This window comes from Streptomyces sp. FIT100, assembly GCF_024584805.1.
Lineage (GTDB): Bacteria > Actinomycetota > Actinomycetes > Streptomycetales > Streptomycetaceae > Streptomyces.
Genome location: NZ_CP075715.1, coordinates 7,821,011 through 7,876,671 on the forward strand (window position 1 = coordinate 7,821,011; position 55,661 = coordinate 7,876,671).

The following is a 55,661-nucleotide window of genomic DNA, read 5'->3' on the forward strand; positions in this document are numbered from 1 at the left end:
GGGCGGCGGTGAACCGGGGGGCATGCGGATCCAGTTGACGCGGACGCGGCCGCGGCGGCCGTGGTGCTGACGGTTGCGGCTGCCCTGTCGGTGTTCAAGCCGCGCGGCATGACCCGCTACGGGCGGCGCCGACGCCGCGAGCGGCCGCTTCCCGCCGCGCTGTGACATGCGCCTGAGGCCGGCCTCGGCGGGGCTCCCGGCCGCGCGGCGGCGCTCGGGAGATCAGTGGTGGACATGGACGGCAGCGTGGCCCTTGCCTCGACCGATCATCCACTTGTTGACCGGCGTGGTCACGAAGAACGCCACGACGAAGCCGCCCAGCAGCGCGCCCCAGAACAGCGCCTCGTCCAGGTGGGCGTCCATCGCTCCCGGGGTCAGGGCGATGATGCCGTTGTCGACCAGTTCCATCACCGCAATGGAAACGGTGTCGGCCGCCAGCGCCACCTTGATCGCACTCTTGAGGCCAAGACCGGCCCGGCGTACGGCGAACAGCGTGAACGAGTAGCCGAAGACGAAGGCCAGCCCTATCGCCAGCGCCATGGTGGGGACATTGCCCCACAGCAGGGCGGTGCCGATCGCCATGCCGAGGATCTCGCCGATGGCGCACCCGGTCAGGCAGTGCAGGGTTGCTTTCGCCGCCGCACTCCAGGACGCCCTCGGATGGCCGCCGTGACCTTGACGGCCCGTATGCCCCTCGTGCGCGGCGTGCTCGTGCGCGGTGCCGGTGCCGGTGCCGGTGCCGGTGCCGGTGCCGGTGTGGTGAGCGGTGTGGTCCATGACTCTCATCCCCATTCCCGTCCAGTGTGGTCCGTTCCTGGCCTCCCACACCACAGTCACATACCTCCCAGGGGTATTTCGCCAGCGGTGGTCCGCTGCTGTGACCGGCCCGTGGAGCACCGGCCCGTGGAGCACCGGCCTGTGGAGCACCGGCCCAGGGCGGGACCGGTCCAGGGCTCCCAGGGCGGGACCGGCCCGCTCGACAAAGAAGGGCGGCGACGTCCGTCGCAGCGCCTGCGCCTCGGCCCGGTCGACGGCGTGACCCCGCCGGCGCCGCCGCCTCGGCCGAGCCCGCCCCCGCCAGCGTGTGCGGCGTGCGCGAAGGACGGGCACGATGACGGCATGCTGCTGGCCCGCCTCGCGGACGTGTCACGGAAGGTCGCCGCCGAGCCGTCCCGTACCCGCAAGATCGCGGCTCTTGCGTCGCTGTTCGCGGACGCCGGTCCGCAGGAGGCCGCGCTCGTCATCTCCTACCTCGCGGGACGGCTCCCGCAGGGGCGCCTGGGCGTCGGCTGGAGCGTCCTCAAGGAGCAGCCTCCGCCGGCCGGTGAACCGAGCCTGACCGTCACCGGGACCGACACCGTCCTCACCGCCCTGGCCCGGGTCGCCGGGGCCGGAGCCCAAGCCGAGCGCAAACGCCTGGTCGGGGAGCTGATGGGCGCGGCGACCGGGCCCGAGCAGGAGTTCCTCTTCCGGCTGCTCACGGGCGAGGTGCGTCAGGGCGCCCTGGACGCCGTGGCGCTGGAGGCCGTCGCCCGGGCCGCGGGAACTCCGGCCGCCGAGGTGCGGCGCGCCGTCATGCTCGACGGCTCGCTGGCCCGCGTCGCCGAAGCCCTGCTCGCCGAAGGCCCGGACGTCCTCACCGCCTTCCGGCTGCGGGTGGGCAGGCCGGTGCAGCCGATGCTCGCCCACACCGCCGCGTCCGTCGCCGACGCCGTCCGGGCGCTGGGCGCCTGCTGCGTCGAGGAGAAGCTGGACGGCGTCCGCATCCAGGTCCACCGCCGCGGCGACGACGTCCGCGTCCACACGCGCTCCCTTGACGACATCACCGCACGGCTGCCCGACGTCATTACCTCCGTGCGGGAGCTGCCCGGCGACCGGTTCATCCTGGACGGCGAAGTGATCGCGCTCGACGCGGCCGGCCGGCCGCTGCCCTTCCAGGACATCGCCTCCCGCGTCGGGTCCCGGACCGATGTGGCAGCGGCGACCGCCGCCGTGCCCCTCTCGCCGGTCTTCTTCGACATCCTCGCCGCCGACGGCGAGGATCTGCTCGACCTCGCCGGCCGCGAGCGGTACGCGGCCCTGGCCGCGCTGGTCCCCGAGCCCATGCGGGTGCGCCGCGTCGTCGTGCAGGACCCGGGATCCGATGCCCAACTCCGCGCCGCCGAGGACTTCCTCACCGCCACGCTCGACCGCGGCCACGAAGGCGTCATGGTCAAGGCCCTGGACGCGCCCTACGTCGCGGGCAGCCGCGGCCGCTCATGGCTCAAGGTGAAGCCCGTCCACACTCTCGACCTCGTCGTGCTCGCCGTCGAATGGGGCCACGGCCGCCGTACCGGCCTGCTCTCCAACCTCCATCTGGGCGCCCGCGCCGCCGACGGCACCTTCGTCATGCTGGGCAAGACCTTCAAGGGGCTCACGGACGCGATGCTGCGCTGGCAGACCGACCGGCTGCGCGAACTGGCCGTCTCCGACGACGGATTCGTCGTACGCGTACGTCCGGAGCTGGTCGTCGAGATCGCCTACGACGGTCTTCAGCGCTCCCCGCGCTACCCGGCGGGCGTGGCGCTGCGCTTCGCGCGCGTCATCCGCCACCGCCCGGACAAGACCGCGACCGAAGCGGACACGATCGACCGCGTCCTCGCCGCGGCACGCGGCGACACCGGCTGAAAGCGGAGAAACCGCCCGCAAGGGGAAAGCCCCGGCCGGTCGGGGGAGGCCGGCCGGGGCGGCTCTGTGGCGACTGCATGGGCAGTCGGTGGGACCGCCGGCACTCCAGCGGCGGTCGCGCTCTATATGAACGATAAACCATCTCGGAGTGCGCCCCCGACCACGCCGGCTCGCCTCCCCGCTACCCCCCCGCAGCGCGTGCCGACGCCGGGTACCCCGTGCCCGTTCAGAAGTCCGCCTGCACCCTCTCGTCGACACGGGCGACCGACTCCTGCCCGAAGAGCTTCCGGTAGGACGCACGGATCTCCTCGATGCTCCCGTCCCGGCTGCCGCTCCCACCCGCCGGATACAGCAGGATCAGCTCGTACGACCGCTCGCGCTCGATGGTCCCGGTGGCATCCCGCCACTGCCCCTGCCCGTCCTGCACCGTCAGCCCGTCCGGGAACGCGGGCGTCACATGGCGGTCGATGAACGCGCTGAACTCCCGTGGGGTGACCGCCGCTCCGCCGTCGGGCCGCTCGGTGCCGAAGAACAACCGCGTCTGCACATACGCCTGACCGCGCGCCGCGGCGACGGACGGCTCACGGTCCAGCGCCGCATAGGCGACAGGCGTCCCCGCGGCGAGGGCCGCGACGGCGGTGGCGGCGACGGCGAGACGGGTCCGCGACAGCGTGATCGGCACGGCGGGGCTCCCTGCGGGACGGCGGATGAGGGCTGTGCGATCACTCTGGCAGCGCCGATGCGGCCGGTCCCGAGACCGGCGGGGCCTCCGGGAAGTTCCCCCCGATCGGGTCACCCGGATGCGAGCTGCGCCGCCGCACTCGCGATCAGCATGTCGAGGGCCCGCGGATAGGCGCTGATGTTCATCTCCGCGATCAGATGGCGGGCCGCGGAGGCGATGTGCGGATGCGTCGCCGCGGGCAGCCGGGCGTAGGCCGCCTGCCATACGGCCTCGTCCGCCCGGCGGGCCGCATCCGGCAGCGCCAGAGCCGCGGCGTCCAGCGCGGCGAAGGCCAGGGTCTGGTCGATGAAACAGTGGTAGACGCGCACGGTGTCGGGCGGGGGGAACCCCGCGCCGTGCAGCACGCCGAGGATGCACTCGTCCGCGGCGATCTCGTGCGCCCGCCCGGAGACCCTGCTCGCCGTGAGCACCGCGGCCTGCGGGTGGGCCAGATACGCGGCGTGGATCCGCAGGCCCAGCTCGCGCAGGTCCGCCCGCCAGTCGGTGCTCGCCGTCCAGTCCTCCAGCGCGCGGCCGATGAGCTCGTCGCCCACGGCGAGCGTCAGCTCGTCCATGTCGCGGAAGTACCGGTAGAGGGCGCTGGGGTCGGCGCCCAACGCCGTCCCGAGCCGCCGCGCCGTCAGTCCGGCGCTGCCGTGCTCCCGCAGCATGCGCAGGGCCGTCTCCACGATCAGCTGCTCGGAGAGCACCACACCCCCCTTCGTTGCGCGGCGCCGTCGCCGCTCGGACTCCGGCACGACCTTCTTCGGCATGTCTGCGCGTCTCCCCATCCTTATGCCAACACCATTGACCGTAACAGCGGCCACCGCCTTTCATCGAGGCCCGGGCTGGGGCACTGGCCAGTGCGAAGTCGTTGCGCGGTCTGGGCCCGTGGAAACGAAGCCGAGGGAAGAAGACCCGGCGGAAGAAGCGGAAGAAGAGGACCTAGCTATGCGTGTACTGCTGATCGGCGCCGGCGGAGTGGGCACGGCCATCACCCGGATCGCCGCCCGCCGGGGCTTCTTCGAGCGGATGGTGGTCGCCGACTACGACGCGTCGCGCGCCGCCGCGGCCGTCGCCGCGCTGGCCATGGAGGGCGCGCCGGCCACGGAGGGCGCGCCGGCCACCAACGGCGGCGCGGGGGACCGCCGGCGGCCGGAGGACCGGTTCGCCGCGGCCCGCATCGACGCGTCGGACGAGGCCGCCGTCGCCGAACTCCTCGCACGCGAGCGCTGCGACGTCCTGCTCAACGCCACCGATCCGCGCTTCGTGATGCCGCTCTTCCGCGCGGCCCACGCCGCCGGCGCCCACTACCTGGACATGGCGATGTCCCTGTCCCGGCCGCACCCGGACCGGCCGTACGAGGAGTGCGGCATCAAGCTGGGCGACGAGCAGTTCGCCCTCGCCGCCGACTGGGAGAAGGCGGACCGGCTCGCCCTTGTCGGCGTCGGGGTGGAGCCCGGCCTGTCCGATGTCTTCGCCCGTTACGCCGCCGACGAACTCTTCGACACCATCGAGGAGATCGGCGTCCGCGACGGCGCGAACCTCACCGTCGAGGGCTACGACTTCGCGCCGTCGTTCAGCATCTGGACCACGATCGAGGAGTGCCTCAACCCGCCGGTCGTCTTCGAGAAGGACCGCGGCTGGTTCACGACGCCGCCGTTCAGCGAGGCAGAGGTCTTCGACTTCCCGGAGGGCATCGGCCCGGTCGAATGCGTCAACGTCGAGCACGAGGAGGTCCTGCTCATCCCGCGCTGGGTGGACGCCGAGCGTGTCACCTTCAAGTACGGGCTCGGCGCCGACTTCATCAACACCCTCCAGGTCCTCCACCAGGTGGGCCTGGACCGGACCGACCCCGTCACGGTGCCCGGCGCCGGCGGCCCCGTCGAGGTCTCGCCCCGCGACGTCGTCGCCGCCTGCCTCCCCGACCCGGCCGCGCTCGGCGACCGGATGCGCGGCAAGACCTGCGCGGGCACCTGGGTGAAGGGCACCAGGAACGGCCGCCCGCGCGAGGTCTACCTCTACCACGTGGTCGACAACGAGTGGTCCATGCGGGAGTACGGCTCCCAGGCCGTCGTCTGGCAGACCGCCGTCAACCCCGTCGTCGCCCTCGAACTGATCGCGACCGGTGCATGGGCGGGGAAGGGCGTGCTCGGGCCGGAGGCATTCGACCCCCGGCCCTTCCTCGCACTCCTCACCGAGTACGGCTCGCCGTGGGGCATGCGCGAGGACTGAACCGGGCCGACCCCCGTGCGCCCGCGCCGGCCGGGTCGCTCAGCAGAGCACGTTGAGCGCGCCCGGCTGCACCCGTACGGTCACCGGCAGCACGGCGTCGACCTCGCCGTCCGCGCCGTACGGGACGGGGCGGTCGGCCTCGATGCGGATCTCCTTGCCCCGCAGCACCTCCACCTCGGGGCGCTTGAGGTGCTCGCCCGTCTTGAGCTCGTTCATCACCGCGAAGAACAGCCGCTTCGGCGCGTGGCGGATCACGACCACGTCCAGCACACCGTCGTCGACGCTGGCGCCGGGGGCGACCTGCCGGCCGAAGCCGTAGAAGCCGGAGTTGGCCGCCACCACCGTGTAACCGCTGCGTTCGTGGAGCACCCCGTCCACGGTGATGCGGTAGTGCGCGGGCCGCCAGGTCACCACGGCCCGCAGCCCGCCCGCGTAGTACGAGGCCGCGCCGCGCAGCAGCCGGGAGGTGTTGGCGTACCGGTTGGCCACCGCGTCGACCCCCGCGTACACGCTGCCCAGCACCGACACCCCGGCGTGCACGGCGGAGTCGACCCGGATGGTGTCGACCGGCCGGGGCGAGCCGTTCAGCAGCAGCCCGGCCAGGGCCGGTGCGTCGGCGGGCAGTCCCAGCGCCCGGGCGAAGTCGTTGCCCCGGCCGGCGGGGACGAGGCCGAAGACCGTGTCCGTGCCGCTGAGCGCGCCGCCGACGCAGCCGGCTATCCCGTCACCGCCGACGGCGAGCACGATCCGCCCCTGCTCGCCCGCGTGCCGCGCCACCTCCGCGGCGTGTTCGAGGCTGCGGCTGTACTGCGTGTCGAGCCCGGCCCCCGCCTCCCTCAGCAGACGGGCCAGCGGAAGCAGGGCCGCCGTACCGCTCGAGCCCCCTGCGGTGGGGTTGACGACCGCGGTGAACTGTCGCATTGATATGCCTCCGGAAGGCAGGGGCCGGTCAGCGGACGGGGATGAGCACGCCGGGGTTGAGGATCCCGGCCGGGTCGATCTCGGCCTTGACGGCCTGCAGGACACGGACACCGATCGGCCCGGTCTCCTGGACGAACCAGTCCCGGTGGTCGGTCCCGACGCCGTGATGATGGCTGATGGTGCCGCCGGCCGCCAGGATCGCGTCGTTCGCCGCCCGCTTCACCGGCGCCCAGTGGGCGACCGGGTCCTCGCCCTGCGCCGAGACCACGGTGAAGTACAGCGACGCCCCGTTCTCGTACACGTGCGAGATATGGCACATGACCAGGGGCGGGGTGCCCGCGTCGGTCAGTGACGCGGTGAGCGCCTCGCGCACGGCGTCGTACAGCGCCGGGAGCCCGGACCAGAACGCCGCGGTCTCCAGCGTCTCCGCGAACGCCCCCGCGTCCAGCAGCGCGTCACGCAGGTACGGGGCGTTGTAGCGGCCCTGCACCCAGCGCTCGCCCGGCTCCTCGCCGGCGAACTCGCCCCCGCAGGCCAGCAGTACCTCCCGGGCTCGGGCCCGCCGCTCCGCGGTCTCCTCGGCGGTGCCCTCGAACCCGGCGATCGCCATGCAGCCGGACGGCAGCGGGGCCTCGGAAGAACGGCCGATCGCGTCCGGCTGGGCCAGACCGATGAACGTCTCCGTCTCGTCCGACAGCCGCAGCACGGTCGGCCGCGGGCCGTCCTGGGCGAGCCTGCGCAGCGCCGCCGCCCCCGCCTCGAAGGAGGGGAAGCGCCAGCCCTCGTAGATCCGCTTCTCGGGCAGCGGCCTGATCCGCACGGTCACCGAGGTGATCACCCCCAGCGCGCCCTCCGAGCCGAGGACCAGCTGGCGCAGGTCCGGGCCGGCCGCCGAGCGGGGCGCGCGGCCGACGTCCAGGGTGCCCTCGGGCGTGGCGACGGTCAGCCCGAGCACCATCTCGTCGAACCGCCCGTAACCGGCCGACGCCTGCCCGCTGGAGCGGGCCGCGGCGAAACCGCCGATCGAGGCCCACTCGTACGACTGCGGGAAGTGGCCCAGGGTGAAACCGCGTTCGTTGAGCAGCGCCTCTGCCTGCGGTGCGCGCAGCCCGGGCTGGAGGGTGGCGGTGCGGGAGATGTCGTCGAGGCCGAGCAGGGCGTCCAGGCGGCGCAGGTCAAGGGCGACGAAGCCGCGCTTGCCCTCGGGTGCGAGGCCGCCCACGACGGAGGTCCCGCCGCCGAAGGGCACGACGGCCAGGCCGAGTTCGGCACAGACCCGCAGGACCGCAAGCACCTCGTCATGGGCTCCGGGGAGCACGACGGCGGCAGGGACGTCGTCGACCTCGCCGGCGCGGATGCGCAGCAGATCGGGGGTGGACTTGCCGCGCGTGTGCCGGACGCGGCTCTCCGCGTCGGTGCGCACGTGCGACGGTCCGCCCACGCAGTCCGCGAGGGCCCGGAGGGGCTCGCCGCCGAGCGGGGACGCGGGGACGGCGATCGCGTCGAGGGAGGCCGCGGCGGCCTCGCGCGGTGTGACGCCGAGCAGGTCGCGCAGCAGGCCGATCACCGTGTCGGGCAGCGGGGCCGCCTTGGCCGGGTCGCCCCAGCCGCTCCACAACATGTCCACTTGGGTTGTTCCTCACCGTCGGTTTCGCGGGCCTTCAGCCGGGCGCCGTGCCCAGGATCCACACTGCCATTACACTGTGACAGATGACGCCCATTCGTCACAACCACTCGGACACGGACGCCGTACTCGACGCGGCCCGCGACTGCGTCCTCGCCGTCGGCGTCCGCCGGACCACGCTGACCGACGTGTCCCGGCGCGCCGGCGTGTCCCGGATGACGCTCTACCGCCGCTGGCCCGACGTGCGCACCCTGGTCGGCGACCTCATGACCAGGGAATGGATCGGGCTCGCCGTCTCCGCCATGCCCGCCCCCGACCCCGCCGCCCCCACCCGGGCCAGGCTCGTCGGCGGACTCGTCACCGGAGTCGCCGCCTTCCGCGCCCACCCCCTCTTCCACAAGATCCTCGACGTCGACCCCGAACTCCTCCTGCCGTACGTCCTCGACCGGCGCGGCGCCAGCCAGGACGCGCTCCTCGGACTCATCACCGGCGCCCTGGCCGAGGGCCACGCCGACGGATCCGTCCGCGTCGCCCACCTCGACCTCCAGGCCCGCTCCCTGCTGCTCGTCGTGCAGTCCTTCACGCTCTCGCTGCGCACGATGACCGACGAGGCCGACCCCGAACTCACCGACGCCGCCTTCCTCGAAGAGCTGCGGACCCTCCTGGAGAGGACCCTCACGCCATGAGCAGCGCCACCTCCGCCGCCTCCCTGAACGCGGCACGCCGCACCCGGGAACTCGCCGGGCTCGCCGACGGCAGCCGGGTCGACGTCCTCGTCGTCGGCCTCGGCGCGACCGGCGCCGGAGCGGCCCTCGACGCCGCCACCCGCGGACTGACCGTCGCCGCCGTCGACGCCCACGACCTCGCCTTCGGCACCTCCCGCTGGAGCTCCAAACTCATCCACGGCGGACTGCGCTACCTCGCCTCCGGCCAGCTCGACGTCGCCCACGAGAGCGCCGTCGAGCGCGGCGTCCTCATGGAACGCACCGCACCCCACCTCGTAAGCGCCCAGCCCTTCGTCCTGCCGCTGACCCCGCTCGTCTCACGGGGCCAGGCCGCGCTCGCCCGCGCCGGATTCCGCGCGGGCGACCTGCTGCGCGCCGCCGCCCGCACCTCACGCACCACCCTGCCCGCCCCCCGCACCCTCAGCGCCGTGGAGACCCGCCACATGGCACCCGCGCTGCGCACCACCGGCCTGCGCGGCGGGCTGCTCTCCTGGGACGGCCGGCTCACCGACGACGCCCGCCTCGTCACCGCCATCGCCCGCACCGCCGCCGCCCACGGCGCGCGGATCCTCACCCGCACCCGCGCCCTCACCCTGACCGGCTCAGGCGCCAGGGTCCGCGACGAACTCACCGGCGAGGAAGTCGACATCAGGGCCCGCACCGTCATCAACGCCACCGGTGTGTGGGCCGGCGGCCTCGTCGACGACATCCGGCTGCGGCCCTCGCGCGGCACCCACCTCGTCCTGCGCTCCGAGGGCCTCGGCAGCCTCTCGGCCGGGCTGCACATCCCGATCCCGGGGGAGAGCAACCGGTTCGTGCTCGTCCTTCCGCAGGGCGACGGCCGGGTGTACGTGGGGCTGACCGACGAACCCGTCGACGGCGGCATCCCCGACGTCCCCGAGGTGCCCGAGACCGACATCGGCTTCCTCCTCGACGTCCTCGGCTCCGCGCTCGACGTGTCCGTCGGCCGCGCCGACGTCGTGGGCGCCTTCGCCGGGCTCCGCCCCCTCCTGGACACCTCCGGCACGGGAGACCCGGGCCGCACCGCGGACATCTCCCGCAAGCACGCGGTGCTGACCTCGTCCGACGGCGTCGTCACCGTCGTCGGCGGAAAGCTCACCACCTACCGGCGTATGGCCGAGGACGCCGTCGACGCGGCCGTCACCGTGCGGGCCCTCACCGCGGGCCCCTGCCGGACCACCGCCACCCCGCTCGTCGGCGCCGCCCGGCCCAGCACCCTCGCCGCCCTCGACGCACCCGCCCGCCTCGTCCGCCGCTACGGCACCGAGGCCCTGGACGTCCATGCCCTGGCCCTCGCCGACCCGGCCCTGGCCCGCCCCGTCGTCCCCGGCCACCCCGTCACCGGCGCCGAACTCCTGTGGGCCGTACGCCACGAGGGGGCCCTCGACGAGGCCGATCTTCTCGACAGGCGCACCCGCATCGGCCTGGTCCCGCACGACCGCGAGGCGGCGCGCGCGGCCGCGGCCGAAGCCCTCGCGGCCGTCGGCGAAGGCGCCTGAACGAGGCCCGGACGCGCGAGCGCGCCACGGCCGGGCGGGCCGTGGCGCGCAATGCGGTCAGGGGCGGCCGCGTCCCGCGGCGGGGACGCGGCCGGCCGGCTCAGCGGCGGTCGTCGCGGCGGTCCCGGCGGTCGCCGTCGTAGCCGCGGTCACTGTCCCGGCGGTCGCGGTCGAAGCCGCCGTCACGGTCCCGGCGGTCGCCGTCGAAGCCACGGTCACGGCCCCAGGAGTCCTCGTCGATGACACGGCCGCGGTCGTCCCGCAGCGTGGCCGTGTCGCGCCGGTCCCAGACCTGGTAGCCGCGGTCCTGGTAGACGTCGTGGCGGGTGTCACGGCCGTGCCCCGTGTGGACCCTGACGCTGGAACGGCCGTCCAGGCGGACGTTCCTGAAGCGGTAGCGGTTGCCGTCGCTGTCGGTGAGGGTCCAGCCCCGCAGGTCGACCGAGTGCCGGCCGGTGTTGCGCACCTCGACCCACTCGGCGTTGAGGCTGCGGTTGGAGCGGGCGTCGCGGCCGGGGCCGCTGTGCTGGACGCCGCTGACGACGACGCCGTGGCGGTCCCGGTCGTGACGGCCGTTTCCGTCGTGGGCGCCGGCCGGCAGAGCGGAGGCGGTGACGACGGCGCCGGCCGCCAGGGCGGTCGCGACGAGACGGCGAATGTGACGGGAAACAGGCATGAACTGCCCCTTCGCGTACGAGCACACGGGGCCCTGGCCAGGGCCGCAGGTGCGGTGATGATCCCGGCGGGTGCCGAGGGCCCTCACATTGCCGCCACGAGACGGACACAACTGGCGGAAACGGTCTGCGTTACGAAATACGGACATATCCGTAACGCTCGCCTGTAGGCAACATCCACCCCGCCGCGAACCCCGGCCGCCGGCCCCGCCGTGAACCCCCGCCGCGCAGCCCGGCCGGATAGGGGCGGCAGCCGGGAAGCGGGGCGCCACCGGGGCTTGTTGGCGGAACCCCAGGGCCCGAGTATTGCCCCACGCGAGGTGAGAACGCAGCGGACCGGGCGGCCGACCAGGCCGCCGAAGCGGACCACACCCACCGAAAGGCCACCCCCCATGGTCGACATCACTCCGGACGCCGTGCCGGCGCCGATCCCCGCCCCGGCACCCCCGCACGCCGCTCATGGTGGGGCTGGGGCACCGAGGACAAGGCCCTGCCCGACGCCGAATGCCGCGCGCTCGGCGCGCTCGTCCCCGGATCCGCGGCCGACCCGCTGCCCGTACCCGACATCGCCGCGCTCGCCCTGCCGAAGCCGCGCCTCGCGCCACCACCCGCACTCGCCCGCCTCATGTCCGACGCACCCGGAGACCGCGCCGCCCACACCTACGGCAAGGCATACCGGGACATCGTCCGCGCGCTGAACGGCGATCTCGCGGCAGCCCCCGACCAGGTCGCCTTCCCCCGCTCCGAGCAGGACGTCATCGACATCCTCGACTGGGCGGCCGGCGCGGACGCCGCCGTCGTCCCGTACGGAGCGGGCAGTTCGGTCGTCGGCGGTGTCGAGTACCGTGCCGGCCGGCACAACGCCGTGGTCTCACTCGACCTTTCGGGACTGGACCGGGTGCTGGAGACCGACCGCGTCAGCCGGGCGGCGCGGATCCAGGCCGGTGCCCTCGGCCCGGCCCTGGAGGCACAACTGCGGCCCCACGGCCTCACCTTGCGGCACTTCCCCCAGAGCTTCGAGTTCTCCACCCTCGGCGGCTGGCTGGCCACCCGCGCCGGCGGACACTACGCCACCCTCCACACCCACATCGACGACCTGGTGGAGTCCCTGCGTGTCGTGACCCCGGTCGGTGTCAGCCAGTCGATGCGGCTGCCGGGCTCCGGGGCCGGACCCTCGCCCGACCGGCTGTTCCTCGGCTCCGAGGGCACCCTCGGAGTGATCACCGAGGCATGGATGCGGCTCCAGGACCGCCCCCGCCACAAGGCGTCGGCCACCGTCCGGTTCGACGACTTCCGCACCGCGACCGACGCGGTGCGCGCCATCGCCCAGTCCGGCCTGAACCCCGCCAACTGCCGGCTGCTCGACCCCGGCGAGGCCGCCGTCTCCGGCGTGGCCCACGACGGTACGAGCATTCTCGTACTCGGTGTCGAATCGGCCCACGCCCCTGTCGACGACCGCCTCGCCGAACTCGTCGCCCTCGCCCGCGACCACGGCGGCACCCCCGCGCCCTCCTCACCGGGCGCCGCCGACTCCGCCGCCGGCACCTGGCGTTCGGCGTTCCTGCGCATGCCGTACGTACGCGACGCGCTCACCCGGATGAGCGTGATCAGCGAGACCTTCGAGACGGCCTGCACCTGGGACCGGGTCCCCGGGCTGTACGAGACCGTGCGCCAGGAGCTGGGAGCCGTCGTGGAGAAGGTGACCGGCTCCACCGGACTGATCAACTGCCGCTTCACCCATGTGTATCCGGACGGCGCCGCGCCCTACTTCACCGTGATCGCCCCGGGCAGGCGCGGCGACGAGGTCGCCATGTGGGACGAGATCAAGGCCGCCGCCATGCAGATCCTCGGTGACCACGGAGCAACGGTCACCCACCACCACGCCGTCGGCCGCGACCACCGCCCCGGCTACGACCGCCAGCGCCCGGCTCCGTTCGCCCTCGCCCTGCGCGCCGCGAAGGACGCGCTCGATCCCGCGGGCATCCTCAACCCCGGGGTGCTGCTCGACCCGCCCGGCGAGTGAGCGGCACCGGAGTCAGGCCGCCGCCTCCTTCCACAGCGCGGTGCCGTGCGCGTCGACCACCGCGCGCATGCGCGCCAGGGCGTGCCGCACGGCCGCCCCGGCGGGCAGCCAGTACGGAAGGCCCGCGCCGATCAGCGGGTCGGTGGCGAACAGTCCCAGCTCGCGGCCGAGTCTGCGGTGGTCGTGCATGGCGGTCTCCTCGCGGACGAGGGGCGAGCGACCGCAGCACGAAGCCCCGGGGCACTCGCCCCGGGGCTTCTGATCAGAACATCGCTCAGCGCGCCGGGACACTCTCCGGCGTCGTCGTCATCGCGGCGCGCTTCATGCCGGCCACCGTAGCAACGGCGCACCGCGCGCCGCACGGCAATTCGTGCCTCAGCGCACGGTGAACGCCGCCGACGTGCCCGTGAACGGTGTGATCGTCCCGAAGAGGTTCTTCGCGTCACCGAAGTGCACCACCCGGTACGTCCCCGGCGTGGTCTCCGGTCCGATCTCCCAGGTGATCGTGGCCTTCGACGTGCCGGTGAGACCGTTCGTACGCGTCCACCGGTACGTCGTCCGCCAGTCGCCGTCGTCGAGGACGCGCACCCACCGCCCGTCGACGAGCCGCTGCACCTCCAGGAAGGTCCCGCCCCGGCGGAGGTTGTTCTTGGGGTGCCCGGTCGCGAACTCGACCGTCGCCGTGTCACCGCGCGCGTACGACGCCGCCGGCCCGGCCAGGACCGAACCGAACGATCTGCCCAGCGGCGGGCTGTCGTACACGACCCCTGTCTGCAGCGTGAACTGCCGGCCCGACTCGTCCGGCGGCACGGGCCCCCGCCCGATGGCGGTGCCGTCCCGCAGCGAGGCCGCCACCTTGGCGAACTCCTGCTGGTACGCGGGCAGCGTGTACCGGCCGTAGAGCGTGGAGCCGCCCTCGTACTGCTGGGCGTCGTACTCCTCCGGCGTCGTCACGTACTGGCTGTAGGAGTTGGCGTACCCCTGGAGCAGGACGTGGTCGAGCGGGACCCCGAGCTGCTCGGCCACCGTGCGGCGGATCCGCAGGCCGGCGGTGATGGTGAACTCGCCCGGGCCCGCCACGAGATGGAGCTGTCCGATCCTGACGATCTGCAGCGGGAGGATCCGCGGAGTGACGGGGTGGAGGGCGCTCATCAGACCGGTGGGGATCAGGCTCGCCTTCGGGTACTGGCAGGCGGCGAGCCAGGACGGGGTCTCGGTGCGCAGCGCGTCGATGATGTGGGAGACCGGGTTGCGCATGCCTTCGGTGAAGCCGGGGACCGCGGGTCCGTCCTCCACACTGCCGGCGAGGGCCGACGCGCCGACGACGGCCGGACAGGTGCGGTGCTCCTTGCCGTCGGGCGTGTACGCCCCGCTCACGGCCACGTTCTCCATGTCCACGTGGACGAGCCGTGCGTCGACGCCGCCCGTGAGCGGGGCGGTGGCACTGCCGTGGATCTCACGGGCCTTGGCGAACTGGCGCTCCCCGATGATGCGGGTGTTCTCGAACTCGTCCTCGGTGGGCCCGGAGCCCGGCCTGAGGTTGAGGTTCGGGGACATGTCCCCGGCGTTGGTGTTCGGGAACGCGGCGACGAAGCCCGGTGCGTCGTCGAGGTAGCGCACGTCCTCGTGGTCGTGCTCCCAGGTGTACGCGGCGTAGCCCTTGTTGTCCGGGCTGATCAGCGTGTTCTTGTTGGTGACCGAGGTGTTGTGCGTGGCGAACCAGCTGATCGCACCGGTGTCCTCGCCGCCCTGGCGGAAGCGCAGCACGGTCATGGCCGGGTCGATCGCACCGGGGAACGCGGCCTTGTCCGCCGCGGGGTTGCGGTCGAAGGCGGTACGGGAGCGGTTCACGCTGGCGTCGGTGAGCGTGCCGGTGCCGAGGCTGATGGTGCCCGGCCTGAGGTCCTCGTGCGCCTTGACGACGGACTCGACGATGCCGTCGACGATCGCGCGGTAGGTGCCGTTCTGGAAGCCGAGCACGGAGAGGTTGTACGCCAGGTGGTGCGCGTATCCGCCGGGCCCGGAGTGCGTGTGGGTGGCGGACAGGAGGACGTTCTCGTCGCCGTACAGATCGCCGTAGCGCTCCCTGAGACGGGAGACGACGCCCTGCTGCACGGACTGGAAGATCATCGCGAGATCGGCGTTGACGTACACCACGCGCCGGCCGCTCGACCGGTCGACGACGACGAACGCACGGGAGCGCTGCCGCTGGTGGATGCCGGACGTCTTCTGGTCAAAGCTGGAGTAGCCCATCATGCCGGTCTCGGCGGCTTCCCCGGTCACATCGGCGATGCCGCGCCCGACGAGGTACCCGCCCTCGTCCTGGCTGTCCGAGCCGGCGGCGGGCGGGGAGACGGTGCGCGGGGAGACGGTGCGCGGGGAGACGGCGGGGCCGCGGGAGGCCGCGCCGGGGGAGGCCGAGGCGGACGACGGCAGGCCCGCTGCCGCGATCCCCAGGGCCGCGGCGAGCGTGACGAGCGGGAGTCTGCCGGGGAACGCGTGGCGGACGTGGGGCACGGAACCTCCTGTGGGGGCAGGGCCTGAGGCCCCCGGTTCCGGCCGGTGTCACCGGCCTGTGCGGCGGTCCCGGGGCGCGCGGTGCCCCGACGGTAGGGCCGCGCCGAGCACGCCGCAAGAGTTCTCTACCGGTGAGTAGGTAAAACCTGCGGACCGGATCTCCGGTCCCGCGGTCTCACCGCCGCCGTGCCGGTGCGCGGCACGGCGGCGACAACGACTGCCGCGTCAGTAGGCGGAGTTGACGTTGTCGATCGAGCCGTAGCGGTGCGCGGCGTAGTTGGCGGCGGCAGTGATGTTGGCGACCGGGTCGGTCAGCTCGTTCGCGGTGCCGGTGACGTGGTAGGCGTTGAAGGTCGGCTGGATGACCTGGAGCAGGCCCTTGGACGGCGTGCCCTTCTTCGCGTTCACGTCCCAGTTGTTCTGGGCCTGCGGGTTGCCGCCGGACTCGCGCATGATGTTGCGCTTCAGGCCGTCGTAGCTGCCGGGGATGCCCTTGGCCTTCATGATGGCCAGCGACTCCTTGATCCAGCCGTCGAGGTTGTTGGCGTGGGTCTTGCCGCCCTTGCCGGCCGGCTTGGCCTGGCTCGCCGCAATGCCCGAGGCGGAAGCGGTCGAGGGCTTCGCCTCGGCGGCCTGCGCGGGCGAGGAGACCATCGTCAGGGCAGCTGCCGCGGCACCGGTGGTCGCCAGGCCGGCGACGGAGAGGGTGCGGAGGCGGGCGATGCGGCGGGCGGTGGTCTGGGTGCGGGCGATGGTGCGCAAGGAATTCTCCAATGATGGACAACAGGGGCGGTCGGCGGGATGCGTTGTCCGGATCCATTCGGTCCGGAACGGGCTCCCCGGGACGTCAGCCATGGTTAGGGCTGACGGGCGTCGAGCGCAATGATGTGACGTACTACCGGATTACGGAGGAATGTCTGTTATGGGTAGTTGTGGGGCCACTTCGTACGGCGGTGTCCGCCCCGGCGCTACGAGGCCGCCTAGTATGTGACCTGCGCCGCATGGGCGGGCTCACACGCTCAGGGCATTTTCGACGGGAATTCCGGGACGGAATCAGCGGGAATCGGACGGCGCCGCGAGCATTGCGATCCCTCCCCGGCCGCCGGGCCGGGACTGTCGGACCCGGACGGTAGAAATGCGGGAGTCCCGAGGTCCAGGACGCCGCACGCGCCCCCAGGCCGTACGGCTGTACCCAAGAAGAGCCGCATGCCCGCCGCCCCGGGCAGCAGCCCCCGGCCCAGCCCGGCAGCCGACAGCCACCCCATGATCCAGATCCGCGACGCCCGCGAGAACAACCTCGCGGACGTCTCGCTCGATCTCCCCGAGCGCCGCCTCACGGTCCTCACCGGGGTCTCGGGATCCGGGAAGTCCTCACTCGTCTTCGGCACCAACGCCGCAGAGTCCCAGCACCACCACCAGGCCGTGATGGCCCACGCCGACCGGCTGATCGACCTGGGCCCGGGCGGCGCACACGACGGCGGCCGCGTGGTCTTCACCGGCGCCCCTGCCGACCTGGCCGCCGGCGGCGACACCCGCACGGCCCGCCACCTGCGCGAGTACGTCACGAGCCAGGGGGTGTCGCCTCCGCGAGGCCGCGGGCGAGGCGGAGCACGTCGACGAGCATGGCGGAGGTGAGCCGGCCGGTGAACGTGTTGTGCCGGCTCGGGTGGTAGCTGCCGAGGAGATGGAGCGACTGCCGGCGCGGTGCGGTGGCAGGCAGGACGACATGAGCACCGTGCCCGAAGGCGGGGCGGGGCCGCGGCGTCTGCCAGCCCGCCTCGCGCAGCGCGGGCAGCACCGCCTGCCACGCAAAGCCGCCCAGGGCGACCACGGCTCGCAGATGGGGGCCGAGCAGCCGCAGCTCCGCCGCCAGCCAGGGCCGGCAGGTGTCCCGCTCCCCGGGAGTGGGCCGGTTCTGCGGCGGCGCGCAGTGCACCGGCGCCGTGAGCCGTACGCCGTGCAGCGCGAGCCCGTCCCCGGCGTGCACGGACTCCGGCCGCGAGGCGAGGCCGACCTCGTACAGGGCGGCGGAGAGGAAGTCACCGGCCGCGTCCCCCGTGAACATGCGCCCCGTCCTGTTGCCCCCGTGAGCGGCGGGTGCGAGTCCGACCACCGCGACCACCGCGACCGCCGCGTCCGCCGGCCCGAAGCCGGCGACCGGCCTGCCCCAGTACTCCCAGTCACGGAACGCGGCCCGCTTGACCCGCGCGGTCTCCTCCCGCCAGGCCACCAGCCGCGGGCATGCCCGGCACCGGACCACCAGCCCGTCAAGCTCGTCCAGACCGGCGCACCGGGACGCGTGATGCGCCACGAACGCCGGCTCGTCGGCCGCCGGAGCCGCGCCCGCGCCGCCCGTACCGTCCATGCCTCCACGCTACTGAGCGCGACGGGCAACGCCGAATGGTTGATCGCCCAACAGGCGGGCCGGGCGGAGGGACCCAACAATGGTGTGGCGCGGCTGGCCCATTCGGGTGCCGCGCCGAGCATTGCCGTTGTCCGCTGTCGTGCCGACGCGCTTCAGGGGAGAGAGACATGCTGATGCCCAACCACTCCGAGGTGGCCGAGGTCCTGAGCAACTACCGGCGGCAGGAACGCCGGATGCTGCACGATCCGGCCGATCCCGAGATCACCGCATCATTCCGGGACACCGCCTACACCCTGTGCGTCCTCATGGACCGGCGCACCGCACTCGAAGCCGTCTGCCGCGCGGAGGACTACCTCCGGTACCTCCGTGACACGAGCGAACCGCAGATCCCCACGATCACAGCCGCCGCCACGGACTGAACCGCACCGACGAGCCGCGGCGGGTCCACGCCACGCCTCATCCGCCGATCGCGCACGGCCGCTCGCCGGCGCCGCCCCCGGAGACCCGCTCGATCGCCACCATCGCGGCGTCGTCCCCCAGGTGCCCGCCCGCGTGAGCGAGCAGGTCGTCGCAGAGGTGGCGCAGCAGCGCCCCGGGACTGCCGCCGGACCAGGCCCCGACACGCTCCGCCAGCGGATAGAAGACGCCGGCGGCGTCGCGGGCCTCCACGACCCCGTCCGTATGGAGCAGCACGATGTCACCGGCCTCGAAGACGAAGCACTCCACGGCGAATTCGCAGGCGACGAACTCGGTGAGCCCCAGCGGCGGCGCCGGCTGGCGCACCTCGAGGAAGGAGACCTGACCGCCGCGCCGCAGCAGCAGCGGCGGCGGATGCCCGCAATTGACCACGCGCAGAGCCGGCTCCTCGTCCGGGACGTCGAGCACCGCCGCGGTGACGAACGCCTCGCTGTGATCCACCGGGCCGTCCCCGGTGACGGCTGGATCGGACAGGTCCGAGGAGACCGTTCCCTCCATGAACTCCACCAGCACCGGCAGATCCACCTGCCGGTGCGCGGCGGCGCGGAAAGCACCGAGGACGAGCGCCGCGTCGCCGATCGCCTCGAAACCCTTGCCCCGCACATCCCCGATGATCAGCCGCGTGCCCTGGGCCGTCCGGGCCGCCGCGTACAGATCGCCGCCGATCCGCGCCTCCGCCTCGGCCGCCAGATACAGGGCGGCGACTCGCAGCGAGCCGATCCGGTCCGGCAGCGGCCGCAGCACCACCTCCTGCGCCGCCCGCGCCACCGAACGCAGCCGGCTCAGCTCCTTCTCGTGCCGCTCCCGCAGATGTGCGAAGAAGGTCACGATCATCGAGATCAGGATCAGCGAGATGATCTGGAAAGTGTGGTTCAGGTCGAGCACGCTCGTGCGCAACGCCGCGACGGCCGTCTGGGCCAGCACCGCCGCCGCACCGACCAGGGCCGTCGTCCGGGGACCGGCGAAGGACGCGGTCACCGCCGGAGCGGCGACCAGGAACGGGCCCAGGTGGACCTCCGGCGGCGCCACGACGTCCACCACCGTCACGACCGCGATCAGCCCGAGCGGCACCACCAGCAACGCGTGGCCGGATTCCTCCCACGACCAGCGGCCGGCCCCCCTGAGCCGTCCAGAACCCATGACCCCTGGATACACCGCACGGGCGCCCCGCGCCGTCCCGGGCCGCCGTCCCCGACCGCACACCGGCAGTCACTGTCCGCAGTCGGCGGCCCGCGCCCGGGAGGTAGTCTGAGAGGGCTCGAGCCGAATGGGTGTGCGCGGCGGAGAGGTGGCGGTCGTGTCGACCTCAAGTCATGCGGTGTCCGGCGCTCCCTGCTGGGTCAGTCTGATGGCCCGCGACCTGCAAGCCGCACAGGACTTCTACGGCAGGGTGTTCGGATGGGAGTTCCGGCCCACCCGTCTGGGGGAGGAGTTCTCCGTCGCCCTCCTCGACGGCATCCCGGTCGCCGGCATCGGTGCCCTCGCCCGCAGCCTGGCGGTACCGGTCGCCTGGACCCCGTACTTCGCCGTCGACGACGCCGATGTCACCGCGGCCCGCATCCGCGAACGCAGCGCAACCGTCGCCGTGGGCCCCATCACCTTCGGTACCGGGCGCGGCGCCCTCGCCGCCGACCGCGACGGAGCGGTGTTCGGCATCTGGCAGGGCCTGACCATCCCCGACTGGTGCGTCGGCCGCGACAAGGCACCCGCCTGGCTGGAGCTGCGCACCAGGGACGCCTTCGACGCGGCCATCTTCTACGCCGAGGTCCTCGACTGGGCATGCGAACGCCCCGACTGCTGCCAGGTGACGTACGAACACGACCGCATCGTTCTCCGCCACGGCGGGGACGCCCTCGCCCAGATCACCGGCGGCGCGGTGGAAGCCGCCCCCGACCCGCAGATCCGCCCGCGCTGGCACGTCCACTTCTACGTACCCGACATCGACTACGCCGTCCGCGCCGCCACCAAACTCGGCGGCAGCGCGGTCACGGCGGCCGGGTCCGCGGACACCACCACGGTGACGCTGCGCGACCCCGACGGCGGACTCTTCACGGTCGCAGCGCGTCCCCCGGGCGATCCGGCGCCAGCGCACTGAACCAGGCGCCATCGCACTGAACCACCGGCGTCCCACCGGCGCCCTACCGCCGCCCCCGCGGCGTCCCACCGGCTGCCCCGCGCGGGTGGGGGCCCTCCGCACGACATGCGTGGCGGCAGCGGGCACGTCAGGCTGTTCTTCCCGGGTCCGAATACGCACATCCGGCACCATCCCGGTCGGGTCCGGCGGGCCGTGGATCCTGCGTGCCCGGCAGCTGAACCGTTCGTCTAGGGTGAGTTCGGCATCGGGCAGCAGCGGAGGAAGTTCGTGGGGAAGACAGGGCGCGCCGCAGACAGGAAAGCGCACCCCGCGCTGATCGGCGGAGCGGTCGCGGTGGCCGTGGGCGGTGCGGCATTCGCCGCGTACGGCCTGTACGGCGGCGGCTCGGAAGAAGGCCGGCTGTCGGCGGCGGGGACGAAGCCGAAGGCCGCGCTTCCGGCGGGCCCCGTGACAGCGGCCGAAGTACGCACCACCGCCGGGCGGTTCCTCGCGGCATGGCAGCGGGGCGACGCCGAGGAGGCCGCCTCGTACACCGACGACCCGAGCGCGGCACATACCGCGCTCGGCGCCTACCGCAAGGACGCGCACATCAGCGAGGCGACGCTGACCTCGGGCGCGGCATCCGGTGCGAAGCTGAGCTTCCGCGTGTCGGCCACCGTCTCGTACGGGGACGACAGCAAGCCCTTCGCCTACGACTCCCAGCTCACGGTCGTGCGTCGCGCGGCGGACGGCGAGCCGGTCGTCCAGTGGCGGCCGTCCGTCGCGCACCCGGAGTTGAAGGAGGGCGACCGGCTCGTCACGGGCGAGGCGGAGGACCCGGCGGTCAAGGCGGTGGACCGCGACGGCGCGGAGCTCACCGCGAAGGAGTACCCCTCGCTCGGGCCGGTCCTGGATGGGCTGCGCGAGAAGTACGGCGAGAAGGCCGGCGGCACGGCAGGCATCGAGCTGCGTGTGGTGCGCAAGGACGGCGGAAAGACCTCCGAGGCCAAGACCCCCGAGGCCAAGTCCTCCGACGAGAAGGCCGCCGACAAGACGCTGCTGACCCTCTCCGAGGGCCGGCCAGGCACGGTGCGGACCACGCTCAGCGCGAAGCTGCAGGCCGCAGCGGAGGCGGAGGTCGCCGGGCGCGAGCGGGCGTCGGTGGCGGTCGTCAAGCCGTCGACCGGTGAGATCCTGGCCGCCGCCAACTCCGACCCCGGCGTCGACACGGCGCTCCAGGGCTCTCTGGCGCCCGGCTCCACGATGAAGATCGTGACGGCCTCGATGCTGCTGGACAAGAAGATCGTCGAATCGATCGACCAGCCGCACCCGTGTCCCAAGTACGCCTCGTACGGCGGCTGGAAGTTCCAGAACGTGGACGAGTTCGAGATCAAGAACGGCAGCTTCCGCACGAGCTTCACGGCCTCCTGCAACACCGCCTTCATCAGCCAGGCGACGAAGCTGAACGACGACGACCTGACGAAGCAGGCCCAGCAGGTCTTCGGCCTCGGGCTCGGGAACTGGTCGATCGGGGTGCCCAGCTTCGACGGCTCGGTGCCGGTGCAGAGCAAGGCGTCGATGGCGGCGTCGCTCATCGGGCAGGGCATGGTGCGGATGAACCCGCTCAACGTCGCGTCCGTCATCTCCACGGCCAAGACCGGCGTCTTCAAACAGCCCTACCTCGTCCGACCCGACGTCGACCACCGGGCGCTCGCCACGGCCCCGCGCACCATGTCCCCCTCCACGCAGGAGCAGTTGCACGAACTGCTGCACTCCACCGCGACCTCGGGCTCCGCCGCGGAGGCCATGGCCGGGCTCGGCCCGGACATCGGCGGCAAGACCGGCTCCGCGGAGGTCGACGGCCAGTCCGAGCCCAACGGCTGGTTCGCCGCATGGCGCGGCGACCTCGCCGCTGCCGCAGTGGTCCAGCAGGGCGGCCGCGGCGGCAAATCGGCGGGCCCTCTGGTGGCGTCCCTCCTGAAGTCCGCCGGCTGAGCCCGCCTGCCTCAGCGACGGCGCCGCTGCCCCCATGCCATGAGCATGCCCGGCCCGAGTTCGGCGAGTCGGGGCGAGGCCAGGTAGGCCAGGGACTCATCGAGCACCGCGGCGTCCACCCGGCCCGTCGCCTCCAGCGCGGGCCGCATCCGCTCCCAGGTCTGCGACCAGAAGCGGGCCAGAGGGCTGCCCGCCACCAGCGGGGGGCAGTACAGCTCCGCGGCGACGTCCGCCAGACCCTCCTCCCGCAAGAAGTGCGGGTACGCCGGCACGGAGGAGATGTCGGTGCCGATCGTCGTCCGCAGCACCTCCCACATGGCGTCCATGGTCCGCCGGTAGGCGGAGGAGGTGTCCAGGGCGTCGGGCAGTTCCACCGCGTCGCCGAGCAGCAGCCGTCCGCCGGGCTTCAGCCAGCCCGCCAGCTGTGAGACGGTACGGCGCCGCTCGGGCAGGTGCATGAGGACGAACCGTGCGTGGATCAGGTCGAACGTGCCCGGGGCCAGGCTCTCGTCCGTGAGGTCGGCGGTGACCACCCGCAGCCGCGGGTGGGCCAGGTGGGCCAGCGCGCCGGTGTCCCGGTCCAGGGCGACCACTTCCGAGACACCTGCCTCCTCCAGCAGCCAGCGGGCCACCGTGCCGGTGCCGGCCCCCACCTCCAGACAGCGCAGGCCCGGCCCGGCGCCCAGGGCCCGCAACCGACGGGTGGTGACAGGGTCGTAGGCCGCCGCGCCGGCGTCGATCCGCTCGGCCTCGCGCGCATGCTCGGGCTGGAACAGGTCCTTCCCGTACCGGCCGTCGCCGGCAGCGGGTGCACTGCGGGGGGACGAGCCCTTCACGGCCGCACCTCCTTCCCTCCGGGCTGCTTCCCCCCGGGCTCCTTCCCCCTGGACTCCTTCTCCCCGGGCTGCTTCCCCCTGGACGCCTTGTCCCCGGGCTGCTTCCCGCGGTTCAGGGCCGGCCGGCCACGGGCGACCAGGCACGCCGACACGGCCACGGCGGCGCAGACGTACAGCAGCTCCGGATAGCCGAGGGCGTCCACGATCTGCCCTCCCACAGCGCCGGCCAGGGACAGGCCCACGAACAGCGCGCTGTTGTTCCACGACAGCATCGCCGTCGCCCGCTCGGGGAACAGGTCGACCAGGTGGCGCTGCTGGGCGGGAAAGAAGGCGTAACCGGCCAGCGCGAAGAGCCCCAGCGCGCAGGCGAGGGCCCAGGTGACCGGGTACAGAAGCGCCACGGCCACCTCCAGCACGGCCGTCAGGGCCAGCGCGGTCCTGGTGACCCGCACGGCCCCCGTCCGGTCGGCGAACCTTCCGCCCACCTGCCCACCGATGACCGCGCCCACGCCGTAGACCACCAGCAGCCACGCCACGTCGCCCGCCCTGCCGTCGGAGTGCAGCGCCACGGCCAGGAAGGTGTACAGGCCATACACGGAAAGGGCCCACAGAGCGGTGACCGCGACGGCGCACACCACGACGCCCGCACCGGTCCGACCGGCCCGCTCCGGCGCCTGGGACGGGGCCGCGGCCGCCGGGACCGGCCGGGCGCGCCAGACGAACGCGTGGGGGAACGCCAGCAGGAACGTGCCCGCGGCCAGGATGACGAAGGCCGCCTGCCATCCCACGTGCCGCCCCAGCAGCGCCCCCGCCGGGGCGCCCACCCACAGGGCTGTCAGCAGGCCCGATCCCACGACCGCCAGCACCTGGGCCCGGGCCTGGGGCCGGACACGGGTGCTGACCAGGGCGTAGACGGTGGGCCCCGTGGCGGCGGCCGCGACACCGGCCACCACGCGGGTCACGAGAAGCAGGCCGTAGCCCGGCGCCAGAGCGGTGCCGATGTTGGCCAGCGAGAACAGCACCAGCGCCCCCACCAGGACGGTGGCGCGGTCCCAGCGGTCGGAGAGCCAGCCGGCGAAGGGCGACGCCACCACGTACGCGATCGAGAAGGCCGTGATCAACAGGCCGGTACTGGTCGTGGAGACGCCGAGAGACGCGGCGATGGCGGGGAGCAACGGCGCCACCACGAAGAGGTCGGTTCCCACCAGGAACTGGGTCAGCCAGGCCAGGACGATGGGTCCGGCGGAGAGGCCGGGTGCCGTCTCGACGGCCGGCTTGCCGCGCGCCGAGTCCATGATCTGACGCTAGAGGCTGCACAGAAGCCCGGCCACTGGGCCCACAGAAGGCCTGCCACCGGGCCCCGGGGCCTGCAGGGCCCGCCGTCGGCCCTGTCGGCGTCGGCCGGGGCGCGCTCAGGTGGTGGGGGTGATGGGCGCCGGGAGGTCGGTATGGCCGGTGAGGTACTGGTGGGTGGCGGCTGCGGTGGCACGTCCTTCGGCGATCGCCCAGACGACCAGCGACTGACCGCGTCCCGCGTCGCCGGTGATGAAGACGCGGTCCGCGGCCCTGCGGTCGTCCTGTCCGGCGGGCCCGGCGGGCCCGGCGTGCCCGGCGTGCGCGGTGAAGGCATCGGTCCGTGCGTAGTTCCCACGGTGGTCGGGGGCGAGACGCAGCTGCTGGGCGAGGGGCGTGTGGTGCGGAGGGCCGGTGAAACCGAGGGCGAGCAGCACGAGCTCGGCGGGGAGGGTGTGCTCGGTGCCGGGACGTGGCGCCCGGGTGCCGACCTCGACAAGGGTGACGTGGAGGGCGCCGACGCGGCCGGCGGGGCCCGGTTCGAAGCGGAGGGTCGCCGTACCGAAGAGGCGCGGGTCGGCGCCCGCGCGGTGGCGGGCCTCCTGATGGGCGTGGGAGATGCGGTAGATCCTGGGATGGGTGGTGGGCCAGGGCTGCGTCTCGGGCCGCGTCTCCCCGGGCTGCGGATTGATGTCGAGCTGGGTGACGGAGGCGGCCTGCTGGCGCAGCGCGGTGCCGAGGCAGTCGGTCGCGGTGTCACCACCACCGATGATCACGACGTGTCTGTCCCGGGCGTCGAGTGCGGGTTGCGGGCTGCTGCCCTGGACGACGCGATTGGCGTGCGTCAGATAGTCCATGGCCTGGTGGATGCCGGGCAGTTCACGGCCGGGCACGGGCAGTTCGCGCTGCTCGGTGGCCCCGACCGCGATGATGATCGCGTCGTGCCGGTGGAGCAGTTCGGCGGCGTCGACGTCCGTACCGACATCGACGCCGGTACGGAAGATGGTGCCCTCGGCGCGCATCTGCTCGATGCGCCGGTCCAGCTGGCGCTTGTCGAGTTTGAAGTCGGGAATCCCGTAGCGCAGGAGCCCGCCGACGCGGTCGTCGCGCTCGTACACGGCGACGGTGTGGCCGATGCGGGTGAGCTGCTGCGCCGCCGCGAGCCCGGCGGGCCCGGACCCGATCACACCGACGGTCTTGCCGCTGAGCCGCTGAGGCGGCTGCGGGGGAGCGTATCCCCGCTCCCAGGCCTCGTCGGCGATGGCCTGCTCGACGTTCTTGATCGTCACGGGATCGGCGTTGATCGCCAGTACGCAGGCGTCCTCGCAGGGGGCGGGGCAGAGCCGGCCGGTGAACTCGGGGAAGTTGTTGGTCGCGTGCAGCCGCTCGGCGGCGGCCTGCCAGTCGCCGTGCGACGCGTAGGCGTTCCACTCCGGGATGAGGTTCCCCAGCGGGCAGCCGCTGTGGCAGAACGGTATGCCGCAGTCCATGCAGCGGGCAGCCTGCTCCGATACGAGGGGCAGCAGCGTCTGCCCGGCGTGGACCTCCTCGAAGTCGCCGAGCCGATCGGTGACGGGGCGCGCCGGAGTGGGGCGGCGGGGGAACTTGAGGAAGCCATGGGGGTCGGTCATGCGCCGCCTCCATCGCTCATGTGCGGTGCATTACGCCGTTCCGACCAGCGTACGCCTTCTTTCTGTAGGTTTTGCCTGAAAATTGCCGACTTGTTCCCCTGCTACGTTGCGACGCAAGGAAGCAGGGGCACACCGAGGGCATGCCGATGCACACCGAGGGAGGCGCGATGGTCCGGCGCTCGGGTCCCTTCTGGGACGCGGTCGAGGGTCGTCACCCGCTACCGCCGGCGGCGGCGACGCTCGGACTGGAACTCGTGTCGGCGGACCCCGCCGGCGGCACGATCGAGCTGGCCTTCACCGCGGGGGAGGAGTTCACCAACCCCTCGGGCAACGTCCTGGGCGGCTTCCTCGCGGCCATGCTCTACGACACCGTGGGACCCGCACTGCTCGCCACGATCGAACCCGACCAGTTCCAGTCCACGCACGAGTTCAACGTCACCTTCCTGCGCCCGGCCCGCCCCGGCCGGTTGCGGGGCAGCGGCCGCGTGGTGCAGCGTGACGGCGACCTCGCCCACCTGGAGGCCCGCCTCACCGCACCCGAGGGGACGCTCATCGCGACGGCGACCGCCGTCGCCCGTGTCATCGCTCTGGCAGACGCCCATGATGCGGTGTGAGGCGTTCCTGATCTGAATGCGCCCCTTTATGGGTCAATGGATAGAATTCATCCATGGGTGAGCGGTCCGTCCTGTCGACCGTTTCCCGCCTCGCAGCGGGACACGGCCGGGGCGGGGGTGCTGTCTGATGGCCCCGGCAGAACGCGAGACGAGCCTGTACTCGGGCCGTCCCTCCGAGCTGATCGGCACCCAGATCGGCGCGTACCGGGTGGAGCGCGAAATCGGCCGGGGCGGGATGGCGGTCGTCTACTGCGCGAGGGACCTGCGACTGGACCGCACGGTCGCCCTCAAACTGCTCGCACCGGAACTCGCCCGTAACGACACCTTCCGTCGCCGCTTCACCCACGAGTCCCGCGTGGCCGCGGCGATCGACCACCCCCACATCGTGCCGGTCTTCGAGGCGGGGGAGATGGACGGCGTCCTCTACATCGCGATGCGCTACGTCTCCGGCCTGGACCTGCGGGCCCTGCTGGACCGCGACGGGCCGCTCCCGGCGGAGGCCGCGGTCCGTATCGCCGCCCAGGTGGCGTCCGCGCTCGACGCGGCACATGAACACGACCTGGTGCACCGCGACGTCAAGCCCGGCAACATCCTTGTCGCCAAGGGCACCGACATCGACCATCCCGAGCACGTCTACCTCACCGACTTCGGACTGACGAAGAAGTCCCTGTCCCTGACCGGCTTCACCACGGTCGGGGAGTTCGTCGGCACATTGGACTACGTCGCGCCGGAACAGATCTCCGGACGCCCGGTCGACGGCAGATGCGACCTGTACAGCCTGGCCTGCGTCGTCTACGAGATGTTCGCCGGCGGGCCGCCGTTCCAGCGCGAGGAGGACATGGCGCTGCTGTGGGCACACCAGTACGACCAGCCGCCCGCACTGAGCGGCAGACGCCCGGGCGTCGCGCCAGGCGTCGACGAGATCCTGACGAAGGGACTGGCGAAGGTCCCCGACGATCGCTACGACTCCTGCCTGGAGTTCGTCGCGGCACTTCGCTCCGCCGTGACCGCCCCCAGCAGGGGCCCGCACCCGCCGACCAGAGTGGACCCCGTCCTCGCCGACCTCCCGGACGTCTCCGGTCCACCGCCTGATCCGCCCGCGTGGGCGCGCCCGGTCTTCGGGCCGGCCGGTATCCGGTGACCGTGGGGCGGCCGGGTCGGCAGCGGGTGGTGGTGGCAGTGGTGCTGACGGTGGTGGTGACGGCGACGGCCGGCTGGTGAGTACCCCTGGCGGATCAGCGCCTGCTGCTCGGCCGACAGACACGGCCGACAGACATGGCTGACAGGCACGGCAGACAGACACGAAGGAGCACACCATGACTGTCGTCAGGGCCGCTGCGGTTCAGATCAGTCCTGTGCTCTACAGCCGCGCAGGCACCGTTGACAGAGTCGTGAAGCAGATCCGCGAGCTGCACACGAAGGGCGCCCAGTTCGCAGTCTTCCCCGAGACCGTCGTTCCCTACTACCCCTACTTCTCCTTCGTGCAGCCGCCCTGCGCGATGGCCAGGGAACACCTGCGCCTGCTCGAGGAGGCGGTGACCGTTCCGTCCGCCGAGACCAACGCGATCGCCGAAGCGGCCAGGGAAGCTCACATGGTCGTCGCGATCGGCGTCAACGAGCGTGACGGCGGCACCCTTTACAACACACAGCTGCTGTTCGACGCGGACGGAACGCTGATCCAGCGCCGCCGCAAGATCACACCGACCTATCACGAGCGCATGATCTGGGGCCAGGGCGACGGCTCGGGCCTGCGCGCGGTGGACAGCGCCGTCGGCCGCATCGGCCAGCTCGCATGCTGGGAGCACTACCTGCCGCTGGCGCGCTATGCCCTGATCGCCGATGGCGAGCAGCTCCACGCGGCGATGTACCCCGGAGCCTTCGGCGGCCCGCTGTTCGCCGAGCAGATCGAGATCAACATCCGCCAGCATGCCCTGGAATCAGCCTGCTTCGTGGTCAACGCCACCGCCTGGCTCGATGCCGGCCAGCAGGCACGGATCACCGAGGACACCGGCGGGCCCGCCGGAGTGATTTCCTCCGGCGGCTGCTTCACCGCCATCGTCGACCCGGAAGGCCGCATCGTGGGCGAGCCGCTCAAGTCCGGCACGGGCGCAGTCGTCGCCGACCTGGACCTCGCACAGATCGACGTGCGAAAACGCCTCATGGACGCGCGTGGCCACTACAGCCGCCCCGAACTGCTGAGCCTGCAGATCGAACGCACGCGGATGGCCAACGTCCACGAGCGCGGCACCCGCGCATCGGTCGAGACCGCTCGGGCGGTCACGGAAGACCGCTCCTCCAAGGCTCGGTGAGCCGGCGCCCTGCCGTCAGCAGCCGCTGGTCCGCGCAGCAGGTACGAGCGCCCGATCGCTCCCTCCCGCTCCGGGGTTCGGTACGGGCGAGAACCTCGGTCAGCTGAAACGGACGTTGCTGAGGTCGATCGCGACCATGACCTCGTCCGCGATGGGTCGGCCGTCGGTGTCGCGGCGGTGCGCCCGGCGCTTGGTGGGCAGCAGGATGCCGTCGGCGTCCATGTAGTCGTGGACGTACTGCGCGGCAGCGAATCCGCCGGCGATGTCGACGCGGTAGTCGTGGCGGCGCAGGAGGTGGTCGGGACCGAAGTAGAAGTCCTGGTGGGTGCAGTGGGTGGCGATCCCGGGCGGGAAGGCGGCGCGCAGACCCCGCCAGACTTCGTCGCCCTCCTGCCAGGGTTCGGTCTCGATGACGGTGACTCCGGGCATGGCCAGCAGGAAAGGGGTGGTGAGGTACGTCCACAACGCATAGCCGTTGAAATAGGCGCGGTCCAGCGGATCCCAGGGGGTCTCCAGCCTATGGCCGGCGAACGACGCGCGCGGATCGGTGCGTTGGGCCACCACTCGCCCGTCGAGTTTTTCGATGCTCACCCGCCCGGGCGTGAAGTCGGTCCTCTGGTCGGGGGCACCGAAGGGCTGCACCGAAGCGCGTTCCTCGTGCAGCCGGACGGTCATCTCGCGCGGCGCGGAATCCTGCGGCACGCCCTTGACGGCGAACAGGTCGCCACCGCTGACGATGGCGGCCCGCACCTCGCTCAGTTCCTTCCAGCGTGCGGATCCGCCATGGGCTCTGATGACTCGGGTGAGCAGATCGTCCATGTACATCACTTTCCGTGCACCCTGTTATGGGGGCCTGTCAGGCGCGCCGGTGACAGCGCCGGGTGGTTCGCCACCTGGCGACATCCCTCGAGCCGGGGGCCGGTCGCGACCCTTGCCGGGCTAACTCTTCCTATATAGAGGTTCCGTATGACTCGGTCACGACGTCCGTCGTCGCGGTGGTGCTGGCGCTGGCCGAAACCCCGGCTGCCTGGCGGTACGGCTACGAGCTGTGCCGCATGCTCGACATCCAGGCAGGGTCCATGTATCCGATCCTGATCCGGCTGACCGACCGCGGGCTGCTGGAAGCCGCGTGGGAGTCCGACGCACCGGCGGGCCGGCCGCCACGGCACATGTACCGCCTCACCGGCCCGGCTTGGCGCTGGCCACCGAACTCGCCGAACAGACGCGCAGCACCGTCACCAACCCGGCCGGGTTGCGTCTGGGCTGGGAGGGCGTATGAACCGGCTGGCATGGCTGGGTGCGGCACTGGTGTTCGCCGCCGTGGAAGCGGTGTACGTCCTGCTGCGCGGTCCGGAACGGACACCCGAGGAGGACCTCCTGTCGTACGTGGTCCTCTGGGTCGTTCTCGCGTCACCGGCGGCGATGGCCGGCGTGCTGGTCTGGATCGCCTGGTGGCTGCGGATCGGTGTCCGGCTGGCGGCCATGGACCCGCCGGCGCACTGCTGGCCGCCGCGGTGGCGACGTTGCCGGCCGATCGCCGCGACTGGGGAACGGCGATGACCGCCGAACTGGCGCAGGTGCCGGATCGCGGGGAGCGCTGGCGGTTCGCGACCGGCTGCGCCCGCACGGCGGTGTTCCCGCCGCGGGGGCGGCCGGCGCCGGCGTTCGCGGTTGCGGGGCTTGCCGTGGCGGCGGTCGTCGTCACCGGTCCGGCGGTCGGCCGCACCATTCCCGAACTGCGGGTCTTCGCGGTGACGTTCGTGGTGCTGTTCGGCGCCCTGGCCACTGCTGCCGCCTTCCGTGTCCGGCGGCTGGGGCGGCCGGCACCGGGCCTGCCCACCGCAATCGGCGGACTGGCCGGCGTAACCGCGTGCATCGCCGTGACCGGCTACTTCCTTCGAACCGACGCGTCCGTCGTGCTGGGCCGATTCGGCGCGATCGCGCTGGCGGTGCTGCTGGCCGTCGGCCTGTGGCTCTCGCTCTTCCCACCGCGGGCGTTGACCACCAGCCGCCGCGTCCGCCGCGTCGGCCTTGGCATGGGGGCAGTGGTCGCCGGCGGCCTGTTCCTCAGCGCCCGCCTCAACGACATCGGCGCCGGCCAGAGCATCGGCCTGTATGTGCTGTTCGTTCCGGTCGCGGCTCTGTTCACGGCGTCGCTGCTGGCTGCACTGGCCGACCGTTCGCTCCGGGCCGGATTGCAGACTGCGGTATGGGCCGTGGTGACGACCTGTCTGCTGAGCTTCACGGTCTATGTCATCGAGGCATCCCGCTACTACCAAGCCGGGGTGCACCCCATTGACGGGGATCCGATCTCCGGTCCCCTCGGTTCGGAGCTGTACGGGGCCGGGTGGGTGCTCCTCTACATGCCCGCATCGGCCCTGCCGTTCGCGGTCGTCGGGGCCTTCCTCGGCGCCGCCGCCCGCAGCGCCGTCATGCCGCCCACGCCCCCGACCCCGCCCTCATGGACGTCCCGCGGCCCGTGACCTGCCTGGTCTGCCCGTGACCTGCTTGGTCTGCGCGACGGAACGATCCTGGACTTTCTTGTGCCGGCGGGGACGTGACGCGAGGCGCCTGGGGCGCTGCGGTGAATGCGCGACAGCCTGCGGTGGGTGGGGGCTGTTGCTATTCGGTTCTCCTGGCGTGCATGTGGTCGTACGGTGGCGGAATGCTGCTGGTACGGGAGATGGGTGAGGCCGACATCGAGGCTGTGTCGGCGGTGCGGGTGGAGGGCTGGCGGTCGGCGTATGCCGGGTTGGTGCCGCAGACGTATGTGGACGCGATGACGGTCGGGCGCGATGCCGCTGCGCGTCGGAAGCGGTTTGCCGATCCACACCGGCGATCGGCGGACCTGGTCGCTGCGGATGCGGATGCGGATGCGGATGCGGATGCGGATGCGGATGCGGGTCGTGTGGTGGGGTGGATCAGTTTCGGTCCGTGCCGTGCGCCGGTGGCCGGTGCAGGGCCGGTGGGCGAGGTCTTCGCCCTGTACGTGCGGCCGGATTTGACGGGCCAGGGCATCGGCCTGGCTCTGCTGGATGAGGCGCACCGCTGTTTGGAGGATCTGCATTTCCGGGTGTCGACGTTGTGGGTGTTGCGTGGCAACGAAGGTGCGCGTCGCTTCTATGAACGGATGGGCTACCGGGCGGATGGTGGCGTTCAGGACGACGACTACGACGGTGTCACACTGACCGAACTGCGTTATCGGCGGACGCTCCACCAACGCCGAACGCAGTGACGGTGTGACAACCTCTCCGCCCCCAGGGGCGACCGCTGTTCGCCGCGGCCCTTCCACTCAAGCGGTTGGAACCCGGCGGGCAGGGACCTCAAAGACGAGTTCCAGCCCGTCCTCCTCATCCCACTGCTCTCCGACCTCAACGAAGCCGAAGCCCGAGATCGTGGCCAGGGACGCCACGTTGTCGGGGCTGATGGTCGCCCGCACGGTTGTGACGGCGGGTTCGGCTGCTGCCCGGCGGAGCAATTCGATGAGCGTGGAGCGGGCGTATCCCTGGCGACGGAATTCAGGAGCGACGGAATAGCCGATCTCGACCATGCCGACCCCATCGGGCGGGCCGTGGAACCCGGCATGCCCGACGACGAGACCCCTGTCGCCGACGACCGCTTGCCGCGCCATCCACCGCGTACGGCCGGGATCGGCGGCCATCTGGCCGAGCCGGAACCGCCACAGCCACCGCGCTCTGTCGGTCACGAAGTACTCGGTCAGCGAAACCCCGGCCATCCTGCTGGCTGAGGACAGGTCTCCATCGAGCAGAGTGGACATCACCCCGCCGGACAGCTCGACAAAACTCACACGCTTCGGGCCCGGCGTGGACGGTCCCTGGTAATCGGCTTCATCTGTCACCTGCGGATGCTCGCCCACCAACCGAAGTGAGTCCACCGATTTCATGGATGCGTGTGGCTGTTCAGCTGTCGGGGACTGCTGCGCTGCAGGCCGAACGTAGGCCGACGACCGCGACCGATCTCCACGAGCGTGAGACCGGTGCACCGGTCAAGCCCACTCGGGCGACCGAGGAAGACTGCTCCGTCCAGGCCCGGACGGATTGCCGGATTGCCGTCCCTCCCGCAGCGCCCGCACCGAGGAGCCTGTTGTGCTTGCCGCTCGTGGCCATGGGTTGGTGACGGTGTGCCGGGCGCTCGGTGCGGCAGGTGCACCGGCGCCCGGTCTGTCCGGTGATCAGTCGATGACGGCGGTGGCTTCGATTTCGATGAGATGCTCGGGTGTGTCGAGTGCGGCGACGCCGATGAGTGTGGCCGGGGGCGTGTGGGCGGTTGAGAGTGTGGTGGCTGCCCGGGTGATTCCTTCGATGAGGAGCGGCATTTTGTCGGGAGTCCAGTCGACGACGTAGACGGTCAGTTTCGCGACGTCGTCGAAGCCGGCGCCGATGCCGGCGAGGGCGCCGGCGATGTTGAGGTAGCACTGTTCGGCCTGCGCGGTGAGGTCTCCCGGGCCGATGGTGTCTCCGTTGGCGTTCCAGGCAACCTGTCCGGCGATGAAGGCCAGTCTCGATCCGGTGGCGACGGAGACCTGGTGATAGGCGTCGATGGTGGGGAGCCCGCCGGGGTTGACCAGGGTGATGGCCATGGTGTCTGCCTCCTTGTCGTGGGAGCGGCTGGCGTGTCTCCGCCGGGCCGCCCCGCTGGTGCTCTCTTGTGGTTACTCGGAAACCGTAGGAGAGTGGCGGCTGACGTGGAAGAACGCACTTTTCAGTGACTGGGGAACCTGATGGTGACCAAGCAGTTCGGAGGCTCGCCGGAAGAGGCGGATCTGAGGCGCGCGGACTCGTTGGCGCGGGAGATCTTCTCGGACGTGGCCAACAAGTGGGCGTTGTTGATCATCGAGGTGCTGGGGGAACGGACTCTGCGTTTCAGCGAGTTGCGGGGGGAGATCGAGGGCATCAGCCACAAGATGCTGACCCAGAACCTGCGCATGCTGGAACGCAACGGGCTGGTGGATCGGAGGGTGCACCCGGTCGTGCCGCCCCGGGTCGAGTACACGCTCACCGAGCCGGGCCGGGCGCTGCGGGTGACGATCGACGGGATGTGTGACTGGACCCACCGGTATCTCGGTCACATCGAGGCATCCCGCCACCGCTTCGACGCCTGACCAGGATGCGGACCGGCACTGCAAGGCCGGCACCGCAAGGGCGGCACCGGTGCGGGAGAGTGCGGGTTCACGGCGGGGCGCTGTTCGACGCCCGGTACGGCGGGAGGCGGCCGCACCCGGCGTTGACGGCGCCTCCCGGCCAGTCCTGATCATGGGTTCGACCGACGCACCAGTGGTGATCAACGCCGTACCGGCCGTTTCCGGCGCGGCCTGGCAACGGCCGGCAGGCGAGGTCTCGAGGACGCGGGCCGGGCCCGGGGGCTCTGTGGTTCCGAGCGGCCCGGGGGCCCGGACGCCAGGGCCTACTTGTCGAGGGGTTGGGTGAAGCGCAGCAGGTTGCCGGCAGGATCGCGGAACGCGCAGTCGCGGACGCCGTAGAACTGGTCCATCGGCTCCTGCAGCACCTCACCGCCCGCGGCGCTGATGCGCTCGAAGGTGGCGTCGCAGTCGTCCGTCGCGAAGAGGACGCCGCGCAGCAGGCCCTTGGCCATCAGCTCCGCCATGGCCTGCTTGTCGGCCGGTGAGGCGTTCGGGTCGGCCAGGGGCGGTTCCAGAACGATGTTCACGTCCGGCTGAGCGGGCGACCCGACGGTCACCCAGCGCATCCCCTCGAAGCCGACGTCGTCGCGCACCTCCAGGCCGAGTACATCGCGGTAGAAGGCGATCGCCTTGTCGTGGTCGTCGACGGCGATGAAGCAGGTGGAAAGCCTGATGTCCATGCCGTCACGCTACGGCTGAGCGGCAGGGCGCGCTTCTTTGTTCCTGACCGGTCGTGTGTGGATCTTGGCCATGCATGCCGGGATGGCGGCGCCGTGGTCATGGCTGCGCGCCCGGTAGGCGCTGGGGCTCTCGCCGACGAGCTGGGTGAAGCGCGAGCTGAACGACCCCAGCGACGTACAGCCGACCGCGAAGCAGACCTCGGTCACCGTGAGGTCGCCGCGCCGCAGCAGTGCTTTGGCCCGCTCGATGCGGCGGGTCATCAGGTAGCTGTACGGCGTCTCGCCGAATGCGGCGCGGAAGCTGCGGGAGAAGTGGCCTGCCGACATCAGGGCGTCGCGCGCGAGCGCCGGGACGTCGAGCGGCTCGGCATAGTCCCGGTCCATCCGGTCGCGGGCCCGCCGCAGCCGGACGAGGTCGTCGAGGTCCTGCCGTTTCATCCGGTCAGTTTCCCACAGCGGCCGGGTCGGGGATGAGGAGCGCGGGCGACGCCCCGGGGCCGGGGCTGACCGGGGCTGACCGGGGCTGACCAGGGCCGAGCGGGGACGACCTGTACGGCGGCGAGACCCGCGCCGTGCCGCGCCCCGGCCCCGTCTCGTCCGGGGTGGTTGTCCCCGGACGTGTCGGTTGCCAGGACGGGAGGGCCGGCCGGTGACCACCACGCCCGCGCGGTCGTTCGTGCTCGTCGACCTCGTACTCGTCCACGGCAGTGCCCGGCCCCCGCCCCACGGGCACGCCCCAGGAAACCGAGGACACCGCCTCTGCTGCGGCGCCCGCAGGCCCCCGGCCCCGACCCGTCCCCCCGGGCCCCGACCCGTCCCCCCGGCCCCCGACCCGGCCCGGCCCGCGGGCCGCGCCGGGGGCCGGGGGCCTGCGGGCGCCCGCGTCAGGCGCCGACGTAAGCCGCGAGATGCTCACCGGTGAGAGTGGCGGAACCTGCGGCGACGAGGTCGGCCGGTGTGCCCTCGAAGACGATCCGACCGCCGTCGTGGCCGGCACCGGGACCGAGATCGATGATCCAGTCCGCGTGCGCCATGACCGCCTGGTGGTGCTCGATGACGATGACCGACTTGCCGGAGTCCACGAGCCGGTCGAGCAGCCCGAGCAGGTGCTCGACATCCGCGAGGTGCAGTCCGGTGGTCGGCTCGTCCAGGACGTAGACGCCGCCCTTCTCACCCATGTGCGTGGCCAGCTTGAGCCGCTGCCGCTCACCGCCGGACAGCGTGGTCAGCGGCTGGCCGAGGCTGAGGTAGCCGAGCCCGACGTCGGCGAGCCGCTCGAGGATCTTGTGCGCGGCCGGCGTACGCGCCTCACCCGCGCCGAAGAACTCCTCGGCGTCGGTCACCGACATCGCGAGCACCTCGCTGATGTCGCGGCCGCCGAGGTGGTACTCCAGCACCGAGGCCTGGAACCGCTTCCCCTCGCACTCCTCGCACGTGGTGGCGACCCCGGCCATCATCGCCAGGTCGGTGTAGATGACACCGGCGCCGTTGCAGTTGGGGCAGGCGCCCTCGGAATTGGCGCTGAACAGGGCCGGCTTCACTCCGTTGGCCTTCGCGAACGCCTTGCGGATCGGGTCGAGCAGCCCGGTGTACGTCGCCGGGTTGCTCCGCCTGGAGCCGCGGATCGGGGCCTGGTCGACCGAGACGACACCCTCGGCGGCCGGGATCGACCCGTGCACGAGCGAACTCTTGCCCGAGCCGGCGACGCCGGTGACCACGGTCAGCACCCCGAGCGGGATGTCGACATCGACACGCTGCAGGTTGTTCGCCTTCGCACCGCGGATCTCCAGCTGCCCGGTCGGCGTACGGACCGTCTCCTTGAGGGCGGCCCGGTCGTCCAGATGGCGGCCGGTGACGGTGTCACTCGCCCGCAGCCCCTCGACGGTGCCCTCGAAGCAGACGGTGCCGCCCTCCGTACCGGCGCCCGGGCCGAGATCCACGACATGGTCGGCGATCGCGATCGCCTCCGGCTTGTGCTCCACGACGAGCACCGTGTTGCCCTTGTCCCGCAGCCGCAGCAGCAGGTTGTTCATCCGCTGGATGTCGTGCGGGTGCAGGCCGATCGTCGGCTCGTCGAAGACATACGTGACGTCGGTGAGTGAGGAGCCGAGATGGCGGATCATCTTGACGCGCTGCGCCTCACCGCCCGACAGTGTGCCCGCCGGCCGGTCGAGCGAGAGGTAGCCGAGGCCGATCTCCGTGAACGAGTCGAGGGTGCCCTGCAACGCGGTGAGCAGCGGCGCCACCGAGGGCTCCTTGAGCTCTCGGACCCACTCGGCCAGGTCGCGGATCTCCATCGCGCACGCATCGGCGATGCTGATCTTGCCGATCTTCGACGACCGGGCCCCCTCGCTGAGCCGGGTGCCGTCGCACTCGGGACAGGTGGTGAAGGTGACCGCCCGCTCCACGAACGCCCGGATGTGCGGCTGCATCGCCTCCTTGTCCTTGGACAGGAACGACTTCTGGATCTTGGGGATCAGGCCCTCGTAGGTGAGGTTGACACCGTTGACCTTCACCTTGGTCGGCTCACGGTGGAGGAAGTCCTGCATCTCCTGCTTGGTGAACCTGCTGATCGGCTTGTTCGGGTCCAGGAAGCCCGACTCGGCGTAGATCCCCACGGTCCACACGTTGTCCGACTTCCAGCCGGGGATGGTGAACGCGCCCTCCGCGATCGACTTGGAGTCGTCGTAGAGCTGGGTGAGGTCGATGTCGGAGACCTTGCCCCGCCCTTCGCAGTGCGTACACATGCCGCCGGTACGGGAGAAGGTCGCCTTCACCGCCTTCCTGTCACCGCGCTCGACCGTGATCGCACCACTCGCCTTCACCGAGGCGGTGTTGAAGGAGTACGCACCGGGCGGCCCGATGTGCGGCTTGCCGAGCCGACTGAAGAGGATACGCAGCATCGCGTTGGCGTCGGTGGCCGTACCGACCGTGGAACGAGGGTCGCCACCCATCCGCTGCTGATCGACGCTGATCGCCGTCGTCAGCCCGTCGAGTACGTCGACCTCCGGTCGCGCCAGCGTCGGCATGAACCCCTGCACGAACGCGCTGTACGTCTCGTTGATCAGCCGCTGCGACTCCGCGGCGATCGTGTCGAAGACCAGCGAGCTCTTGCCCGAACCGGAAACACCGGTGAACACCGTCAGCCGGCGCTTCGGGATCTCGACACTGACGTCCTTGAGATTGTTCTCACGCGCCCCGTGCACACGGATCAAACCGTGGCTGTCGGCAACGTGCAGTGCCGGCGACTGCGTGTCCGCCCTCGTGGCCATGCTTATCGTGTCTCCCAATCTGCGAGGCGGGCCGCCCCGCGGTCTTCCGTCGGCGTCGCCCGGTTCGATCCGACGAGCATCGAGCGTAACCTCTGGTCCTTCCGTGCCGGCCCGGGTCGCCGCAACGGCCGCCCCCGCGGCGCCTCGGCGTACCCGGCCCCCCCCCGCGGCGTACCCGGCCCGGACGGTCGGCTCCGGACGGTCAGCGCAGCTCGTTGATGCGGATGAGGTTGCCCGAGGGATCGCGGAAGGCGCAGTCGCGGATCCCGTAGGGCTGCTCGGTCGGCTCCTGTACGACTTCGGCACCGGCGGCCTGCACCTGCTTGAAGGTGCCGTCGAGGTCGGTGGTGGCCAGGGTGAGGCGGGCGTAACTTCCCTTGGCCATCATCGCGACGATCATGCGGCGCTCGTCTTCGGTGACGCCGGGGTCGGCGGCCGGCGGTTCCAGGACGATGGACGTGCCGGGCTGGCCGACGGGTCCGACCGTGATCCAGCGCATCCCGTCGTAGCCGACGTCGTTGCGGACCTCGAAGCCGAGGATGTCGCGGTAGAAGGCCAGGGAGGCCTCCGGGTCGTCATGCGGAAGGAAGGTCCAGTGAATGGTGATGTCCATGGCGGTCACGCTAGCCGCGGCTCGAGGACCAGGGCTTCTCCATTCCTGACCGGTCCGGGCACCACCGCACCGTGGCGGCGCCCGGACCGGTCAGGGCCCTCGGGACAAGCGCTGAACGCCGGACCTCCGGCTATCCGAACTGGCCCGGCTGATAGTCGCCGGCGGGCTGCTGGACGATGACGTTCATCCGGTTGAAGGCGTTGATGAGGGCGATCAGGGACACCAGGGCGGCGAGCTGGTCCTCGTCGTAGTGCTTGGCGGCGTTCGCCCAGGCCGCGTCGGTGACGCCACCGGCGGCGTCCGCGATGCGGGTGCCCTGCTCCGCCAGCTCCAGGGCGGCGCGCTCGGCCTCGGTGAAGACCGTGGCCTCGCGCCAGGCGGCGACCAGGTTGAGCCGCAGCGGGGTCTCGCCGGCCGCGGCGGCGTCCTTGGTGTGCATGTCGGTGCAGAAACCGCAGCCGTTGATCTGGCTGGCGCGGATCTTCACCAGCTCCTGCGCCGCCGCAGGCAGCGTCGAGCCCGAGACCACCTTGTCGGCCGAGACGATGTGCTTCAGGAACTTGCCTGCCGTCGGGTTGGCGAAGACGTTCAAACGGGCATCCATGGCGGACTCCTCTGCCGTTGTCGGTGACTGCGACTGTGACTGCACACCTATGACGGAACGGCTCGCCACGATGTGACAGGAGCGAACGCGACGCGCGAATCGAGCCTCGCCGGAGGGCGGATCCGGGCCCTGGTGGTGGCGGGCGGATGCGGCGGCGGCAAGATGCACATGTGTCCACCATGGTCGTTGAGATTCACGTGCCCTTGTCGCCCGCGCCGAACCTGCCGGACGGTGCCTGCCCGTACCCCTGGATCGAGGAGATCGAGGACTTCCTGGCCGATCTCGACGACCACGGCGATGCGGCGGTCTTCGACGACGGAGAGGAGCACGCAGGCGCCTACGTCTTCCTCATCACCGGAGCCGGCGAAGGGGACCCTCCGGAGGATCTTCTGGAGGACCTTCTGGACGACCTTCTGGAGGTGGCGTCCCGGCTGGCCATGCTGCCGGGGGTCCCCGCCGGGGTGGTCGCGTTCATCAGCGACGACGAGGCCGAGGAGTTCGGGCTGGGCCGACGGATATCGCTTCCGCTTCCATGACCTGACGTGCGAGACGCACCTCCGATTCGCGGGAACGGTGCCGGGCCACCGTGTGAGTGACGAAGTGAAGCTCTCGGTGGATGGGTTCCCGACCGCGAGCGACCTGTCCGCCGGAGCTGCTGGTGGCCACACGACCGTCAGTCCCACCGCCCCCATCGCGGGGGACCGACGAATGGACAGTTGCCGGAACAGGGTTGGAGAGAAAGGTCCGTTGACGATGCGCGACACTGCTGTAGTGCTGTCCGGCTACGGACCCGTGGGCCGGGCCTACGCCGAGCATCTGCTCAGCAACGGCTCGGAGCTCGCACGCTTCCACGGCGTACGGCCACGCGTCGCGGCCGTACGCACCGGCGCGGCGGAGTGCCTGCCACCCGACGACGGCCGGCCGCCCCCGCCGCGCGCCTCCTGGCGACCGCTGCGCCCACTGGCCGAGACCCTGCGGTTGACGAGGGCCGCGGTCCTGGTCCAGGCGGTGCCTTCCACCCCCGAGGTGCGCGACCGGGCCGCCGCAGAGGCCATCGCCGCGCTGCGGGCCGGAGTGCACGTGGTCACCGCGACCAAGAGCCATCTGCTCAGCCACTGGCGCCAGTTGGCCGAGGCCGCCGGGACGGGCGGCGCCCTGATCAGGATCTCGGGTGCCACCGGGGCGGCCCTGCCCGCCGGCGACCTGGCACGGGTCGGGGTACGCGGCCTCGGCTGCCGGTCGGTCCGCGCCTGCCCCAATGGCACCGTCACCTTCGTCCTCGACCGGCTCGCGGCGGGCGATTCGCTGGCCGCCGCGGTCGCCGAGGCCCGGCGCCGCGGCATCGCCGAGGCCGACCCGACGGCCGACCTGTCCGGCTCGGACGCGGCCACGAAGACGCGCCTGCTGGCAGGTCTGCTGTGGGGGTGGGACGTATCGGCCGTCCAGACACACCTGGAAGGCGTGGACGAGCACACGGCGCGCGCGGCGCGGGCGGCGGCCGCCACCGGAGGCCGCCTGCGGGCGGTGGCGACGGCTGAGGCCGACGACCCCCACGTGGTCCGGGTCCGGTTGGAGGAAACAGGGCCGGGAGACCCGCTGTACGCGCTCGCCGGGCCGGAGAAGGCCGTGGTGTACCGCTGCCCCGAGGCGGGCGACATCACGGTCAGCGGCGGTCGTTCCAGCCCGCTCGGCGCGGCCTTGGCCATGGTCAAGGACACCCTGGACGTCACAGCACCCGCACGCACCGGCTTCGGCCCCGTACCGCACGTGCTGCGATGACGGGCTCCGAGGCGCCGGTTCGCCGTGGACCGCCGCAGCTGATCCATCAGGGGCCACCCGACCCGGGAAACGCGGCGCTGCCGCACCGCGAGCCGCTGCGGACCAGCGCGACCCGCGAAGATCCACCAGGGCCTGGGCACGGGGATCGGCCGGCCGGTCGCGAGGGGACCCGGCGTTGTCCGGGGTAGTCGTCACCTGTCAGGATGGTGATATGGAGCACGTCTTCCCCTCCGGACGCCCGGCGCTCGACTTCGCTGGAACGCTGCGCGCAAGGCGCGGTCCCAGTCCCCGGGAGATGCTTCACTCGCCGGAAAGTCTCAGCTCCTGGTTCCGCGAATGCCGGATCGTGGAGAGCGACATCGCCTGCCGGCCTCTTGATCTTCGCAAGGCGGTCGCCCTGCGGGAGGCGATCTATCACCTGGTCGTCGCGAGGATCACCGGCGCGCGGTACGACCAGGAGGCACTGGGCGTGGTGAACGACACGGCACGTCAACCACCACCCGTTCCTCAGCTCACCGAGGACGGGCGACGCGTCGAAGCCACCGTTCAGCAGGCACTCTCCCATGTCGCCCGTGATGCCATCGCCGTCCTCGGCGGGCCTGAGGTGCCGCTGCTCAAGGAATGCGCGAATCCCGACTGCACCCAGTTCTTCATCGATCACTCGCGGGGGGCGCGCCGGGAGTGGTGCAGGATGGATCCATGCGGCAACAAGATCAAGGCCGCCGCGTACCGGGCGCGCAAGCGCGCGAGCGGGGAGTCGGGGATCGCCGCGAACGTGTCGTCGTAGGCCGCCCAGCGCCCCGCCCCGTCACCCCCTTGACAGGTGACGGGAGCGTCTGTGACCATCATGGTCCGCTGACCCGGTGACTTCGCGCATCACATGCGCTGAGGAGGCGTCGACATGGAACAGGAACGCAAGGTCAGGGACGCAGCCCAGGTGGTGCGTCGACTGCGATTCTCCAAGCTGCCGGAACGCATCCGGCTCGAAGACACGGTCGAAGAGCGACCGGCCGTGGCACACGACCCGGCGCGGGACGCGTACAACCCCGACGAATGGCTTGTGCGCGTCTGCCTGTGAACCGAGTTGGCCCATGTCGGCGCGGTGTTGTTCGGCGCCATGGCGACTGCGCCCCCACGTCTGAGAACGACCGGCCATTGCTCCCCGGGAGACTCCTGTGAAGATCCGGAAACTCTTGATCACGCTGTCGTCGATCACAGCCGCAGGGGTGATCGCCTTCGGCTGCTTCGCCCAGGTCTTCTAGCCGTCTCCGCGACGGGGGACGGGGCACGCACGCGTCGGCCGTCGATCGGGCTGCCACCGACCGTCCCGGAGCGGTTCACCGACGCCCCTGCCTCCGCCGCATCGGAGCGGCAACGACGGCCGGGGCCTCGCCTCCACAAGGGATAGCCGATCCGGGCGAAGTCGCACTGGCAGCAGCCCCGCACCCTCTCCACAGCTCCGCATACACCACCCCGTCGAGCCGCCGGGGCGCGCGAATGTGCCCCTCAGCGAGAAACTCAGCGAGAAAGCTCACGTGTTCCTCTGAAGCGGCCGGTGGAGGGTTGTGCACCGTGCTGTCGGGTGACACTTCGGGCAGGGGCGGTGTCGAAAAGGGGGTCGGCATGCGACTGGTGTTCCGAAGGCGCGCGGCGGCGGTGGGGGAGAGCGGGGCCCTGGACGTGTACGACGTCGCCTTCCTGGCGGGCGGGGCCCTGCGAGTGGCGGACAGCGCCGTGATCGAGCTGTTCGAACGAGGACTGGTCACGGTCCGCGTTTCGCGGGTACGTGCCGTGGGCGAGGAGCGGCCCCGGCATCCGGTCGAGCGCGCCGTGATCGCGTTGTGCCCGCGCAGCACGAGCCTGGCCTCCGTACGCGCCGCGGTGCAGCGCTGCCCGGAGGTCGAGGAGATCGGCCGCCGACTGGCAGCAGAGGGCTTGGTGACGGGGGCTCGGCCGCGGCTCACCCGGGCGGGCAGGCGGCGTTTGCGGGCGGCTGAACGCGACGGGAGCTTGCCGGCGTATGTCGTCGCCGGTCCCGCCGCCTTGCCGGACGGGCCGGTCCGTCGCGTCGTCGTCGGCGCGGACCCGATTCCGTCCGGTTTGGGCCGGGCTCTGATCCGCATGGGCAAGGCCCTGGACCGCGACTCCGATACTTCCTCGGAGTCGGACGAGGGCTCGGGCGGCGGTTTCGGCTGCGGCGGTGGCGGCGGCAGTGACTGAGGCCGAACTCGCGCCACGCATCCCGCCTGTGGCGAGGGCGTGCGGGGCGAACCCACTCGGCCACTGAGCCGCCGCGACAGTCGCCGGCAGCCGTCTTCTGGACGTCTGGACGCCTCGGACGCGCAGCATCCCCGGCATGCGCCGCAACGAAGGCCGGGTGCCCGGAGGGCCGTTGCGAGGATTGGAGAAGGGCTTGGCCCCGGACGGGCTCCGCGGAGGAGGAGGTCCGCGGAGCCCTGACGTTGCTTCAGCGCGGTCTCAGCAGTGCTTCAGCCCCGGATACGGGTGCGTCCCGGTGTAGACGTCAGTGGACTTGACGAACCCGAGGCCGTAGCTGGCGTGCACCTCGTTGCTCCAGGTGTAGTACCAGATGTTGTTGCCGCCGCTGTGCTGCTCGCCTTCCCTGTAGCAGGCGAAGTCGTGCATCGAGCCGTCGAGGAGGCCCATGGTGTAATGCCAAGCCGGATCGGAAACCCGCCCGTCCCACCAGACCTCGGCTCCGGCGCGCGGCGCGCACAAGAGGGCACCGCTGGTGAAGACAGGCCCGGAGCCGATCGAGCACGCGCTTTGATCGGATGGATCGGCAGAGGCGGCTGAGGCGACGGGTGTGGTGGACAGAACGCCAACTGCAAGCGCAACAGCAGTAAATCTCTTGAGCCATCGGGGCGTTGGAGTCATGGAAAGGTGCGTCCTTCCTTGGTTGCGAATTGAACTTTGCGGTGCGCGAGGGGCTTCTGCCCATGAGACATCGGAGGTATGCGCTCGACGCAATGCCAGCGGTGGTTTGTCGTGTCTCGGTAGCCGGATGCGCAAGTGGTCGTGGTCCGGGCTGGTGGTGCCGACGACGATCAGGCCGGTGGCTCGTTGGGAGTTGGGGGGAGGAGTGGTTGCGAAGCCCGAGGGCTGCCGGGCTGGCGAGGGCAGTGCTTGCTAGAGGATGGTTCGTTCGCTGATGTCCGTTCCTGGTGGGGCTGAAGCGGACTGCTCATCGCGGCGCTTGATCGACTACTGCTTGCCGATACCCGTGAGTAATGTGCGAGCAGTTCGAATCGATCACGAGAGGTGGCCGCGCTCGGTGACCGGCCGACGGTGATCCCAGCAGGAAAATGCGTATGCGGCTACGCGGCGTCAACCGATCGTGTGGGTATGACCGTTCAGCTGGCGATCAGTGCCTTTGACTCTGCAGCACAGGATCCCGCACGACTGGGCGGCGGATCCTGGGCCGAGGTGCGGCCTCTGATCGACGGCGCAGACGTCCTGAAGGTGGTCCATCCGGAAGGGGCGGCACTCAGCTGCCGACACTGGAGGGGGCGGCCGAGCGCTGGCCGCTGGCGGTCACGAAGGAACCTCGCCGGGTCATGATCGCCGAGACGACCTGCACGGCCGGCTGCTGCGGCGCCCTGTAGGTCACCATGCGCCGCGAAGGCGATCGGGTCATCTGGGACGTATGGAAAAGCACCAGCAACATTGCTGCCGTACCCCCGCCTGCGGAACCAGGTCGCCGGCAACGTCGGAGAAGCCGTCGAGAGGCCCTGGTCGACCAGGGCTTCAAGCACCAGGTCATCGCGCACGGCGCCTGCCCGGCCATCGAGGTCGAGATCGTCGAACGCAACCCGCAGGAGACGGGGGTTGATTCCGCAACCGAAGCGGTGGAGGGGCGAGCAGACCTACGGCATCTTGAAACTGCACCGCCGCCTGGTCCGCGATTACGAGCACCGCCATCCTCGTTGTCGGTCTCGGCGCCCCGCGCCGATGGCGGTGAAGCCCTCAAGGCCCGTGGCCGAGGGGCCTGGGATACACCATTGCGCCCACTTGCCGCGGGCGTTGTTCCGTCCGTCGTGCTCAGCCTATTGCCGTCCGGGTGGGGCTGGAGGTTGGGCGGTCCGAACTCGCCGAGGGCGGGAGACGACTTCGGATGTGTTGTCGCCGGTGATCGCGTGGTGACGCTCGGCGCGGGCCCTTTGTGGCCGCCTGGCGGGGGCCGTGGGAGGCGTTCCGGGTCTCCACCCGCTGGGAAGGGACGCCCTCTTCGCGGAGCGGGACCTGCGGGACCTCGTGGCTGATGCCGCCGACCACCGCCTCGGCGGGCGGGAAGTCCACCGGCCTGGCCGTGCCCGGGCCGGGCACGGCGCTCTGTGCTCGGACGGCTTGGATGTGGGGGTCTTCCCGGTCTCTCGGCGCTTGGGGGAGTGGCAATCTCCGGGCGGGCGCCTTTGCGTGTGGTGTAGCGCGAGCCGCAGCCGTAGCCGGCGGCGTTGATGTTGTGGATCACGTCCTGGACCCGTCCGGGGCCGGTGAACGGTCAGCCCCGCGGGACCGGATACGACGCGGTTGTGGTGAAGGGCGTCGATCCGGTTGCCGACCTGTGCCCGCCGAGGTACCGATAATCGGCAGATCCACAGACGCCGTCGAGACCCCCGGCACGGGCACCTGATCACCGTGGCAGGAGGCGGTGACGTCGTCAGCGTGTCGCTCACCGACACCCTCCGCGACTCACTCGCGAGCGCCCGCCAGAAGGTGCCGGACGATGTCGCCCAGGGCTGGGCTGCGTCGGGTACTTTCTCGGTGCCGCCCGACACGGACGATCTGACTGGCCTTCCCCGCCGGCTGGCCGGCTTCGCAGAGCGAGCGGCAGCCCATGAGGCCCGTCGGCTGAGGCCTTGTATAGCGCGGGCAGGGTGTGGATGCGGGCGATGGTGATGTCGGAGGTGGAGCCGGGCTCGACGTCGGAGACGCAAAGCGGGGTGCCGTCCGGGGCGGCCAGGAACTGAACGTTGCAATCGAATGTCTTGTGTTTCTGGCTGTACCACAGGTTATTGCCGTTGTCGCGGATACCGGCGAGGAGGCCTGCTTCGGTGAGAGTGCCGTCGAGGATCACGTGGGTCATGCGCTTGCGTCGGCACTGGTCCAGGATCTCGTGCAGGTCCGGGGCGTGGGTGGCGAGGACGTCGATGCCTTCATGCAGGGAGCGCTAGTCGGTGGACTGGGATACGCGGGCGTCGCGGGCCAGGCAGTGGACGCATCCGCGGAATCAGCGCAGCACCAGCACGGTTTCGTGGAACGGGTCGAGCGCGCTGCTAATGTGCGGAGTGCCGATTCGCCGCCGGTGTGCTGAGAGTAGACGGGACAGGTATTCCCGACACGGCGCGGGACGTCAAGCGTGGCAACATTGTGACCAGGGTGAAGCCTCTGGTGGTTACGGACATGACCTTGTGGTGAGACCAGTCCTACCAGGAGCTTCATGTTTGTCCGTAGCCGGGCCCAGCTCGCCTGACCTGCTCATGCACGGGTGGTTCACGCTGTTTCGTATCGATCATTTCACTGGGGAGACGCCACTGCCTCACCTGCCATGGACCCAGTGCACCTACCGGTAGAGGATGATAAAGCTCTGATGAATAACCCTCCAGGTCAGATCGCAATTAGCCCGACCGTCACATCCACCGCCTTTGCAGTGACAGCCATCGAACTACTAGTTAGAGGAGGCGAAGCTCGCCGATAATCGATAGAAATTGATTCCAGCGATGGAAGGGAATCCAGCACACTCAAAGCTGCATCTAGACCAGAATCCTTTGCTATCCCGAAGGACTTCAGCATCTGAGAGACTGAGGTTGGCTGTCCGAATTCCCCAGATAGTAAGAATCCTTGAACCGTTGCGCTTCCATCAAGGAAGAGCATGCTCTCCTCTAGAATGACTTCCGAGTGCAACTTTACTTCGATGGACGGCCAGGAGATTGACACCGCTAGTCGGAACTCCATACCCCCGACCACCAAGGATCCCGTGCACAGAAAAGATAACCCCTTTGGGGCGATTAAAGCATCAAGTCTGCATTCATCAATATTGAGTTCGCTCAGTGAATCGGGTAGCGAAATTCCGATGGTCTCACAAAGCTTTCTGATGTCAACATCCTGGAAAATTCCGGAAAGCCTCCACGAGGATGCAGTCTTTGATGCCGAAAGAGTGAGTTCAACATCTCCGAGCAAAAAGACTCCGGAAACCTGGACGGATGCAACGCCCGATGAGTCCAGGAATAAATCAGCCCCTATATGCGAGAGTGCAACACCCTCCCAGGCTTTCCAGGTCCCGCCTACTTCGACGTGCAAACGACTTTCTCGGGCTCTCCAACTACCGAGGAGAGTGGCGTTTAGAAGTTGTGCCGATTCAATTGCGGGAAGCGCCTGAGCAATGTCCGAGCTGAGTTCTTGAGCCGTTCCGAACCCCAATGAAAATTCATAACGCAGATCTGGAAGGGCTACCATCCCTACAAGTTCTATGCCCATAATCCTGACCTTACCGGACAAGATGGCGGAAGCACTCCATGATCCGTTGACATAGACAGTGGAAATTTCAACAGAGGCGTCGTTGAAGCTCGCTTTGGCGTCCATAAAATCCCACTGCAATTGAGCACCGATCGCGAGCTTCATGGATACGCCATAGATTTTGGCACTTGTATCCAATCGAAGGGAGACCTCCCGCACCTGGCAGTTTGGAATTGCCAGTTCAGCAGGATTAAGGTCAGCAATTTTTGTGGAAAGCTGGTCGGGAATGAATGGAATGCTTTGAGGCTGAGACATGTTGAACGTGGGCGACTCTCCATTCTGGAACTGCGCTGCCATAGTGAATCCCATTCCCTGAGGGGCAGGCTCCAGGCGCACTCGAAATTCCGACTGCCCGTCGGGAAAAGTGCACTCCAACTCGATCCACTGTTCAACTTCCCAATCTTCTGTGGTAGACGCCAATAAGTGAGCATCTCCCAGGAAGGGGTACCGTTGGTACAATGAATTAATGTCCAAATTCCGCATCTCACCGCTAAGTAAATGCCGGGACAATGTGATATCTACTACCATTCCACGAACTTCTGATTCGCCTGCTTGGAACCGCAGGGCGACGGCACTGCGATCCGGAAAGTCTGGAAGATTCCCGTATCCCGATACCTTCATCTCTTCCTGAGATGTAGAGCAGTCATCAAGTATCACTTCATCGCTGAAGAGGCGGTCCCAAATATTGCCGAAGACTGCCTCGCCCAGGTCCTCAAGTTTCAGGGAGAACGAACCTCCTTGTGCTCTCCCCAATCGGTCCATCATTTGTTCGACCGTAAGCATAGCCATGCCTCCTAAAACTCCGTTTGTATATTATGCATTCTCGATCAACACTCTATGCCAATGCGCGCTAAAGCAATCTATTATTGATTGCTGCATGTTGGTACACTTTACTCGAATTCCACTGGATAGTCTGACTCTGGAAGATTCAGAACGCGAATACGAGACCGAGGGTCTGACGCCTTCTCCCTTGCCTGTATCACCGCAGAGAACAGTCCGCATGCCCTACCGTCGCTAGCATCGAGCATGCGAACCTCCAGGTCGCTTCCACTAAGATCACTCCAAGGCCACCGCAATAACGACTCCGGTTCCGGGTGCCCCATCACTAGAGTGACGCCATCTCGAACGATGTCATAAACGGATTCTTCCAACATCTTGAGCGAAAGCTTGTCGGCGTGACTCAAAAGCAGGATATTGGTGTCCAAATGCCTTACGGCAAGGACGAGACTCTTACCATTCGGATTTCCACTCCCTGAACCCCCCGAAGAATCCACCCCCAGAATATATAATTTGGTGAAACCGTGCTGGAATTCCGGCTGTGCGACATTGGAATAGAACCCATCGTAACCTCGTCCATTTTTTATTGAAATGAGATCCCGGATCGCCGTCGGATAGTCGGAGAGTCGGCCCGCATACCTCAGCGCTCCTACATTCGCAATACGGAAGAGCTCTGGGAGGAGATTCCAATGCTCCTTCCTTGTGTGAGTTATGAACACATAATCCAACACATACTTGCCGTTCTCCTGTCTGGAACATGTATCCAGAAGATTCTTTAGTGTATTCAGGGCCCTATCGGGGCCACCCGTCGTGTAGCCCGCGTCTACGAGAACCGTTCTTTGGGTATCCCCATCGCTCATTGCCACCAAAAAATAGGATGCCGTTACCTTGTTGGTGACTACATTGAGGCTCGGTTGTGCTGCCGGCATCGAATGCACCTTCTCTCTGTCGGGCCCGTGTTCTATTTGGGCTAAACTAATTGCTTGCCTCTGTGCGCTTGCTGACGGGCGGGATTGGCTGGGGTGTGTCCAGTTAACGGGTCTGGCCCGCAGTTGATGTTGACGTCGGGTTGCCGCCGGTGATCATGATCTTGTGGTGGATGTCAACTCCCCTATTGGGGACGGTGTTTTCCGGACTGCCGGTGCTGGTTGTCGAAGGCGTGGCGTGAGTGGTGCCGCGGTGATGGTTGGCGGCCCGCACCCGGGATGCGTCGGTGTCGTGTTCGACATGAGGGACACTGATGGGGAAGGTGCACGGGTACCCCCGCCGAACGGTGACGTGCCAGTCGACGGCCGCGTGGTCGTCGTGTGCCTACGCGTTGGGCGGTTGGCCTGTCCGGTCCTGGGCGGTTGGTGCCAGACCTTCCGCGAGCAGATTCCCGGACTGCTGGAGCGCGATCAGCGCCGCGCGGTGCGGCTTGCCGGGCAGATGGCCCTGGGTGGCGCGGGAGTTACGCCGTCTGGGCAGTTGCACGCCTGGTCGACGCGGTAGCCGTGCCTGTTTTCCGCATTACCGCGCTGCGCCATCCGCGGCGCTTGCGGCTGCCGGTGGTCCCGGGGGGTGATCGGCGTGGATGACTCCGCTCCGCGCCGCCGCCACCGCTGCGTCACGATGATCACCGACGCCGAGACCGGTAGACGCGTCCCGGTGCTGCCCGAACATGAGGGCGTGTGCCGGGACGACTCCGTCGCCTAGGCTGAGGCCGTCCGCCGCGCCCTGCCCACAGCGGTGCAGGTCAGCGACCGGTGGCACCTCTGATGCAACCTCTGCGACGAAGTCCTGCTTGAGGTCCCCGGCACGCCCCGACTGCTGGGCCGCCGTCAACCCGCCCTGCCCTGGCGTAGTACGTGAACAAACTACCCGCGAACGCTAGAGCAAGATCCACGATCTCCTTGGCCAGGGCGTCGGCCTACCCGACTGCTCCCGCCGCCTCGGCCTGGCCCTGAACACCGTCAAAGCCATATCCGCATGCCCAAACCCCAGGCAATGCGCATCGCCCTCGCTGCTGGCTCACCGTTGTGGACCCCTATCGTGACCATCTGCGTGCCCGCCACGCGGTCGACCGCACAGTCCCCGTCACCCATCTACTGCACGAGATTCGACCATTGGGCTACAGCGACAGCGCCAACCTGCTGGTCCGCTACCCAACCCGGGCCGCGCTGAAAGCAACCGACCCGCCACCACTGTGCGCCATGCCAGCCGCCTCCTGCCCACCGGTGCCGAGAATCTGCTTCCGAAGGAATCGACCCTACTGTTCGGCCCTGCCCGGAGCCGTCCAGGACGTCTGCTCAGCCCGCGGACCCGGCATCGTCGACGCTCTGGCAGAGGCTGGCATTACCTGCGGGGCCGACAAGGGCCACCAAGGCGCGGGTGGCACAGTCCGAGACCCCCTACTGTGGCCGGCCGGAGACCTTTCTACAGGTCGGGAAGCCGCCAACCGATACCGCGCAAAGATCCGCGCCCCTCGTCGAGCCGGTTGTCGCCACCCTCAAGTCGTGGCGATTTCTCTGGAAGCTCCGGTGCTCGACCACTCGCATAACAGACCTTGGTCAATCTGTCCTCTGCCTGCATATCGCCAGCTTGGACTGAGGACGGAGAACGCGCACTGTGAGCGATTAGCTTTGAACGACTTTCCCGTCAGAACATAAATGCTTTGGGAGGAGTGAGGAGAAATGCCTCGGCCATTTCTTCCATGGTGATGTAGTCTTTTTCAAAGACCTTCTTATCGGGCTCAGGCATGCTTTCAGGCTTACCGTAAGGGTATGCAGGACCACCGCTCTTGGCATACTCATCCTCCGCTTCCCATCCGTCCGGATACTTGAATTTTGAGCCGCCAAGATACTCCTCGGGATCCCGAAATTCTCCTGGATCAAGGCGAATCTTAAAGTTCAGGAAACGTGGATTATAATCCATGTAGTACCCAATGAGCCCCCTATATCTGAGGCGCTCGTCCTTGAATGGGTTGAACGGCCTTCTTGTCTCATTGTATTGCGTTTCCCCGCTCCCCCTGTTGCTTTCAAAGTCCAGCCCTGCATCAAAGACCAAACCATCACGTTCAGCGTTCGGTGTCGTCGCCACCTTTCCTCTGATCTTAGTCAGAGTGAACCTCACTTTCATCGCTTCGATGATCATGCTGGGTGGTATCCATCCGGGTGCAGCCCATTCGTTAGCATGCCGAGCCAGCTTGGCCGCTTTCTCTCCCGCCAGCTTGGCTCTGTGAGGAATCAAACTCAAATTATTTTCAACATCAATAAAATAAGGACTGGACATTATGGAGTACATCCATAGTTCGACCCAGCTTTTACCCGGTCGGCTATCGTTCAACTTTGCAACTTCTTTCCAGACTTTTATCTCCTTTCCGTAAAGCATGTCGAGCAGTTCTTGCCGTGCCTGATTTTGTTGCGGACTTAGCGGCTGATTATTCTTCTCCAGGCGAATCATGCGATCGGTGCGACCCCAGGCTTCCTCCAATTTCTTAATGATTGCCTTATCGATCCTTTTGGTCTTCTTTAGTGTATCTTTATCTACGTTCCATGCAATGAACATACGTAGGACGTTTGTTGCATTGGAGCTAGTGCTAATAAATCCCGTGACTGGAGAGTATGCCTGAAAGTCGGAGACGTGGCGCGCCAAATCCCAACCAGTCCCAAAGGAGTAGAAACCAGTCTTGAAGATTTCTTTCGGCCCTCGCGAATCCAATCTGTAGTACCGTTCTGGGATGGTTCTGTTTTCGTAGGGAAGAAGCCTCGGTTGCGCATTATCGATGGACATGTGAAGTTCCCTTCTTCTGTGAAACGAGACGGTGGCTACTTTGCGAGTATTTAAGTCGAACTTTCCAAGTTGCCGATGAGTGAGCTTCTTCATCGCCTCGGGATGGTGATTGAGTCATCGACGTTCACGTCGCTCTGTCACGCACTCGAATCTAGAATGAGGACGTCAACTATTTGCATATCCTCGGGGTGGCTTAGGGGTACTTGGGTGAACCCCAAAAGACTATCTTTACTCGGATTGGCACTTGCTTCAATGATGGATTGAGCGCGTTGCTGTTCGTCGAGTGTTAGGTTTTGTGTGATGTGAGGCTCATCGGAGGGTCGATTCAAAATCGACCGGACACCACTCGATAGTCCGTCTTTTTGCACATCCTTTCTGTTGAGGTTTATGGGCTGGGCTTTACTGAACACCTGATCGGAGATTTCCCCTCTCCTGCGGCTCAACTCCAGAATAAACTGGTCCGCCTTGTCGGCGGTACCGCAAATCGGGCCATAGGATGGTCTAGTGACGAGGCCCAATTCCAAAGCAATTCTAAGCTCAGATATTTCGAATATCTCGCAACGGGATTTCGTTATCCTGGCATCGGAAATATTTTTGTACTCTTCAAAAGCAGACGCCAGTTCCACGCTGGCCGTCTGCGAAGGATGCATCCGTAGCTTTTCTCTTCCGCTACTGTTCAATGTTCCTAAGATCCACCTCAAGCCCACTTGATTTCCGTGGGTTGCCATTTCCTCGAGGTTTGTCTCATCGAAGGCGAACTTTCCTTTTGCTTTACCGCACAGTATGGGCACGTCGCCTGATTCTCGTGACACGTAGCAGCCGGCCAAACTATGGGCTGCATGGATCATCTCGTGAGCCAGGATTAGTTCTGGGGCCACAATGCTACGGTCTTGCATGAAGGTGAACCGTGGATCATACCGAATCAGGCTTGGGGAACCGGAGCCATCCATGGCTCGAATGTAAGATAAGGGCGCAGCGCAAATATTTTGATACTTTCCGCGACGTCTATAGATGACTAGATTAACCCCTACTGGCTCACTACCCACCTTCGCGTGTAGCCATTCCGATCCAACTTCTTCCGAGAAGTCTTTGAAAGTTCCGAGCCGGTTGGGGTGGCGTCTGGGAATGGGATAGTTCTTGGCAAAGAAGTCCACCAATTTCTCTCCGGATGCACAGCGGCGAATCCTGTCGGTGTAATCCGCGACTTCCGATATAAACTCATCTGACGATTTGACGTCGACTTGCTCCCCTTCTGCGATCTGCGAATCAGTCAGCGTGCTTACTGTGATGCCACCGCCTAAAGAAATTGCATCGAAAGGCTTTTTGTCTTCGATGGAGATTTTCACTGTGGCCCATTTTGCTGGGGGGCTTGGTCCATCTTCGTTCCAAAAATCCATTCTGTGCTCCAAGTCGTTGAGGTTTTCTCGGCGAAGGTTACTTCTACGGATTGTTGAGTGCGAGGGTGGCTTGGGCGATGGCGCCGATGCGGCTGGGGCAGAGAGGGATGTGTTGGAGGTGCGCCAGCGTTGTTTGAATTCGGCGGCGATGCGTTCGCCCGGCGCGCGGATGCGGCACTGGAGTTGGTTGGACGAAGGAGTTCGAGCCGTCCGCCCACACCCTCCGTACCTGGGCCAATCAGGACCGCGTGGCCGCCGGGGCGTTCAGGTCTGACCAGCGAGGAGAAGGAGGAACTCGCCTGGCTGCACCGTGAGGTGAAGCAGTTGCGTCAGGAGAGGGAGGTCCTCCTCAAGGCCACGATCTTCTTCGTTCGGGAGACGATGTCTCCCTTGCCGCTCGGCTACTGGGTGTGTGGCGACAGGGCGACTGTGCCTGGCGCGACCGAGGCCCATTCGCCGGTGCGGGACGACTCCGTCCTCAGAGGAGATCTGCGGGCACTACGAGCGGTCCCACGGGCCTATCGCGCCTCGCGCATCCAGGCGACCTGCGCGAAATCAACGGCCTGTCAGCCGGGCGCAAGCGCGTCGCCCGGCTGACGTGCAAGGCGGGCCCTCGACGAGGCGGCGAACACGTCGACGCAGGAGGCCTGGGACTGCCGCGGGTTTGTCGCCAAGGGCCCTTCGGGACGGCCCCGCCCGCGATGACCAGGAATCTGGCCTCGACTTCCTCCATATTTTCCTCGCATCTGAACAGTCAAGGCTGCACGGGAAAATCGTGGCGCCACCACGAGAACCAACGAGGACCACAGGACGGGATTCGGCCAGCTGGCAGCACCCACTCTTGCGAGGGAACAAGTGCCAACCTCAGATGTCTTAGGCGACGAAATCCTTGCCACCGCCATCCCCGACTACCTCCCGCACCACTGCGATGTGATTTCCATCAACTGCCCGATCTACCGGCTGGAGCACCGACTCGCCACCATCGAGCCAGACAACAACACCGCCTGACAATGAGGATGCAGAGGGCACCGCTCGAGGTTCTAGCCCTCCGCCTGAGTGACGCTCCGGCTGTCCTCGGGTACGCGCGAATCTCAGGTGACGGCGGCGGGCGGTGGTGACCGGTTGGGCGGTGGCGGAGAAACAGGCGGAGCCGCAGCCGGGGCTTCACGCTCGAGGCCAGCAACGGCAGTAACGGCAGCCAGGGCAGCAAGCCCAGGGCGAGCTGGACGATCTCCAACCAGACCTGGTTCTGGGCGGTGACGTGCAGGCGTAGATTGCGAAGGCCTGGCCGCGCGGCTCGGATGTGGTCCTCGGCCCGAGCGCATTGGTGGTGCCGCAGATCCAATGCGGCGATCGGCCCGTTGGCGTCGGCAATGCGCAGGATGGGCGTCAGGGTGCGGTCGTTCCTTGCGAACGATCAGCCGCAATTCCCTCTGGCCAGCCGTTGAGGCAGTCGTCGGCGAGTTCGACGACCCAGGCTCCGTCCCGGACCTCACCGTCCGGTTCGATCGCCGCCCGTCCAGGCCAGGGTGGAGCCCTTGAGTGCGGCCTGGTGAATCTGCTCGGTGACGACCATCCCGACCGAGTAGGACAGCCACTGTCCGCGCTGGGCGAGCCAGCCCACGAACTCGTGGGTGCCGCCACTGGAGTCGCGCTCGCTGTACGAGTCGCGCTCCCCATCACACGACTCTGAATGAACCATCCTAGTCCGCTCCGCCATACCGCCTACCGTGCACAAGCTCGTTAGTTCGCCATCCTTGAGACACATCCCTGAACCATCGCGGCGGTGAAGCGGGCCTCCATGGTCGTATCTCGTGGCGACCGCACGGTGCCGCTTGAGCTGGTCGAT

Annotated in this window: 53 protein-coding genes and 6 pseudogenes (1 of these 59 cut by a window edge); 29 read left to right on the top strand and 30 right to left on the bottom strand. The window is 69.2% G+C overall.

Annotated elements, in window-relative coordinates; translation table 11 throughout:
- Positions 1-222: 222 nt before the first annotated feature.
- On the bottom strand, positions 223-777 hold the full coding sequence (locus KK483_RS34650; RefSeq protein WP_262009179.1) for a DUF4396 domain-containing protein: 555 nt from the start codon (positions 775-777) through the stop codon (positions 223-225).
- A gap of 342 nt (positions 778-1,119) precedes the next feature.
- Between KK483_RS34650 and KK483_RS34655 the strand changes: the two genes are divergently transcribed.
- Positions 1,120-2,667 (top strand): ATP-dependent DNA ligase, encoded by a 1,548-nt coding sequence (locus tag KK483_RS34655; protein WP_262009180.1) that lies wholly within the window; start codon positions 1,120-1,122, stop codon positions 2,665-2,667.
- A gap of 226 nt (positions 2,668-2,893) precedes the next feature.
- Here KK483_RS34655 and KK483_RS34660 read toward each other — a convergent pair whose 3' ends face one another.
- Together KK483_RS34660 and KK483_RS34665 are read right to left on the bottom strand one after the other, a co-directional pair.
- Positions 2,894-3,349, bottom strand: a complete 456-nt coding sequence (locus KK483_RS34660) for a DUF3574 domain-containing protein (protein WP_262009181.1) — start codon at positions 3,347-3,349, stop codon at positions 2,894-2,896.
- A gap of 110 nt (positions 3,350-3,459) precedes the next feature.
- Entirely contained in the window at positions 3,460-4,161 is a 702-nt protein-coding gene (locus KK483_RS34665; protein WP_262009182.1) for a TetR/AcrR family transcriptional regulator, read from the bottom strand.
- A gap of 178 nt (positions 4,162-4,339) precedes the next feature.
- On the opposite strand from KK483_RS34665, the gene KK483_RS34670 reads away from it, so the two are divergent.
- Positions 4,340-5,623, top strand: coding sequence for a saccharopine dehydrogenase family protein (locus KK483_RS34670; RefSeq protein ID WP_262009183.1), 1,284 nt, complete (start codon positions 4,340-4,342; stop codon positions 5,621-5,623).
- A gap of 39 nt (positions 5,624-5,662) precedes the next feature.
- On the opposite strand, the gene KK483_RS34675 is transcribed toward KK483_RS34670, so the two are convergent.
- Together KK483_RS34675 and KK483_RS34680 are read right to left on the bottom strand one after the other, a co-directional pair.
- Positions 5,663-6,544 carry a diacylglycerol kinase family protein gene (locus KK483_RS34675; RefSeq protein WP_262009184.1) on the bottom strand — a complete coding sequence of 294 codons (882 nt, stop codon included), beginning with the start codon at positions 6,542-6,544 and terminating at the stop codon, positions 5,663-5,665.
- 28 nt (positions 6,545-6,572) lie between these two features.
- A complete protein-coding gene (locus tag KK483_RS34680) occupies positions 6,573-8,171 on the bottom strand; it encodes an FAD-binding oxidoreductase (RefSeq protein ID WP_262009185.1) in 1,599 nt (532 codons plus the stop codon).
- A gap of 83 nt (positions 8,172-8,254) precedes the next feature.
- On the opposite strand from KK483_RS34680, the gene KK483_RS34685 reads away from it, so the two are divergent.
- Together KK483_RS34685 and KK483_RS34690 are read left to right on the top strand one after the other, a co-directional pair.
- Positions 8,255-8,854: a TetR/AcrR family transcriptional regulator gene (locus KK483_RS34685; protein ID WP_262009186.1), complete on the top strand. Its 600-nt coding sequence runs from the start codon at positions 8,255-8,257 to the stop codon at positions 8,852-8,854.
- Positions 8,851-10,413 (top strand): glycerol-3-phosphate dehydrogenase/oxidase, encoded by a 1,563-nt coding sequence (locus KK483_RS34690; RefSeq protein WP_262009187.1) that lies wholly within the window; start codon positions 8,851-8,853, stop codon positions 10,411-10,413. Before KK483_RS34685 ends, KK483_RS34690 begins: the two co-directional genes overlap by 4 nt.
- Positions 10,414-10,513: 100 nt before the next feature.
- Here KK483_RS34690 and KK483_RS34695 read toward each other — a convergent pair whose 3' ends face one another.
- A complete protein-coding gene (locus KK483_RS34695) occupies positions 10,514-11,089 on the bottom strand; it encodes a lamin tail domain-containing protein (RefSeq protein WP_262009188.1) in 576 nt (191 codons plus the stop codon).
- Between the two features lie 623 nt (positions 11,090-11,712).
- Here KK483_RS34695 and KK483_RS34700 point away from each other — a divergent pair.
- Positions 11,713-13,110 carry an FAD-binding oxidoreductase gene (locus tag KK483_RS34700; protein WP_262009189.1) on the top strand — a complete coding sequence of 466 codons (1,398 nt, stop codon included), beginning with the start codon at positions 11,713-11,715 and terminating at the stop codon, positions 13,108-13,110.
- A gap of 12 nt (positions 13,111-13,122) precedes the next feature.
- Here KK483_RS34700 and KK483_RS35395 read toward each other — a convergent pair whose 3' ends face one another.
- The 3 genes from KK483_RS35395 to KK483_RS34715 all read right to left on the bottom strand — a co-directional run bounded on the left by KK483_RS35395 (position 13,123) and on the right by KK483_RS34715 (position 16,389).
- Positions 13,123-13,299 (bottom strand): hypothetical protein, encoded by a 177-nt coding sequence (locus tag KK483_RS35395; protein WP_313879521.1) that lies wholly within the window; start codon positions 13,297-13,299, stop codon positions 13,123-13,125.
- Between the two features lie 186 nt (positions 13,300-13,485).
- Positions 13,486-15,627 (bottom strand): neutral/alkaline ceramidase, encoded by a 2,142-nt coding sequence (locus KK483_RS34710; RefSeq protein ID WP_399015847.1) that lies wholly within the window; start codon positions 15,625-15,627, stop codon positions 13,486-13,488.
- 225 nt (positions 15,628-15,852) lie between these two features.
- The gene (locus tag KK483_RS34715; protein ID WP_262009190.1) at positions 15,853-16,389 is read right to left on the bottom strand and encodes a transglycosylase SLT domain-containing protein; all 537 of its coding nucleotides are present in this window, start codon (positions 16,387-16,389) and stop codon (positions 15,853-15,855) included.
- A 444-nt stretch (positions 16,390-16,833) separates the two neighbouring features.
- Here KK483_RS34715 and KK483_RS35600 point away from each other — a divergent pair, with 444 nt between their 5' ends.
- Positions 16,834-17,262 carry a hypothetical protein gene (locus KK483_RS35600; RefSeq protein WP_399015850.1) on the top strand — a complete coding sequence of 143 codons (429 nt, stop codon included), beginning with the start codon at positions 16,834-16,836 and terminating at the stop codon, positions 17,260-17,262.
- On the opposite strand, the gene KK483_RS34725 is transcribed toward KK483_RS35600, so the two are convergent.
- Positions 17,189-17,992: a uracil-DNA glycosylase gene (locus tag KK483_RS34725; RefSeq protein ID WP_262009191.1), complete on the bottom strand. Its 804-nt coding sequence runs from the start codon at positions 17,990-17,992 to the stop codon at positions 17,189-17,191. The genes KK483_RS35600 and KK483_RS34725 overlap by 74 nt on opposite strands.
- A gap of 167 nt (positions 17,993-18,159) precedes the next feature.
- Between KK483_RS34725 and KK483_RS34730 the strand changes: the two genes are divergently transcribed.
- Entirely contained in the window at positions 18,160-18,411 is a 252-nt protein-coding gene (locus KK483_RS34730) for a DUF5133 domain-containing protein (RefSeq protein WP_262009192.1), read from the top strand.
- A gap of 37 nt (positions 18,412-18,448) precedes the next feature.
- Here the strand turns inward: KK483_RS34730 and KK483_RS34735 are convergent, their stop codons facing one another.
- Positions 18,449-19,609, bottom strand: a complete 1,161-nt coding sequence (locus KK483_RS34735) for a PP2C family protein-serine/threonine phosphatase (RefSeq protein WP_262009193.1) — start codon at positions 19,607-19,609, stop codon at positions 18,449-18,451.
- Positions 19,610-19,817: 208 nt separating this feature from the next.
- On the opposite strand from KK483_RS34735, the gene KK483_RS34740 reads away from it, so the two are divergent.
- Together KK483_RS34740 and KK483_RS34745 are read left to right on the top strand one after the other, a co-directional pair.
- Positions 19,818-20,564, top strand: a complete 747-nt coding sequence (locus KK483_RS34740; RefSeq protein WP_262009817.1) for a VOC family protein — start codon at positions 19,818-19,820, stop codon at positions 20,562-20,564.
- A 267-nt stretch (positions 20,565-20,831) separates the two neighbouring features.
- The gene (locus KK483_RS34745; protein WP_262009194.1) at positions 20,832-22,538 is read left to right on the top strand and encodes a penicillin-binding transpeptidase domain-containing protein; all 1,707 of its coding nucleotides are present in this window, start codon (positions 20,832-20,834) and stop codon (positions 22,536-22,538) included.
- An 11-nt stretch (positions 22,539-22,549) separates the two neighbouring features.
- Here KK483_RS34745 and KK483_RS34750 read toward each other — a convergent pair whose 3' ends face one another.
- The 3 genes from KK483_RS34750 to KK483_RS34760 form a co-directional block, all read right to left on the bottom strand.
- Positions 22,550-23,374 (bottom strand): class I SAM-dependent methyltransferase, encoded by an 825-nt coding sequence (locus KK483_RS34750; RefSeq protein WP_262009195.1) that lies wholly within the window; start codon positions 23,372-23,374, stop codon positions 22,550-22,552.
- Positions 23,371-24,669 carry an MFS transporter gene (locus tag KK483_RS34755; RefSeq protein WP_262009196.1) on the bottom strand — a complete coding sequence of 433 codons (1,299 nt, stop codon included), beginning with the start codon at positions 24,667-24,669 and terminating at the stop codon, positions 23,371-23,373. The genes KK483_RS34750 and KK483_RS34755 overlap by 4 nt, the downstream gene beginning before the upstream one ends.
- A gap of 117 nt (positions 24,670-24,786) precedes the next feature.
- Positions 24,787-26,298: a glutamate synthase subunit beta gene (locus KK483_RS34760; RefSeq protein WP_262009197.1), complete on the bottom strand. Its 1,512-nt coding sequence runs from the start codon at positions 26,296-26,298 to the stop codon at positions 24,787-24,789.
- A 140-nt stretch (positions 26,299-26,438) separates the two neighbouring features.
- Between KK483_RS34760 and KK483_RS34765 the strand changes: the two genes are divergently transcribed.
- The 3 genes from KK483_RS34765 to KK483_RS34775 all read left to right on the top strand — a co-directional run bounded on the left by KK483_RS34765 (position 26,439) and on the right by KK483_RS34775 (position 29,221).
- The gene (locus KK483_RS34765; RefSeq protein WP_262009198.1) at positions 26,439-26,912 is read left to right on the top strand and encodes a PaaI family thioesterase; all 474 of its coding nucleotides are present in this window, start codon (positions 26,439-26,441) and stop codon (positions 26,910-26,912) included.
- A gap of 127 nt (positions 26,913-27,039) precedes the next feature.
- A complete protein-coding gene (locus KK483_RS34770) occupies positions 27,040-28,053 on the top strand; it encodes a serine/threonine-protein kinase (RefSeq protein WP_262009199.1) in 1,014 nt (337 codons plus the stop codon).
- Positions 28,054-28,228: 175 nt separating this feature from the next.
- On the top strand, positions 28,229-29,221 hold the full coding sequence (locus KK483_RS34775) for a nitrilase-related carbon-nitrogen hydrolase (RefSeq protein WP_262009200.1): 993 nt from the start codon (positions 28,229-28,231) through the stop codon (positions 29,219-29,221).
- Between the two features lie 99 nt (positions 29,222-29,320).
- Here KK483_RS34775 and KK483_RS34780 read toward each other — a convergent pair whose 3' ends face one another.
- The gene (locus tag KK483_RS34780) at positions 29,321-30,040 is read right to left on the bottom strand and encodes a hypothetical protein (RefSeq protein ID WP_262009201.1); all 720 of its coding nucleotides are present in this window, start codon (positions 30,038-30,040) and stop codon (positions 29,321-29,323) included.
- Between the two features lie 236 nt (positions 30,041-30,276).
- Between KK483_RS34780 and KK483_RS35605 the strand changes: the two are divergent.
- From KK483_RS35605 to KK483_RS34795, 4 genes and pseudogenes are all read left to right on the top strand, one after another.
- Positions 30,277-30,393 (top strand): annotated as a pseudogene (locus tag KK483_RS35605) (hypothetical protein); the annotation flags it as partial.
- 103 nt (positions 30,394-30,496) lie between these two features.
- A complete protein-coding gene (locus KK483_RS34785; protein WP_262009202.1) occupies positions 30,497-30,781 on the top strand; it encodes a hypothetical protein in 285 nt (94 codons plus the stop codon).
- Positions 30,778-31,704 (top strand): hypothetical protein, encoded by a 927-nt coding sequence (locus KK483_RS34790; protein ID WP_262009203.1) that lies wholly within the window; start codon positions 30,778-30,780, stop codon positions 31,702-31,704. Before KK483_RS34785 ends, KK483_RS34790 begins: the two co-directional genes overlap by 4 nt.
- A 182-nt stretch (positions 31,705-31,886) precedes the next feature.
- A complete protein-coding gene (locus KK483_RS34795) occupies positions 31,887-32,456 on the top strand; it encodes a GNAT family N-acetyltransferase (protein ID WP_262009204.1) in 570 nt (189 codons plus the stop codon).
- A gap of 57 nt (positions 32,457-32,513) precedes the next feature.
- On the opposite strand, the gene KK483_RS34800 is transcribed toward KK483_RS34795, so the two are convergent.
- Entirely contained in the window at positions 32,514-33,029 is a 516-nt protein-coding gene (locus KK483_RS34800) for a GNAT family N-acetyltransferase (RefSeq protein WP_399016291.1), read from the bottom strand.
- A 384-nt stretch (positions 33,030-33,413) separates the two neighbouring features.
- Complete coding sequence (locus tag KK483_RS34805) at positions 33,414-33,821, bottom strand: RidA family protein (protein ID WP_262009205.1); 408 nt, start codon at positions 33,819-33,821, stop codon at positions 33,414-33,416.
- 141 nt (positions 33,822-33,962) lie between these two features.
- On the opposite strand from KK483_RS34805, the gene KK483_RS34810 reads away from it, so the two are divergent.
- Complete coding sequence (locus KK483_RS34810; protein WP_262009206.1) at positions 33,963-34,343, top strand: helix-turn-helix domain-containing protein; 381 nt, start codon at positions 33,963-33,965, stop codon at positions 34,341-34,343.
- 302 nt (positions 34,344-34,645) lie between these two features.
- Here the strand turns inward: KK483_RS34810 and KK483_RS34815 are convergent, their stop codons facing one another.
- From KK483_RS34815 to KK483_RS34835, 5 genes are all read right to left on the bottom strand, one after another.
- Positions 34,646-35,062 (bottom strand): VOC family protein, encoded by a 417-nt coding sequence (locus KK483_RS34815; RefSeq protein WP_262009207.1) that lies wholly within the window; start codon positions 35,060-35,062, stop codon positions 34,646-34,648.
- A 9-nt stretch (positions 35,063-35,071) separates the two neighbouring features.
- Positions 35,072-35,500, bottom strand: coding sequence for a helix-turn-helix transcriptional regulator (locus KK483_RS34820; protein ID WP_262009208.1), 429 nt, complete (start codon positions 35,498-35,500; stop codon positions 35,072-35,074).
- Positions 35,501-35,946: 446 nt separating this feature from the next.
- Positions 35,947-38,334: an excinuclease ABC subunit UvrA gene (locus KK483_RS34825; RefSeq protein WP_262009209.1), complete on the bottom strand. Its 2,388-nt coding sequence runs from the start codon at positions 38,332-38,334 to the stop codon at positions 35,947-35,949.
- Positions 38,335-38,536: 202 nt separating this feature from the next.
- Positions 38,537-38,947 (bottom strand): VOC family protein, encoded by a 411-nt coding sequence (locus KK483_RS34830; protein ID WP_262009210.1) that lies wholly within the window; start codon positions 38,945-38,947, stop codon positions 38,537-38,539.
- Between the two features lie 130 nt (positions 38,948-39,077).
- Entirely contained in the window at positions 39,078-39,551 is a 474-nt protein-coding gene (locus KK483_RS34835) for a carboxymuconolactone decarboxylase family protein (RefSeq protein ID WP_262009211.1), read from the bottom strand.
- A 179-nt stretch (positions 39,552-39,730) separates the two neighbouring features.
- On the opposite strand from KK483_RS34835, the gene KK483_RS34840 reads away from it, so the two are divergent.
- From KK483_RS34840 to KK483_RS34860, 5 genes are all read left to right on the top strand, one after another.
- A complete protein-coding gene (locus KK483_RS34840; RefSeq protein ID WP_262009212.1) occupies positions 39,731-40,087 on the top strand; it encodes a hypothetical protein in 357 nt (118 codons plus the stop codon).
- 217 nt (positions 40,088-40,304) lie between these two features.
- Positions 40,305-41,330, top strand: coding sequence for a homoserine dehydrogenase (locus tag KK483_RS34845; RefSeq protein WP_262009213.1), 1,026 nt, complete (start codon positions 40,305-40,307; stop codon positions 41,328-41,330).
- Positions 41,331-41,541: 211 nt separating this feature from the next.
- Positions 41,542-42,117 (top strand): ABATE domain-containing protein, encoded by a 576-nt coding sequence (locus KK483_RS34850; RefSeq protein ID WP_262009214.1) that lies wholly within the window; start codon positions 41,542-41,544, stop codon positions 42,115-42,117.
- Positions 42,118-42,231: 114 nt separating this feature from the next.
- Positions 42,232-42,408, top strand: a complete 177-nt coding sequence (locus KK483_RS34855; RefSeq protein WP_262009215.1) for a hypothetical protein — start codon at positions 42,232-42,234, stop codon at positions 42,406-42,408.
- Between the two features lie 494 nt (positions 42,409-42,902).
- On the top strand, positions 42,903-43,550 hold the full coding sequence (locus KK483_RS34860; RefSeq protein ID WP_262009216.1) for a TIGR04222 domain-containing membrane protein: 648 nt from the start codon (positions 42,903-42,905) through the stop codon (positions 43,548-43,550).
- A gap of 258 nt (positions 43,551-43,808) precedes the next feature.
- On the opposite strand, the gene KK483_RS34865 is transcribed toward KK483_RS34860, so the two are convergent.
- Entirely contained in the window at positions 43,809-43,997 is a 189-nt protein-coding gene (locus KK483_RS34865; protein ID WP_262009217.1) for a hypothetical protein, read from the bottom strand.
- 699 nt (positions 43,998-44,696) lie between these two features.
- Between KK483_RS34865 and KK483_RS34870 the strand changes: the two are divergent.
- Together KK483_RS34870 and KK483_RS34875 are read left to right on the top strand one after the other, a co-directional pair.
- Positions 44,697-45,035, top strand: a pseudogene (locus KK483_RS34870) (hypothetical protein); the annotation flags it as partial.
- A gap of 29 nt (positions 45,036-45,064) precedes the next feature.
- A pseudogene (locus tag KK483_RS34875) lies at positions 45,065-45,290 on the top strand (IS5/IS1182 family transposase); the annotation flags it as partial.
- Between the two features lie 733 nt (positions 45,291-46,023).
- On the opposite strand, the gene KK483_RS35610 reads toward KK483_RS34875, so the two are convergent.
- A complete protein-coding gene (locus KK483_RS35610) occupies positions 46,024-46,314 on the bottom strand; it encodes a hypothetical protein (protein ID WP_399016294.1) in 291 nt (96 codons plus the stop codon).
- Here KK483_RS35610 and KK483_RS34880 point away from each other — a divergent pair.
- Entirely contained in the window at positions 46,231-46,665 is a 435-nt protein-coding gene (locus KK483_RS34880) for a hypothetical protein (protein ID WP_262009218.1), read from the top strand. The two genes, KK483_RS35610 and KK483_RS34880, sit on opposite strands and share 84 nt — an antisense overlap.
- A 293-nt stretch (positions 46,666-46,958) precedes the next feature.
- Here KK483_RS34880 and KK483_RS34885 read toward each other — a convergent pair whose 3' ends face one another.
- The 3 genes from KK483_RS34885 to KK483_RS34895 all read right to left on the bottom strand — a co-directional run bounded on the left by KK483_RS34885 (position 46,959) and on the right by KK483_RS34895 (position 50,117).
- Positions 46,959-48,656, bottom strand: a complete 1,698-nt coding sequence (locus KK483_RS34885) for a hypothetical protein (RefSeq protein WP_262009219.1) — start codon at positions 48,654-48,656, stop codon at positions 46,959-46,961.
- A gap of 101 nt (positions 48,657-48,757) precedes the next feature.
- Positions 48,758-49,573 (bottom strand): hypothetical protein, encoded by an 816-nt coding sequence (locus KK483_RS34890; protein WP_262009220.1) that lies wholly within the window; start codon positions 49,571-49,573, stop codon positions 48,758-48,760.
- A 382-nt stretch (positions 49,574-49,955) separates the two neighbouring features.
- Complete coding sequence (locus tag KK483_RS34895) at positions 49,956-50,117, bottom strand: hypothetical protein (RefSeq protein WP_262009221.1); 162 nt, start codon at positions 50,115-50,117, stop codon at positions 49,956-49,958.
- A 96-nt stretch (positions 50,118-50,213) separates the two neighbouring features.
- Here KK483_RS34895 and KK483_RS34900 point away from each other — a divergent pair, with 96 nt between their 5' ends.
- Both KK483_RS34900 and KK483_RS34905 read left to right on the top strand, forming a co-directional pair.
- On the top strand, positions 50,214-50,339 hold the full coding sequence (locus tag KK483_RS34900) for a hypothetical protein (protein ID WP_262009222.1): 126 nt from the start codon (positions 50,214-50,216) through the stop codon (positions 50,337-50,339).
- Positions 50,340-50,902: 563 nt separating this feature from the next.
- A pseudogene (locus KK483_RS34905) lies at positions 50,903-51,233 on the top strand (IS5/IS1182 family transposase); the annotation flags it as partial.
- A 48-nt stretch (positions 51,234-51,281) separates the two neighbouring features.
- On the opposite strand, the gene KK483_RS34910 reads toward KK483_RS34905, so the two are convergent.
- Together KK483_RS34910 and KK483_RS34915 are read right to left on the bottom strand one after the other, a co-directional pair.
- Positions 51,282-52,508: a hypothetical protein gene (locus tag KK483_RS34910; protein ID WP_262009223.1), complete on the bottom strand. Its 1,227-nt coding sequence runs from the start codon at positions 52,506-52,508 to the stop codon at positions 51,282-51,284.
- A gap of 44 nt (positions 52,509-52,552) precedes the next feature.
- Positions 52,553-53,812: a M91 family zinc metallopeptidase gene (locus KK483_RS34915; RefSeq protein ID WP_262009224.1), complete on the bottom strand. Its 1,260-nt coding sequence runs from the start codon at positions 53,810-53,812 to the stop codon at positions 52,553-52,555.
- Between the two features lie 870 nt (positions 53,813-54,682).
- Between KK483_RS34915 and KK483_RS34920 the strand changes: the two are divergent.
- Positions 54,683-54,820: pseudogene (locus tag KK483_RS34920) on the top strand (ATP-binding protein); the annotation flags it as partial.
- 66 nt (positions 54,821-54,886) lie between these two features.
- On the opposite strand, the pseudogene KK483_RS34925 reads toward KK483_RS34920, so the two are convergent.
- A pseudogene (locus KK483_RS34925) lies at positions 54,887-55,484 on the bottom strand (transposase); the annotation flags it as partial.
- Between the two features lie 114 nt (positions 55,485-55,598).
- Here KK483_RS34925 and KK483_RS34930 point away from each other — a divergent pair.
- Positions 55,599-55,661, top strand: partial view of a hypothetical protein gene (locus KK483_RS34930; protein WP_262009830.1) — the 5' portion only. The gene runs 432 nt beyond the window's last position; only the first 63 of its 495 coding nucleotides appear in the window; the start codon lies at positions 55,599-55,601; its stop codon lies beyond the right edge, outside the window.

Bases quoted from the DNA above. Each gene is read 5' to 3' on its own strand.
- KK483_RS34650 (WP_262009179.1), bottom strand. From the start codon at position 777: ATGGACCACACCGCTCACCACACCGGCACCGGCACCGGCACCGGCACC.
- KK483_RS34655 (WP_262009180.1), top strand. From the start codon at position 1,120: ATGCTGCTGGCCCGCCTCGCGGACGTGTCACGGAAGGTCGCCGCCGAG.
- KK483_RS34665 (WP_262009182.1), bottom strand. From the start codon at position 4,161: ATGCCGAAGAAGGTCGTGCCGGAGTCCGAGCGGCGACGGCGCCGCGCA.
- KK483_RS34670 (WP_262009183.1), top strand. From the start codon at position 4,340: ATGCGTGTACTGCTGATCGGCGCCGGCGGAGTGGGCACGGCCATCACC.
- KK483_RS34675 (WP_262009184.1), bottom strand. From the start codon at position 6,544: ATGCGACAGTTCACCGCGGTCGTCAACCCCACCGCAGGGGGCTCGAGC.
- KK483_RS34685 (WP_262009186.1), top strand. From the start codon at position 8,255: ATGACGCCCATTCGTCACAACCACTCGGACACGGACGCCGTACTCGAC.
- KK483_RS34690 (WP_262009187.1), top strand. From the start codon at position 8,851: ATGAGCAGCGCCACCTCCGCCGCCTCCCTGAACGCGGCACGCCGCACC.
- KK483_RS34695 (WP_262009188.1), bottom strand. From the start codon at position 11,089: ATGCCTGTTTCCCGTCACATTCGCCGTCTCGTCGCGACCGCCCTGGCG.
- KK483_RS34700 (WP_262009189.1), top strand. From the start codon at position 11,713: ATGTCCGACGCACCCGGAGACCGCGCCGCCCACACCTACGGCAAGGCA.
- KK483_RS35395 (WP_313879521.1), bottom strand. From the start codon at position 13,299: ATGCACGACCACCGCAGACTCGGCCGCGAGCTGGGACTGTTCGCCACC.
- KK483_RS35600 (WP_399015850.1), top strand. From the start codon at position 16,834: ATGCCCGCCGCCCCGGGCAGCAGCCCCCGGCCCAGCCCGGCAGCCGAC.
- KK483_RS34725 (WP_262009191.1), bottom strand. From the start codon at position 17,992: ATGGACGGTACGGGCGGCGCGGGCGCGGCTCCGGCGGCCGACGAGCCG.
- KK483_RS34730 (WP_262009192.1), top strand. From the start codon at position 18,160: ATGCTGATGCCCAACCACTCCGAGGTGGCCGAGGTCCTGAGCAACTAC.
- KK483_RS34735 (WP_262009193.1), bottom strand. From the start codon at position 19,609: ATGGGTTCTGGACGGCTCAGGGGGGCCGGCCGCTGGTCGTGGGAGGAA.
- KK483_RS34740 (WP_262009817.1), top strand. From the start codon at position 19,818: ATGGCCCGCGACCTGCAAGCCGCACAGGACTTCTACGGCAGGGTGTTC.
- KK483_RS34755 (WP_262009196.1), bottom strand. From the start codon at position 24,669: ATGGACTCGGCGCGCGGCAAGCCGGCCGTCGAGACGGCACCCGGCCTC.
- KK483_RS34760 (WP_262009197.1), bottom strand. From the start codon at position 26,298: ATGACCGACCCCCATGGCTTCCTCAAGTTCCCCCGCCGCCCCACTCCG.
- KK483_RS34765 (WP_262009198.1), top strand. From the start codon at position 26,439: ATGCCGATGCACACCGAGGGAGGCGCGATGGTCCGGCGCTCGGGTCCC.
- KK483_RS34770 (WP_262009199.1), top strand. From the start codon at position 27,040: ATGGCCCCGGCAGAACGCGAGACGAGCCTGTACTCGGGCCGTCCCTCC.
- KK483_RS34775 (WP_262009200.1), top strand. From the start codon at position 28,229: ATGACTGTCGTCAGGGCCGCTGCGGTTCAGATCAGTCCTGTGCTCTAC.
- KK483_RS34780 (WP_262009201.1), bottom strand. From the start codon at position 30,040: ATGGACGATCTGCTCACCCGAGTCATCAGAGCCCATGGCGGATCCGCA.
- KK483_RS34785 (WP_262009202.1), top strand. From the start codon at position 30,497: ATGAACCGGCTGGCATGGCTGGGTGCGGCACTGGTGTTCGCCGCCGTG.
- KK483_RS34790 (WP_262009203.1), top strand. From the start codon at position 30,778: ATGACCGCCGAACTGGCGCAGGTGCCGGATCGCGGGGAGCGCTGGCGG.
- KK483_RS34795 (WP_262009204.1), top strand. From the start codon at position 31,887: ATGCTGCTGGTACGGGAGATGGGTGAGGCCGACATCGAGGCTGTGTCG.
- KK483_RS34805 (WP_262009205.1), bottom strand. From the start codon at position 33,821: ATGGCCATCACCCTGGTCAACCCCGGCGGGCTCCCCACCATCGACGCC.
- KK483_RS34810 (WP_262009206.1), top strand. From the start codon at position 33,963: ATGGTGACCAAGCAGTTCGGAGGCTCGCCGGAAGAGGCGGATCTGAGG.
- KK483_RS34815 (WP_262009207.1), bottom strand. From the start codon at position 35,062: ATGGACATCAGGCTTTCCACCTGCTTCATCGCCGTCGACGACCACGAC.
- KK483_RS34820 (WP_262009208.1), bottom strand. From the start codon at position 35,500: ATGAAACGGCAGGACCTCGACGACCTCGTCCGGCTGCGGCGGGCCCGC.
- KK483_RS34825 (WP_262009209.1), bottom strand. From the start codon at position 38,334: ATGGCCACGAGGGCGGACACGCAGTCGCCGGCACTGCACGTTGCCGAC.
- KK483_RS34830 (WP_262009210.1), bottom strand. From the start codon at position 38,947: ATGGACATCACCATTCACTGGACCTTCCTTCCGCATGACGACCCGGAG.
- KK483_RS34835 (WP_262009211.1), bottom strand. From the start codon at position 39,551: ATGGATGCCCGTTTGAACGTCTTCGCCAACCCGACGGCAGGCAAGTTC.
- KK483_RS34840 (WP_262009212.1), top strand. From the start codon at position 39,731: ATGGTCGTTGAGATTCACGTGCCCTTGTCGCCCGCGCCGAACCTGCCG.
- KK483_RS34845 (WP_262009213.1), top strand. From the start codon at position 40,305: ATGCGCGACACTGCTGTAGTGCTGTCCGGCTACGGACCCGTGGGCCGG.
- KK483_RS34850 (WP_262009214.1), top strand. From the start codon at position 41,542: ATGGAGCACGTCTTCCCCTCCGGACGCCCGGCGCTCGACTTCGCTGGA.
- KK483_RS34855 (WP_262009215.1), top strand. From the start codon at position 42,232: ATGGAACAGGAACGCAAGGTCAGGGACGCAGCCCAGGTGGTGCGTCGA.
- KK483_RS34865 (WP_262009217.1), bottom strand. From the start codon at position 43,997: ATGGGCCTCCTCGACGGCTCGATGCACGACTTCGCCTGCTACAGGGAA.
- KK483_RS34885 (WP_262009219.1), bottom strand. From the start codon at position 48,656: ATGGCTATGCTTACGGTCGAACAAATGATGGACCGATTGGGGAGAGCA.
- KK483_RS34890 (WP_262009220.1), bottom strand. From the start codon at position 49,573: ATGCCGGCAGCACAACCGAGCCTCAATGTAGTCACCAACAAGGTAACG.
- KK483_RS34910 (WP_262009223.1), bottom strand. From the start codon at position 52,508: ATGAAGAAGCTCACTCATCGGCAACTTGGAAAGTTCGACTTAAATACT.
- KK483_RS34915 (WP_262009224.1), bottom strand. From the start codon at position 53,812: ATGGATTTTTGGAACGAAGATGGACCAAGCCCCCCAGCAAAATGGGCC.